Below are 56,033 nucleotides of genomic sequence, written 5' to 3' on the forward strand. Positions count from 1 at the left end.
AAACGCGTCATCGCCGATGGTAGTGTGGGGTCTCCCCATGTGAGAGTAGGTCATCGCCAGGCACCTAATGATCCCGAGAGGGAGTGAAGAACCCCAGTACCGCAAGGTGCTGGGGTTTTTTGTGTCGCAGCGTTGAAAAAGAAACGAAGCCTCCTTCAGGCTCCCATCTCTTCCAGCAGCTGTTCTTTGAAGTTTAGATAGTCGTAATCGCACACTGATAGGAAGCTTAGGGCGGGTTGCAAGCGAGAGAGCTCTTGTTTTGGCGCAATGCGCCAGTAGTAGCGGTATTCGGCACTGATATCCTGCGCCAATGTCAGCACCGCGAGAAGGTAGCGGCTGCGTTCATCTATCTCGATACGATCTGTCAGCGCTTCGTCAATTCGAGGCTGCAGGCGTATGGCATCGACTACGTACTGAGGCAGGAACCAGCGCTCTGCCATGCGGGCGCCGACTTGGAAGTGGTTAAAACCGAACAGCTCGGATTCCTGCTGTGCAAAATTGGCTGGATCAAGGTTGCCGGCGCTTTGTAGAAACTGCCGGTAGTCTGAAAACCCCTGAACCATCAATGGCAGGCCGCAGTCATGCAGCATGCCTAAGGTGTACGCATCGTCCTGATCAAGCTTTGCCAGGCGTTGGGAAATACTGACGGAAAGTGTTGCGACGTCCTTGGCGGTGTCCCAAAAGCGTTCGAGGCGTCCGGTCTTTTTCAGAGTGTTGCGTAAGATGGTGAGTCGCACCAAGTTAAAGATGCGCTCGAAGCCCAGCAGGCTCAGTGCGCGCTCAATGGACGTGACCGTTACCGCCAAACCGTAAAGTGGGCTATTCACCGCTTTCAGTATCGTAGAATAGAGCGCGACATCAGCCTTCAGCAGCTCCGCAACCCGCTTCTGGTTGGGCTGCTCGCGGGTAAGCTCAGTCGCTAGCTGCACAAGAATCTCGGGTTGTGGAGGGATGAGGGTGCTGAATTTCTGCTCCACCAAAGTACTCCTAGCGTCGCACTTGCTGCTAATTGAAAACGCAGTATAGTGCGCGGTAAATGCATTTTCAGTAGGTCTTTATGTGTATAGCCGAATCCCCGCCCCGTAGACCGTATCTAGCTCGTGGGGGCGGTGTTGAGCGTTGTGAGGCATGTAGACTGCCGACCGAGTCATGTATTTGTGAGCATCGCGCAGAGGTGGCGGCACAGTGCCAGTTTTGGCTGCTGATGCACCATAACGAGTTCTATAAACCCACCAATACTGGGCGACTTATTGCAGACTCGCTGGCAGGCACCCGAATATTCGAATGGTCGCGCACCGAGCCACCACAAGCGTTACTGGATGCCTTGAATGATCCGCGCTACGCGCCTTGTATCGTGTTTCCTGCAGGTGACGACTACCGGGATCGCATGATCGATGCGCCGGTTGATGACACACGTATCCCTGTATTTATCATCCTGGATGGTACCTGGCGCCAGGCGAGACGCATGTTTCGCCACAGCCGTTATCTACAGCATTTGCCGGTCATAGAACCCAAAACGCAACGGCTTTCACGCTATTCCCTGCGTCGGTCAACTGTCGATCATCATCTGTGTACCGCTGAGGTGGCGATTGCTCTGCTTGAGCAATTTAATGAGCAGGATGCGGCGGCACACCTGGAACGCTACTTCGATCGGTTCAATGGTGAATATTTTGAGTCGCGGCGAAAATGGGATATATCGCCGGGGTAACAGGGGGGGGCGGCCGGATCGGACCACAAAGGGGATCCGTTCCGGCGCATGTGGCGCTTAATGGGTTTCGCCAGCCTCTGCCTGAGCCTTCTGCAACTGCTGAGCGTAGAGTGCGTCAAAGTTGACCGGAGCCAGCATAAGCGCCGGGAAGCTGGCCTTGGACGCCAAATTGTCTATCGCTTCACGCGCATAGGGGAACAGCAGGTTGGGGCAGAACGCGCCCAGTGTGTGCTTGGTTTCCGCTTCGCCGAGGCCTGCTAGCAGGAAGATACCCGCCTGCTGTACTTCGACCAGGAACGCCGCTTCGCCTTCATTTTTGACGGTGACGGTCAGGGACAGTACGACTTCGAAGTGCTGGTCATCCAGCTTGTTGCTGCGTGTGTTGATGTCGAGGTTGACCTCAGGCTGCCAGGGCTTGGTGAAAACCTGGGGCGCAGCCGGTGTTTCCAGGGAAGCATCTTTGAGGTAGACACGCTTGAGGGCGAACTGAGGTTGAGTCTGGTTCTCGGACATCGGTATTTCCTTAGTTAATGGGTTACGGAGCTAGGCTCCGTCAGTAATGGATCCAACTGACCCTGCCGTTCGAGAGCAAACAGGTCATCGCAGCCGCCAATATGGGTGTCTCCGATGAATATCTGCGGAACGGTATGCGCACCGCCAGCGCGCTCACGCATCGTTTGACGCAGGCCTGGCGCGGTATCCACGTCGATGACGGTATATTCGACCCCCTTGTGGTCGAGCAACATCAGCGCACGGCGGCAGTATGGGCACCAGCGGGTGAGGTAGATTTCGATACTCGGCATCATTTAACGACCGGCATATTCTCGCCGCGCCACTCGGTCATACCACCGGAAAGGCGAACGGCTGATGTGTAGCCCGCAGCTTTCAGCTTCTTGGTTGCCGCACCGGCGGTTTGGCCCAGGTTGCAGACCACGATCACCGGTTTCTCCTTGTCGAATTTGAGCTCGCCGATACGGCGGTCCAGGTCGGCCAGGGGTACGTGCACGGCGCCGGTGATACGACCGGTGTCCCACTCTTTCTTGGAGCGGATATCGAGGACGGACGCGCCCTCTTTGTTGATCATACGTGTCGCCTCGGCTGGAGAGACTGAGCGACCGGACTTGCGGTTCTCGGTCCACAGCAGCATCGCCAGCGTTAAGCCCCAGGCTGCGATGAGGTAATAGTGTTGCGTAGCAAATTCAATCACACGATCCATAACAAGTCCGTAAACTGAGGGCTGTTCGATAAGCGGCCAAGTATACATGTGCAGAGTGCGGGGGATAAGCTTTGCTCAGGAAAATGCGCGTTTGCGGCCGCGCTGAGGTACACTAGCTCGACGTAATCTATGCTGCGAAACGGAATATCCGCTCCTAAATCCAACATAAATGAAATATTAAGTACCGATGACTGACGCACGCTCAACCAAAGCACTGATCATCCTCGACGGTTTTGGCGTCGAGTCCACCCCCTCTTCGGCAATTCAGGCGGCGAATACCCCGACCTGGGACAAGCTTCTGGCCAGCAAGCCCAATAGCCGTATTCACACCTCGGGTCTGGCTGTTGGGTTGCCGGAAGGCCAGATGGGTAACTCCGAAGTGGGCCATATGAATATTGGCGCGGGGCGGATCGTTTATCAGAATCTGACTCGCATCACCAAGGCGATAGAGGATGGGGATTTCTTCGAGAATGCCGTGTTGGTCGCCGCGATGGACAAGGCGATAAATGCCGGTCGAGCCGTACACCTGATGGGCCTGCTGTCACCGGGTGGTGTGCACAGTCATGAAGATCATATCTTCGCGCTCGCTGAAATGGCGGCCAAGCGTGGAGCCAAGGAGATCTATCTGCACGCGGTGCTGGATGGTCGCGATATGCCGCCCCGCTCTGCCGAGCCCTCGATCGCCGCCGCGGAAACCAAGTTTCGTGAACTGGGGGTGGGGGCCATCGCCACGGTTGTCGGCCGCTACTACGCGATGGACCGTGACAATCGCTGGGATCGTGTGGAGCTGGCCTATAACGCCATGACCACGGGTGAGGCGCCCCAGCATGCGCAGTCGGCGCAACAGGCATTGGCGGAAGCCTATGTGCGCGATGAGAACGACGAGTTTGTCACGGCAACGGTGATCACCGACATGGCCGGGCACCCCAAGGGGCTGGTGAAGGATGGCGATACCGTCATCTGCGCCAATTTCCGTCCCGACCGCTCGCGGGAGATAACCCGCTGTTTCGTTGAAGATCAGTTCGACGGCTTTGAGCGCAAGACCCGCCCTGCACTGGCCGACTACGTGATGATGACCGAATATGCGGCGTCTATTCCGGCCAGTTGTGCCTATCCGCCGGCCAAGATCAGCAACGGCCTCGGCGAATACCTCTCTTCGTTGGGCAAAACTCAACTGCGGATTGCCGAGACCGAGAAGTACGCCCACGTCACCTTCTTCTTCAATGGCGGTGAAGAGGCGGTCTACCCCGGAGAAGAGCGGATTCTTGTGCCCTCGCCGCAGGTGGCAACCTACGATCTGAAGCCAGAGATGAGTGCGCCCGAGGTCACCGATAAGTTGGTCGAGGCGATCCTCAGTCGCAGGTTCGACCTGATCGTGTGTAACTTCGCCAATGGCGACATGGTGGGGCATACCGGCAAGTTCGATGCAGCGGTCAAGGCGGTGGAGACCCTGGACCAGTGTCTGACTCGGGTATTGGCTGCGATGGCCGAGGTGGAGGGCGAAACACTGATCACCGCCGACCACGGCAATGTGGAACTGATGGTTAACCCGGATAGCGGTGAGCCGCATACCTCGCATACCAGCTGGCCGGTCGCGCTGATCTATGATGGCCCGAGGGCAGACAGTCTGAGCCTTGATGACGGCGCCCTGTGCGATCTGGCACCGACGCTTCTGGCATTGCTCGGACTTGAGGCTCCCGCCGAGATGACCGGCAAAAGCCTGGTTCACCTAAGCTAAGGGCGACTGCCGCTGAATGCGATTATTGCTGACAGCTCTGATTCTGCTGATGTCGCTGCCCCTCTTGATGGAGGCAGTGGCGGCGACCGACGCTGAGAAACAGGCGACCGAGGCGCAGATCAAGACACTGCAGCGGGAGATTGGCCAACTGCAGAAAGGTATTGGCCAGCAGCAGGGTGAGCAGCAGAAGCTGGAGCAGGCGCTACGCGAGAGTGAGAAGCGGATCGGTGAGGTCAGTGCCCAACTGAGAGAGCTGAACAGCGAACTGCAGGGGCTTGATGCCGACCTGGGCGCCATTAACCAGCGTCAGGCCGAGCTGGAGCGGCAACTGGCAGCCGGCGCCGAGCGAGTGCGGGAGCAGTTGCGTGCCCAGTATCGTGAAGGCCGCCAGCCGCAGCTGCAACTGATGCTGAGCGAGCAGGACCCAGCCCGGGTCGAGCGGCTGCTGTACTACTATGACCTTATGAATGCCAAGCTGGTGGAACAGCTTCGTGTCTATCGCACCCAGCTTGCCGCCCTGGCATCGACCCGCGATCAAGCTGCTTCCACCAGTGATCGGATAGTGCAAAAGCGGGAGGCGCTGGAGCAGCAACAGCGGCAACTGACCCAGGCCCGTGAGGCGCGCGCATCCTCCCTTGCCAAGATCAAAGCCTCTCTGCAGGAGGATCGTCAGCGTCTGGCCAGCCTCGAGTCGAACCGTAAACAGCTGGAGTCGTTGCTGGCCAAGATCGTCGAGTCGATCAAGCGCGCCAAGCTGGAAACCGCCGATCAGGCGTTCGCTTCGCTGAAGGGCAAGTTGGCCTGGCCGCTGGAAGGAAAAGTCGTGCGCCGCTTCGGCGAAAAGGTTAACGGCTTGCCCTACGAGGGGATACTGATCGAGTCCGGTGTCGGGCATGAGGTCCACGCGGTACACGGGGGGCGCGTGGTGTTCGCCGATTGGCTGCGCGGATACGGTCAGCTGTTGATCATCGATCATGGGGACGGTTTTATGAGTTTGTATGGACACAACCAGAGTCTGCTGCGCGATACCGGTAGCTGGGTTCGTCCGGGCGCGTTGATTGCCACCACCGGTGAGAGTGGCGGTTATGAACAGGCGGGGCTCTATTTCGCCATCCGCCATCGTGGCCGGTCGATCGACCCGGGTCCTTGGCTGTCGCGCCGTTGATATTCACCTCAAGGATAATGCTATGAAGCTGATCGCCAATCTGAAACAGACCTCTCTTATGTTTGCGCTCAGTACATCGCTTGCGCTGCCGGTACTGGGCTGGGGGGCGGAACCCGATGCCGAGCAGCAGGAGCCCGTAGCGGCACTGCCGCTGGAAGAGTTGCGCATGTTCGCCGAAGTATACGGACGGATAAAGGATGCCTATGTCGAACCCGTGGATGACCGGGAGCTGCTGCAGGACGCCATTCGCGGCATGCTGGCGGGGCTCGATCCGCACTCCAGCTATCTTGAGCCGGAGGCATTCGATAGCCTGCAGGTGCACACCAGCGGAGAGTTCGGCGGCCTCGGTATCGAAGTTGGCATGGAGGATGGTTTTGTTCGCGTCATCGCGCCGATCGACGACACCCCGGCACAGCGCGCCGGCATCAAGGCCGGCGATCTGATCATCAAGATCGACGATATGCCGATGCAGGGACTCGGGCTGAACGAAGCGGTGGAGATGATGCGCGGTGAGATTGGCAGCGAGATCCGTCTGACCATCGTGCGTGATGGCGTTGAAAAGCCGTTCGAGGTCAAGCTGGTACGCGATGCCATCAAGGTCGTCAGCGTCAAACACAAGCTGCTCGAGCCCGGTTATGGCTATCTGCGCATTACTCAGTTCCAGCTTAATACCGCCGCTGACCTGCGCAAGGCTCTGGCCGGCATGGGCGAGGAGCAGCCGCTGAAGGGGCTGGTCCTGGATCTGCGCAACAACCCAGGCGGCGTATTGCAGGCCGCGGTCGATGTGGTCGATACCTTCATCGATGAGGGGCTGGTGGTATATACCGAGGGACGCCTGCCCAGCTCCCAACTCAAATTCAGCGCCACCAGTGAAACGCCGGCTCCCACCCTGCCCCTGGTGGTGCTGATCAACGGCGGTTCCGCGTCCGCATCGGAGATCGTGGCCGGAGCGTTGCAGGATCACCATCGCGCCGTGCTGATGGGCACCAACAGTTTCGGCAAGGGCTCGGTGCAGACGGTGCTGCCCCTGGGCAGCGACCGCGGCCTGAAACTGACGACGGCGCGCTACTTCACCCCGAAAGGGCGCTCGATACAGGCCCAGGGCATACAGCCCGATCTGATGGTCGAGGAGGGGCGGTTGACGGAGGTGGTCCATGACGACTTCATCAAGGAGCGTGACCTGGCCGGTCATCTCGAAAATGGCGGGGTCATGGAGCAGGTCAAGAATGGTGATAACGGGCTCGCTGAGCGTGATTTCCAGCTCTATCAGGCGCTGAATCTGCTCAAGGCGCTCAATATCGTTTCCAGCGGTAACCAGGATTAGGAGCGATGAAGCGCCTGCTGATCGGCCTGCTGATCGGCCTGGTTGCCGGTGGCGTGGCGGCATCCGAGCAGACGCTCTGGCGCCTGCAGGGGCCGAAAATGGTGCTGATCATCGATGATCTCGGCACCAACCTGCCTCTGGGGCAGGCGGCCCTGGCGCTGCCGGGGCCGATCACCTATGCGGTGCTGCCGCTTACCCCCCACTCGCGCCGTTTGAGCGCGGAAGCGGAGCGCATGGGCAAGGAGGTGATCCTGCATGCGCCGATGGCTAACCTGCACCAGTTGAAACTGGGCCCCGGTGCGCTGACCTTGGCGCAGAGCAAGCAGCAACTGCAGGCGACGTTGCGGGCGGATCTGGATGCGGTACCCGAAGCGATCGGCATCAACAACCATATGGGCAGTCTGATGACCCAGCGTGCCGAGCCGATGACCTGGGTAATGGAGGTGCTGCGCGAGCGCGGCCTGTTCTTCATCGACAGTCGGACCACGGCGCAAACCCGAGCTTACGAAAGCGCGTTACGCGCCGGCATCCCCGCGCTTGAGCGTGATGTATTTCTTGATAATGAGCGCAACACCGCGGCGATCGAGGCTCAGTTCCTGCGCGCCGTCGAGTTGGCCAAGCGTCAGGGCAGCGTGGTTGTGATTGGGCACCCCTATCCGGAAACGGTTGGCTTCCTGGCCCAGGCGCTGCCCGCGCTGGGCGAATATGGAATCACGCTGATGTCGGCATCCGCCTACCTGGCTGAGCAGCAGGACGCCGTGCGACGCCAGTTGGCGAGGGTGCGGGCGCAGACCGAGGTCAGGCCTGGCCAATAGTGCCCGCTTTCCCCGCCATCAGTCCCATCAGGCACTGAATACACTGCAGCACAATCAGCAGCGCGATGGCATAGAACCAGCTGCCGCTTAGGTCGTTCAGCGTGCCGATCAGCAGTGGCCCTGCTGCTGCAATCAGATAGCCCACCGACTGCGCCATCGCCGACAGGGCGACCGCCTGTGTCGTACTGTCCGTGCGTAGTGCGAACAGGGTCAATGCAAGGCTCAAAGCCGCGCCGCCACTTACCCCGATCAGGCATGACCAGAGCAGTGGAGCCTGGCTTGGCGCCAGTATAAGTCCCGTCAGCCCCGCAACCCCCAGCAGGGCGATGATCAGGACCAGCGCGCGCTGGTCCCTGAGTCGGGTTGCCAGCAGCGGAGTCACCAGGCTGGCCGGGATACCGGCGAGGTTGACAAGCGCCGCGGCGACGCCGGCATGCGCATCGCTGAGACCGCTGTCGATCAGCATGTTCGGCAGCCAGGTGATCACCGAGTAGAAACTGGTCGACTGCAGTCCCATGAAGCCGGTTATCGCCCAGGCGCGACCGTTGCGCCAGAGGCTGACCTGCGCCGTTTGCGGCGGCCTGTAGGTGCGGCTGTGCACCCGTAGTAGATAGAGCCAGGGCAGGATGCACAGCGGCGGCAGGATGGCCCAGAGCATCATCGGGGCGCGCCAGTTGTCGAACATATCGCGCAGCGGCACCGCAAGATATACACCGAGTCCCGCGCCCATGCCCAGGGTGACGGTGTACAGCCCGGTCATGACACCGGGATGGCGCGGAAAATAGCCTTTTACCAGACCGGGAATCAGTACGTTAAGCAGGGCGATGGCTGCTCCCAGCAGCAGAGTGCCGGCCAGAATCAGCGGAAACGCCGAGGTAATGCGCATTAGCGCACCGCCACTGATCAACAGCAGACCGATAATGACCAGCTGTGGCGGTTCCAGACGTCGCGCCAGCATCGGTACCAGGGAGGATACGACACCGAAGCAGATCAGTGGCAGGGTGGTCAGCATGCTGAACTGACTGGCGTTGAACCCCAGGCTGGCCCGAATATCCTCGACCAGAGGCCCTACCACCACAATACCGCCGCGAAGATTGGCGGCGGTGAGCAGGATTGCGGTTATGGCGATGGCAAACGCCAGCGGGCGACCATCGAATGGGCCTTTGAACGGTTCCGACATCTCTGTTCCTTATTTTGTCCCCGATTCGTGCCATGGGTGTATCCGGCACGATTTTGCGACGACAAGAGTAACCGTTATTACACTTTCAGGGTAGGCCTGTAGTGGCCTGTATCGGAGGATGAAAACGAATCCCGTGGGAGCAGCGTTAAGGTGTGAGGGCACCTTTGCGGTGCCCGGCGTTTGCGGTATCAGCCCTGACGGAACAGGCCCTGTGCCAGTCGAGCCCACTGTTCCGGCCAGAACTCGGTGGGACGGCGTTTGAACTCGCTGCGCACGAACTGGCGAATTCGGCCCTCCGCGGTGGCCAGAATCAGGTTGGCCGCGGAGCCTGCCGGGATCTCGGTACGCAGACCTTCGCGCACCTCAGCTTCACGCATGATCTGCTTGAGCTGGGTTTCCAGCCGTTCGAACAGCTGGTTGACCCGGGTGCGCAGGCGCTCGGTTTCGCCGGACAGCGCATCGCCGGTGAGGATGCGGGCCATGCCCGGATTCTTTTCCACGAAGGCCAGCAGCAGGGTCAGGATCTGCTCGCACTGGCGCTTGCCGCCAGCGTCGGAACCTACGATCAGGTTGACACGCGAGAACAGGGTGTCCTCGATGAAGCCGATCAGCCCTTCGAACATACGCGCCTTGCTCGGGAAGTGGCGGTAGAGCGCCGCCTCCGAAACGCCCACTTCTCGGGCCAGGGCGGCGGTGGTGATACGCTGCCCCGGGTTGACCTCCAGCATCTGGGCCAGGGACTGCAGGATCTGCTCGCGGCGTGAGACCTTCTGTTCCAGCTGTTGTTCGCTCATCCGCCGTCCTTAGCCCAGGCTTTTGTTGGTGATCAGGGTACCGACACCGACGTCGGTGAAGATCTCCAGCAGGCAGGAGTGTTCGACCCGGCCGTCGATGATATGGGCACTGGTGACACCGCTCTTCACGGCACTGAGGGCGCAACCGATCTTTGGCAGCATGCCACCGTAGATGGTGCCATCCTCGATCAGATCGTCCACCTGGCGGGTGGACAGGCCGGTCAGCACCTTGCCCTCCTTGTCCAAGAGGCCGGCGATATTGGTCAGCAGAATCAGTTTTTCCGCCTGCATTACCTCGGCCACCTTGCCTGCCACCAGATCGGCGTTGATGTTGTAGGAGTCGCCGTTCTCGTCAACGCCGATCGGCGCAATGACCGGGATGAAGTCGGAGTTGACCAGCATATCCAGCACCTTGACGTTGACCTTCTCGACCTCGCCGACATGGCCGATATCGATGATCTCCGGCGCTTCCATCTCCGGCGTCTTGTGCTTGACCTTGAGCTTGCGTGCACGCAGCAGTTCGCCATCCTTGCCGGTGAGGCCGATCGCCTTGCCGCCGGCGGCGTTGATCAGGCCGACGATCTCCTTGTTGACCATGCCGCCGAGCACCATCTCGACCACGTCCATGGTCGCCTCGTCGGTGACGCGCATGCCGTTGATGAAGTGCGACTGGATATTCAGCTTGTCCAGCAGGTCGCCGATCTGCGGGCCGCCGCCGTGGACCACGATCGGGTTGATGCCGATCAGTTTCATCATCACGATGTCGCGGGCGAAGCTGGCCTTGAGCTTCTCATCGGTCATGGCGTTGCCGCCATACTTGATCACCAGCGTCTTGCCGACGAAACGCTGGATATAGGGCATCGCTTCGGACAGCACCTTGGCTGTAGAGATCGCCTGGTCACGGGTCAGGGGCATAGTTCTCGTCCTTTTGTCTTGGGTTACCGCGTTGGCTCACGCACTCGACTTATTCACTGGGAATGTCGAGGCTGGCATCAACGCTGTGCAAACGGGTCTGAAATTCGTTACGGATGCGCGCCAGCGCGGCCTCGGTTTCGGCTTCGAAGCGCAGTACCAGCACCGGCGTGGTGTTGGAGGCGCGCACCAGGCCCCAGCCATCAGCATAGTCCACACGCACGCCGTCGATACGGCAGGCGTCACCGCCGGGGAAGTCGAGCTGCTGCAGCGCTTCGACGATCTGGAACTTGTTCGCTTCGGTGACCTGGATATTGATCTCCGGCGTACTCAGATCCTCCGGATAGGCGCTGAAGATTGTGTCGGCGCTTTCCTCGCGCTTGGCCAGGATCTCAAGCAGGCGCACGGCGCTGTACAGGCCGTCGTCGAAACCGTACCAGCGCTCCTTGAAGAAGATATGGCCGCTCATCTCACCGGCCAACAGTGCGCCGCACGCCTTCATCTGGCGCTTGATCAGCGAGTGGCCGGTCTTCCACATGGTCGGCTTGCCGCCGGCCTGGGCGATCACCTGCGGCAGCAGGCGCGAGCATTTAACGTCGAACAGGATCTCGGCGCCGGGGTTGCGCGAGATCACATCCTCGGCGAACAGCATCATCACCCGGTCCGGGTAGACCACCTTGCCTTTTTCGGTGACCACGCCGACCCGGTCGCCGTCGCCGTCAAAGGCCAGACCGAGATCGGCGCCGGTTTCGGCCACCTTGGCGATCACGTCCTGCAGGTTCTTCAGCTTGCCCGGATCCGGATGGTGGTTGGGGAAGGTGCCGTCCACGTCGCAGAACAGCGGGATGATCTCGACGCCCAGGCGCTGGATCAGCTCCGGAGCGAGAATACCGGGGATACCGTTACCGCAGTCGACCACCACCTTGAGCGGGCGGCTGACATGTACATCGCCGGTGATGCGCTGCAGGTAGGCTTCCGCTACGTCCTCTTCACGGCGCGAGCCCTTGCCTTCGCTGTAGTCGCGCTGCTCGATGCGTGCTCGCAGGCCCTGGATCTCGTCGCCGGACAGGGTGTGGCCGGAGAGCATCATCTTGAAGCCGTTGTAATCGGATGGGTTGTGGCTGCCGGTGATCATGATGCCGGTCTGGTGCGCGCGCTGATGGGCGGCGAAATAGAGCACCGGGGTCGGTACATAGCCGATATCGATGACGTCACAGCCGCCATCGCGCAGTCCTTCGGTCAGCACCTCCTTCAGTCGAGGGCCGGACAGGCGGCCGTCGGCGCCGACCACCACCTCGCCGATGCCCAGGGCGTGGGCGCTGGCCGCAAACGCGCGGCCCAGGTGATAGACCAGCGGTTCGGTCAGCGACTCGCCGACGATACCGCGGATGTCATAGGCGCGGAAAACGCCGGCATCGAATGTGTCGAGTTCAAAGCTCATAACGGGCTCCTTGCAGTCTGTTCGAATCAGTGGCGGCCAGAGGAGCCGAAGCCGCCGTCACCGCGATCGCTGTCGGTGAACTCCTCGACCACCTCGAAGTCCGCCTGCACAACCGGTACCAGTACCATCTGTGCGATACGCTCACCCGGCTCGACGGAAAAGGTGGTGTGGCCGCGGTTCCAGCAGGAGACGAACAGCTGGCCCTGATAATCGGAGTCGATCAGGCCGACCAGGTTGCCCAGCACGATACCGTGCTTATGCCCCAGACCGGAGCGCGGCAGAATCATCGCGCACAGGTTCGGGTCTTCGATGTGGATCGCCAGACCGGTGGGGATCAGTTCGGTCTGCCCCGGCTCCAGCGTGATCGCCTGGTCCAGGCAGGCGCGCAGGTCCAGCCCGGCGGAGCCTTCGGTGGCGTAGGCGGGCAGCGGGAACTGCTCGCCGATACGGGAATCGAGAATCTTAACCTGTAGTTTTTGTTTGCTCATTGAGATGTCTGGCTATCCGGTTGATCAGCTGGCGGGCCAGCTGCTGTTTATGGGTCTGGGGCAGGGTCTCGACACTGTCAGGCCCTACCAGGGTGACGGCGTTCTCGTCGCTGTTGAAGCCGATGCCGGGCGCGGAGACATCGTTGGCCACGATCAGGTCCAACCTCTTGCGGGCCAGCTTGTCCTGGGCGTAGGCCACCACATCGCGGGTCTCGGCGGCAAAGCCGACGGTAAAGGGGCGATTCTCGGATGAGGCGACGGTAGCGACGATATCCGGGTTCTTGACCAGGTGCAGCTCCATGATCTCCTCGCTGCCCTTCTTGATCTTGTGCTCGGCCACCGACACCGGTCGATAGTCGGCGACCGCCGCGGCGGCGATAAACAGATCGCACTCGGCTAGCCCCTCCAGCGAGGCGTTCAGCATCTGCTGGGCGCTCTCGACCTGTACGCACTGGACCCGGTCGGGCACGGCGATACTGACCGGTCCCGAGATCAGGCGCACCCGCGCGCCGGCATCGCGTGCCGCTTCGGCCAGGGCGTAGCCCATCTTGCCGGAACTGTGGTTGGAGATATAACGCACCGGATCCAGCGCCTCGCGGGTGGGGCCGGCGGTGATATATACGGTGCGACCGCTCAGGGCCAGGGTTTCGAACTGATCCGACGCCAGCTCGGCCAGCTCGACCGGCTCCAGCATCCGGCCCGGGCCAGTATCGCCGCACGCTTGTTCGCCCACGCCGGGGCCAAAAATCTTAACGCCGATGCTGGCTTTTAACTTATCCACATTCTGCTGGGTACGGGGGTCGCGCCACATCGCCTGGTTCATCGCCGGCGCCAGGCAGATAGGTGCATCGCTGGCCAGGCACAGGGTTGTGAGCAGGTCATCGCCCATACCGGCGGCCAGACGGGCGATGAAATCGGCGCTGGCCGGTGCGACCAGAATCAGATCGGCCCACTTGGCCAGCTCGATATGCCCCATGCCGGCTTCGGCTTCGGGGTTGAGCAGTTGCAGGTGGACCGGATTGCCCGACAGCGCCTGCAGCGTCAGCGGGGTGATGAACTCGGTGGCGGCCGGTGTCATGACCACGCGGACATCGGCACCGGCCCCCTTGAACAGTCGGGTCAGCTCGGCACTCTTGTAGGCCGCGATGCCGCCGGTGATACCCAATAAAATCCGGCGGTTAGTAAGTCTGTGCATACCCTGTGTATCCGATGATAGCTGGATGATCTGGTGGGCTGAATGAGCGCTTTAAGATACCATCTTGGCACTGCATTGCGTAGTGTGGAACGATGACATGATGGCCACAAGGAGGTGGACAATGGCGATATCAGACTGGCCGGCGCAGGAGCGGCCAAGGGAAAAACTGCTGGTAAAGGGGGCGGCATCGCTCTCCGATGCCGAGCTGCTGGCGATCTTTCTGCGCACCGGGGTCAAGGGCAAGAGTGCGGTGGATCTGGCGCGCGAGCTGCTGAACCGCTTTGGCGGCTTGCGGCCGCTGATGGAGGCCTCGCAGCCTCAGTTCTGCTCCGCGCTGGGCCTGGGTCAGGCCAAATATGTACAGTTGCAGGCGGTGATGGAGATGTCGCGTCGACATCTGGCCGCACAGCTGGAGCGGGGATCGGCACTGGAGAGTCCGCAGGCGGTGCGGCAATACCTGGCAGCGCAGCTGCGCCATGAAAACCGGGAGGTGTTTGCCTGTCTGCTGCTGGACAACCGGCATCGGGTGATCCGCTACGAGGCGCTGTTTTTCGGCACCATCAATGCGGCCAGTGTCTATCCCCGCGAGGTGGTGGCGCTGGCGCTTCGCCATCAGGCCGCGGCGATGATACTGGCACACAACCACCCCTCGGGTGTGGCCGAGCCCTCCCAGGCGGACCGGCAGATTACCGACCAGTTGGTGCGGGCACTGGCGCTGGTCGAGGTGCGGGTGCTCGATCATCTGGTGGTGGGGGATGGCGAGAGCGTCTCCTTTGCCGAGCGCGGCTGGCTTTAAAGACTGACCGCCGCCGCTTCATGCCTTGCATGGGGACTGGTGATTAAATAGACAAAAGGCTGGTGCTTGCCACTGGATATCTGTATTATACGCGGCCTTCTGTCCCGTAATGGTACGGTATTCAGTTCGGTTTATTGGACGCTCCGCCTGAGAGAGTTGCTGCACCGCTCTCGATAAACATCGGACAGAGGTTAATAGAGAACCCCTAGATTAAGGTTTAAAACAATGTCTCGAGTTTGCATGGTAACGGGCAAAGGCCCGGTAACCGGAAACAACGTTTCCCACTCTCAGCGCAAGACGCGTCGTCGCTTCCTGCCGAACCTGCACTGGCACCGCTTCTGGGTTGAGAGCGAAAACCGTTTCGTACGTCTGCGTGTCTCCTCCAAGGGCATGCGTATCATCGACAAGAAGGGCATCGACACAGTTCTGACCGAACTGCGTGCCCGCGGCGAGAAAGTCTGAGGAGATTTGAATCATGGCTAAAGGCGCACGCGAGAAGATCCGCCTGGTATCCTCTGCCGGTACCGGTCACTTCTACACCACCGACAAGAACAAGCGTAACACTCCGGACAAGTTCGAATTCAAGAAATACGACCCGGTTGTTCGCAAGCACGTCATCTACAAGGAAGCCAAGATCAAGTAATTGATCGCCGCTCCCTGATCGCCTGATCATCCACTGGTCAGGCAGGGTCGACAGGCGCTTCGTGCTATCGATCCAAAGCTAAAAGATCCGGAATCCTCCCAGGGTTCCGGATCTTTTGCGTTACAACGCCGTTCGGCGTTTCCAGCTTGATGAATCCTCCAAATCAGATACTCCCGAGTTCCGATAAATTTTTATGGACGGGCGGATAGCTCCCGGTGAGGGTAGGTGCGCACGGTTAGTCATCCAGTGTGGGTTTGCAATTCAGTTTCTATAATCAGGCTTGGGGATGTCGGAAAGAGGTAGCTCATCATCCTGTATTAGGAATATCTTATATTACAAACTTGTTAAACTTGAACGCTGAGCATGCCAGGGTCATGACCTGTCGGTGGCGCAGGCGCTCACGCTAAACAAGTATGCCTTCTTCGCGACTTCGCGAGGTAAGTAGTAGGGGACTTTATGAGAATCAAGCAGAAGCTGGTGGCCGCCTTTCTGGTCACAACCCTGGTGCCGATCGCGCTGTTGGCGAGCTATATGATCTCCCAGTCGCGAACTCAGGCAGAGAAACGGTTCGTCGAACTGAGCGGTAAAGAGGTGAAGAAGCTCGATGCTGCATTCACCGCGTTCTTCCATGAGGTGGCTGCCAATGTGGACTTTCTGGCGCGTTCACCGGTTCTCAAGCAGGCGGACGGCAGTTTGTCGACCTACATGGATAAGTCCGGCCAGCAGATGACCCCCGATCGCAACGGTCCCGTCGAGCAGGAGATCTATGCCTTGCTGGAGCGTTTCGGTGAAACCCATCCCGGCTTTGCATACGTCTACATGGGCACGGCCGACGGCGGTTATGTGCAGTGGCCGAAGGGAAAGTCCGGCGACAATTACGATCCGCGCAAGCGGCCCTGGTATCAGCGAGCGCTTGAAACACCGGGCAAGCTGGGCATGACGGGCGCCTACTATTGGGCTACCGATGACCAGACGCTGTATGGCGTGGTGAAGTCGTTCGATACGGCGGAGCGGAAAAACTACGGCGTTATGGCAATGGATGTATCGCTCAACGCATTGACCGAGATGGCCCGGGATGCCGAGCTGGGTGAGCAGGGTTACATGATGCTGATCGAGGATACCGGTACGGTGCTGGTGGATGCGGCCAACCCGGAGCACAACTTCAAGAAGCTTCGCGAGCTTGAGGGAGACGACTACAGGAGACTGGCTGATACCGATAACGGCCAGATCCGTATCTCACTGAATGGCGAGAGCTACGAGGCGACGGTGCATCGCTCGCCGGAGCTTGGCTGGAAAATGATCGCCTTGATGCCACGCGGTGAAATTATGGCACCCGCCACCGGAATCATCTGGACCACGCTGGGTGTTACCGCAGTAGCCGTGTTGGCGGTACTGGTGCTGGCGTTCTGGATCTCCGGCATGCTGGTCAAGCCTATCCTGCTGGTCAGCGCCGGATTGCGCGAGATTGCGGAGGGGGGCGGAGACCTGACCCGGCGTCTGAGTGTGACCAGCCGGGATGAGGCGGGTGAGTTGGCGCAATGGTTCAACCAGTTCCTGGAGTCGATTCAGCAGTTGGTGGCGCGCATCAACGGTACCGCGCAGCAGTTCAAGGGCGTATCCGAAGAGGGGCGCCGGAGTGCACTATCCGTCGAGGCGGCCAGCAATCATCAGTTCTCCGAAGTGGAGGCGATGGTGGCGGCTATCAACGAGATGTCGGCTACCTCCAACGAGGTGGCTCGAAACTGCGCGATGACGGCCGATGCGGCTGCGGTTGGTCAGAGCGTCAGCGAAAGTGGCAAGCAGGTGGTGGCGGAAACCGAGGAGAGCGTAAGGGCGCTTAGCGGCCAGGTGAGCCAGTCGGTGGGCTATATCCGTGAGCTGGAGGATGAAACCGGGCGCATCAACACCATTTTGGGGGTCATACGAGGGATCGCCGAGCAGACCAACCTGCTGGCATTGAATGCTGCGATCGAGGCCGCCCGGGCTGGTGATCAGGGGCGCGGATTTGCCGTGGTGGCCGATGAGGTACGCAGTCTGGCGCAACGCACGCAGGAGTCCACGGAGGAGATCGATACCCTGCTGGCGCGGCTCAACAGTCGAACTCATCGGGTGGTGGAGAACATGGACGCCAGCCAGATACAGTCCGAACGGGCCGTTGAGCGAGTGACTCAGGCGCGGGAGGCGTTCGAGTCGATCAAGGCGTCGATCGATCAGATTACCGACATGGCGAGCCAGATAGCCAGTGCGGCCGAAGAGCAGCACCAGGTATCCGAAGGGATCAACGCCAACATCGAGGCGATTCACGGGGCGGCGAACGAGGTCAATGAGGTATCGTCGCAAGTGGCGAAGAATGCGGAGCATCAGGCCCGGTTGGCCGCTGAACTGACCGGGTTGGTCAATCAGTTCAAGGTGTAATCTGTATTGGCAAAGGGTGCCGGGCTGTCTATGGGATTTCACCCTGACAGTCTGGCATAGTATGGCGTCTTCAACGATCTGCAATGGGGCGCTTGCATGACGCCGACCGGTTTCAAACAGTGGATTCCGCTGATATTCGTTTTGCTGTGGAGCACGGGCTTTATCGGCGCCAGGTTCGGGCTGCCCTATATCGAACCGTTCAACTTCCTTTTTATCCGTATGCTGTTCACGCTGGTGCTGTTTTTCGCACTGATTCTGGTGCTGAAGGCGCGCTGGCCCAGTCCGCGCCAAGCGATGCATCAGATGGTGGTTGGAGCGCTGGTGCATGCGGCCTATCTGGGTGGCGTGTTCGCTGCCATCCGCTGGCAGATGCCTGCCGGTGTCGCGTCGCTCATCGTCGGTCTGCAGCCGCTGTTGACCGCCTGCCTGGCGCTGTTGCTCTGGCAGCAGCGGCTGAAGTCACTGCAGTGGATCGGTCTGGTGCTTGGTTTGGCCGGAGTGGCACTGGTGCTGGTCGGCGGCAACCGGTTGGGTCAGTTCGAACTTCTGCCACAGGCGATGGCGGCGATTCTGATCGCCCTGTTCGGTATCTCGATCGGTACCCTGTACCAGAAGCGCTTCGGCCAGGGGGTGGATCTGCTCTCGGGCTCTTTTTTCCAGTATCTGTCCACGGCCCTGCTGATGGGGCTCCTGACCTCGACTTTCGAGCAGGGAGTGGTCGACTGGCAGCCACCGCTGATTGCGGCGCTGGCGTGGCTGGTGATCGGTTTATCGGTTTCGGCGATACTGTTGCTGATGTTGATGATCCGCGAGGGGGAGTCGGCGCGGGTCGCCAGCTACTTCTATCTGGTGCCGCCGGTGACGGCCGTTGAGGCTTGGTGGTTGTTCGATGAGCGGCTTGGCTTCCTGGCGCTGTGCGGCGTGGCGGTAACCGTAGCCGGGGTGTTTCTGGTCCTGCGGCCGCAGGCTCGTTAATCGAAATGGAAAGAGTGGATGCCGGAATTACCAGAAGTTGAAACCAGCCGTGCGGGGATCGAGCCCCACCTGCTGGGGGGCAGAATCACCCGCCTGGTGGTGCGACAACCGCAGCTGCGCTGGCCGATACCGGCCGATCTGGCCGCGAATCTGGAGGGGCAGCGCGTGCAGGCGGTGCATCGGCGCGGCAAGTATATCCTGATCGAGGTCGCCAGCGGCGCGGCGTTGCTGCATCTGGGCATGTCGGGTAGCGTGCGGATTCTGCCGCGGGGGACGCCAGCCGGCAAGCATGATCATGTGGATCTGGAGCTGGAGAGCGGACAGATGCTGCGTCTGACCGACCCGCGCCGCTTCGGTGCATTGCTATGGCAACCCGCGGGCGAGTTGCATCCGCTGCTGGCCTCGCTGGGGCCGGAGCCTCTGTCGGAGGCGTTCGATGCCGAGTATCTGCTGCGCTGCTGCAAGGGGCGGCGCAGCGCCATCAAGGCGCTGATCATGGATAGTCATGTCGTGGTCGGCGTCGGCAATATCTACGCGAACGAAGCGCTCTATCTGGCGGGTATCGACCCACGTCGAGCAGCCGGTCGGATTTCGGCTGAGCGTCTTGCGCGCCTGGTCGAGGCGATCAAGAGTGTATTGACCCGCGCTATCGCCCAAGGTGGCACTACGTTGAGGGACTTTGTCGGCGGTGACGGCAAGCCCGGGTATTTCAGCCAGCAACTGCATGTCTATGGCCGTGCCGGCGAGCCCTGCCCAGGTTGTGGTGCGCGACTGCAAGAGGTTCGTCTGGCGCAACGCAGTACGGTTTACTGTAAGCTCTGTCAGAAGTAGTGCCGCTTACCGGTACGGTGATAGTTACGGAGAGAGCATGAACCGTCCCGCTGAACATTTCGCACCACCGCTGTTCGATGCACCGGATGATCCGATCCGTGCTGCGCTGCGTGCAAAGCTGGGTTTGGCGCCGTTCCTGAAACAGCGCGAAGCCTTCCGCATCGGTCCGGATGGGATACATTGTGAGTACTACCATCATGCCGAGAGTGCGCCGCTGATCCTGTTCCTGCCGGGGATCGGCACCTACTGCGAGCTGTACGCCGAGCTGCTGGCGTCGCTCAGTGCAAAAGGGTTCAACGTGGTCGGAGTCGATCCCCGGGGTCATGGCTATTCCGACGGGCGGCGTGGCGAATACACCGTAGAGCAGACCGTCTGCGATCTGGAGCGGGTGGTGACGGCTCTGCAGCCGCGCAGCAATGGTCGGGTCGGTGTTTACGGGTACTCGATCGGCGCGATGCTGGCGGTGGCGCTGGCGGAGCGCGACGAGCGGATCTCCGCGGTGCTTTGTGGCACGCTGCTGCTGACCGAGGTGCCTCCTGATATTCTGCACCAGTTCGGCTGGTTCTGGACCTGGGGCTCCGCACAGATCTTCCCCTCCCTGCGTCTGCCGTTGCGCTCGTTTATCGATTACGACACGCTGCTGGCCGGAAATCCGGCGGGTGAGGCGATCAACGACGACCACCGGGTGGTGTTCGATTACCCGCTGAGAACCCTGTCCAGCCTGTTTACCCATCGTGCCGGCGTGACCAAACAGCGCTACGATTTTCGGGCGGCGATCATTCAGGGCGAGCACGACGAGGTGCTGCCGTTGGACTACACCCAGCGTGTACTGGCGGCACTGGAGCACCCGTTTGAGCTGCTGGCTGTCCCTGGTGAGGGGCACATGATCCCCTGGGACAATCCGCGCCGACTGACCGCATTGACCGCAGACTGGTTCCGGCGCACGCTGGACTGAGCGGGCCCACGTCACCAAAGCGTCAACCGCTGGTCATCGGACTGTCATCCGCCTCTGTGAATAATGCCCACAAGGCTGCACAGACCCGGATGACCGTCATGAACAGACTGCAGAAACTGACCGCCATCGATACCCGGATTTTCTACTGGTGCAACGATCTGCACCGCAATCTCGGCATGGCGCCAGTCAGTCGATTTGTCTCCCGGTTAGGCGATGGTGTGTTGTACCTGTTACTTGGATTGGGGCTTGCGCTCTGGGAGCAGGAGCTGGGGCTGACCTTTCTCGAGGTCGGGCTGATCGCGTTTGCGCTGGAGATGCCACTCTATCTGATACTGAAAAACACCATTCGTCGTGACCGCCCCTGCCACCGTCTGGCTGGATTCAGAGCCGTGATCGAACCGTCCGACAAGTTCAGTTTTCCATCCGGCCACGCTGCGGCAGCCTTCCTTTTTGCCACCGTGTTGGCAAGTTTTTATCCTGCGCTGGCGCTGGGCGCCTTTATGGTTGCGACGATGATCGGCCTGTCGCGGGTGCTCCTGGGCGTGCACTACCCCACCGATATTGCGGCCGGTGCGCTGCTGGGTGTCTGCAGTGGTGTGTTCTCGCTGCACCTGTGGGAGGTGTTCTGAGTGCGAATCCTGTATGGCGTTCAGGGTACAGGTAACGGCCATATAACCCGTGCCCGGGTGATGTCCAGGGCGCTGGAACTTGCCGGTGTCGAGGTGGATTACCTGTTCAGCGGCCGGGCGCCGGACCGGTTCTTCAATATGGAGCCGTTCGGCGACTACCGGGTGCGCCGTGGGCTGACCTTCTACACCGACGCCGGCAAGGTACAGTTGGGACGGACGCTGTTCGGCAACAGTTTGATTCAGCTCTGGCGCGACGCCAGGGCGCTGGATCTGAGCGACTACGATCTGGTGCTGTCCGATTTCGAACCGGTTACGGCCTGGGCCGCCAAGCTGAAACGGGCGCCCAGCGTCGGCATCGCCCACCAGTATGCCTTCTGCTACCCGGTACCCGGTTCGGCCTCGGCACCCTGGTTGAAACCGGCGCTGGGTCTGATGGCACCGGTTGAGCAGGCGATCGGAGTGCATTGGCACCACTTCGACGCGCCGATCTTGCCGCCGTTGATCGAGCCACCCTGCTATCCGCTGACCCGGACGGCGGGGGAGATACTGGTCTACCTGCCGTTCGAGGATCTGGAAGCGATTCGCTGTGTTCTGCTCGGCTTTCCAGATCATCGTTTCCTGATCTACACCGGCGTCGAAACGCAACGGATTGAACAGAATCTGGTAATCAAACCCTTCTCCCGTGACGGCTTTCAGCGCGATCTGGCCGGCTGTGATGGCGTCATTGCCAATGCCGGTTTCGGCTTGTGCAGCGAAGCGATCCAAGCCGGTAAGAAATTGTTGGTTAAGCCCCTGGCCAACCAGGTCGAGCAGTCTGCCAACGCGACCGCCCTGAACGCGCTGGGGCGCGCTGCGATCATGTCCCGACTCGACGTTGACGCAATAGCCGATTGGCTCGGCCGGACCAACCCTGAGCCTCTACCCTGGCCCGATACTGCGTCGGCGCTGGTGGAGTGGTTACTCGCCGGTCGCCGCGAATCACTGGAGTCGCTGTCGCAACGGGTGTGGGCGGGCCGACTGCCGGCACTTGAGCGCTCGGCATCCTAACCTCCCGCTCTTCCCGACAAGCTTCGGACTCCGCCACTGTCGGTCATGGCGGGGGCTGAAATCGTCCCTATCGCTCATCTCTGGCGATTTTGGCCTGTTAATCTCAAATTGATTGAGGCGAAAGGTTTCGAGGCAGGGCTAAACAAGGGGGATTCAGGGATGAAACAGGGGGCTGTAAAAAGACAAAGGGGTGTATGTTCCGTCATACACCCCTTTCTTGGCGTCCTTATGTCCATGCATCGCCACGCTCCATGCGTGCGTCCTGCTGTCCGTTGATGCGGTTTACGCGCCATCCGGGCATTCAGTCCCTGAACAGGAGATCCTGAAACCTATTATGACCGCACCTGCAAAAAAGGATATAGGAATTTTTCCTAGTTTTTGCCGATCTACTTTCGGAAATTTCATGATCGATATCGATAAACGCGCCAGAGGCAACGTATCAGGGCTGATGAGGCGGACGGGCGAATACGCTAGAATTTCGTCAGAGACCAACAAGACCTTGTATTCCTACCTGCTGTCATGCAAGTGTCATCATACTGTCGTCAAATGCGAATCCAGAATTAAGGAATAGACCGTGGCTTTCACCAACAGTCAGCGTTTTTACCCCGATACCCGTATGCGTCGAATGCGTGCCGACGATTTTTCCCGTCGAATGATGCGCGAAAATCGGCTCGCGCCTGACGATCTGATCTACCCGATGTTCGTGATCGAGGGTAAGGGTGAGAAAGAAGCGGTGGCCTCCATGCCCGGAGTCGAGCGGTTGAGCATCGATCTACTGGTGCGTGAAGTGAAAGAGGTGGCGGCACTGGGCATTCCCGCGGTGGCACTGTTCCCGGTCACACCGCTGAGTGCCAAGTCGGAGCTGGCGGAAGAGGCGTACAATCCGAACGGACTGGCTCAGCGTGCGGTGCGGGCGATCAAGGATGCGGTGCCCGAGCTCGGTGTGATCACCGACGTGGCGCTGGACCCGTTCACCACTCATGGCCAGGATGGCATCATTGACGAGCGCGGTTATGTGCTCAACGACCGCACCGTCGAGACACTGGTGCGTCAGGCACTGTCGCACGCCGAGGCCGGCGCCGATATCGTTGCGCCGAGCGATATGATGGATGGCCGCATCGGCCAGATCCGCGACGAGCTGGAGGACCAGAGCTTCGTCAACACCCGCATCATGGCCTACTCTGCCAAGTATGCGAGTGCCTACTACGGTCCTTTCCGCGATGCGGTGGGCTCGGCTGGAAATTTGGGCAAGGGCAACAAGTTCAACTACCAGATGGATCCGGCCAACAGCGATGAGGCGCTGCACGAGGTGGCGCTGGATCTGGCCGAGGGCGCCGACATGGTGATGGTGAAGCCGGGCATGCCCTATCTGGATATCGTGCGCCGGGTGAAGGAGGAGCTGAAGGTGCCCACCTTCGCCTACCAAGTCAGCGGCGAGTACGCGATGCACATGGCCGCGTTCCAGAACGGCTGGCTGGATGAAGAGAGTGTGATGCTGGAGTCGCTGCTGGCATTCAAGCGCGCGGGTGCCGATGGCATCCTGACCTATTTCGCGATGAGGGCGGCGCGTCTGTTAAACCGCTAATCTATTACTGGCAGGAAGATGATGGATCTGAATACGGGAGTCGGAGAGATGAGTGAGAGCGCCGAGCTGGACCAGGCGTGCGAAGCGACGGTCGCGTTGCGCGACAGTCGTGAAAGCCTGCCCACGATCGATCCGATCGAAGCCCCTCCGGTGGATCTCAAGGCACCCGAACTCTATATCAACCGTGAGCTGAGCCATCTGCAGTTCAACGTGCGCGTGCTGGAGCAGGCGCTGGACGAAAAGCAGCCGCTGCTGGAGCGGCTGATGTTCCTGCTGATCTTCTCCAGCAACCTGGACGAGTTCTTCGAGATCCGCGTGGCCGAGCAGATGCGCCAGCTCAAGTACGGTCGTGAAGCGGTGGGACCCGATGCCATGCATCCGCAGAAGGTGCTGGAGAAGATCCGCGAGATCTGCGAGATCAACATCGAGCGCCAGTACCGCATCCTCAACGAGATCATGCTGCCGGCGCTGGAGCGGGAGGGGATCCATTTCCACCGCCGCGGCACCTGGACCCCGGAGCAGCGGGCCTGGGTCGAGGAGTACTTTAATGAGAAAGTGGTGCCGGTGATCAGTCCGATCGGCCTCGATCCGTCGCACCCCTTCCCGCGCCTGGTCAACAAGAGCCTGAACTTTATCGTCGAGCTCGACGGTAAGGATGCGTTCGGCCGTGAAACCGGTATGGCGATCATTCCGGCGCCGCGCTCGCTGCCGCGGTTGATCCGGCTGCCGGATGAGCTGTGCGATGGCGGTGACAACCTGATCTTCCTGTCATCGATCATCCACGAGTTCGCCGACACCCTGTTCCCGGGCATGACAGTAGACGGCTGCTACCAGTTCCGTATTACCCGCAACGCCGACCTGTCGTTCGATTTCGAGGAGATCGAAGACCTGGCGCGTACGCTGCGTGGTGAGCTGCACTCGCGCAAGTTCGGCGATGCCGTACGGCTGGAGGTGGACAATAGGACGCCGGAGCACTTGATCGCCTTCCTGCAGGAGGAGTTCAAGCTGCCGGCCGCGCACCTGTACCGGGTCGACGGGCCGGTCAACCTGACCCGGCTGATGGCGGTACGCGATCTGGTCGAGCGCAAGGAGCTGCGCTGGGATCCGTTCACGCCGGGACTGCCCAACAAGCTGAAAAGCTCCGATGATGTCTTCTCTGCGCTGAAGCGAGGCGATCAGCTGCTGCTGCACCCCTTCCAGTCGTTCACCCCGGTGATCGATCTGCTGCGCCAGGCCGCCAAGGACCCGGAGGTGATCGCGATCAAGCAGACGCTGTATCGCACCGGGGTGAAGTCGGATATCGTCAACGCCCTGGTCGAGGCGGCACGCGCCGGCAAGGAGGTGACCGTGGTGATCGAGCTGCGCGCCCGCTTCGACGAGGAGAGCAACTTGCAGCTGGCCAGCCGCCTGCAGGAAGCCGGCTGCCTGGTGGTCTATGGTGTGGTCGGTTACAAGACCCACGCCAAGATGATGCTGGTGGTGCGCCGCGAGGGGAACAAGCTGGCGCGCTACTGCCACCTGGGTACCGGTAACTACCATTCCGGCACCGCGCGCCTGTATACCGACTACAGCTACATGACTGCCGACGAGCAGGTGGGCGAGGATGTGCACAAGATCTTCCAGCAGCTTACCGGCATGGGCAAGATCCAGAAGCTGCAGAAGCTCTACAATGCGCCGTTCACCCTGCACGCCAAGATGATCGAGCTGATCCATAACGAGATCCGTAACGTCAAGGCGGGCAACGAAGGGCATATCATCATCAAGGTCAACGGTCTGACCGATCCGAAGCTGATCCGTACGCTGTATGAAGCGTCCCAGGCCGGGGTTCAGATTGATCTGATCATCCGCGGCATGTGCCGCCTGCGACCGGGGCTGGAGGGGATCTCGGAGAATATCCGGGTACGCTCGATCATCGGCCGCTTCCTTGAACATACCCGGGTCTACTGGTTCGCCAACGCCGGCAAGCCGACGGTGATCTGCTCCAGTGCCGACTGGATGGAGCGCAACATGCTCAACCGCGTCGAGACCGGCTTCGAGCTGTACGGCAAGCATGCCGCCCGTATCCGCAGCGAACTGGAGTACTACCTGCGCGACAACTGCCAAAGCTGGGAGCTGCACTCAGACGGCAGCTATACCCAGAACCAGCCCGCCGAGGGTGAGGAGCGGTTCAGCGCGCAGCAGACGCTGCTCAACGAGTTGGCTAACAGCTAGCTTGGGTTAAGCTCCGTAGCGTAACCGCTTCTGAAATCGGGGTGGATGAAGCGGTAACCGCTGGCCTTGAGGCGGGCATTGCTGCAGCGTTTGCTGCCGCCCCTGCGCACCGCCTGTTGCTCTTTGATCGCACTGCCGGTCTGTTGTGCCAGCCATGCCATCACCTCGCTGATTGGCGTCGGTGCATCGTCGCTGGCCAGATAAAGCGACGCCACACGCTCTCCCGAACGGTCAAGTCGAGTCAGGTGGGCTAATATACCTGCACAATCATCCCGATGAATTCGATTGCTATAGTGTATGGGGGTGTTGGGTGCGACGATGCCGCTGCGCACCTGATTGAGCAGGTGCTCGCGTCCCGGGCCGTAGATGCCGGAGAAACGCACCACCGTGGCCGGACAGTCGGCCTGTAGCGCCAGTCGCTCGCTCTCCAGCAGGATACGGCCGGTTTCGTTGTCCGGTTCGGTGGGGCTGAACTCATCCACCCATTGATGGTCATCCTGGTTGTATACACCGGTCGAGCTGACCAGAAACAACCGCCGGGGTGGAACGGGCAGGGCGGCCAGTACCCGACGCAGGCCATCGACGTAAACGGCACGGTAGATCGCCGGGTCCCGGCTCTTGGCGGCGGCGCAGTAGACCAGGTAATCGCAGGCGGGCAGCGGCGGCACGCCGTCGGCGCGGGCCAGGTCGGCCGCGATTGGCTGGATGGGTGCGGGGAGCTGGTTTATAGTACGCCGCAAACCAAGGACTTCGGCGCCCTCTGTGCCGAGCCTGAGGCCTAGAGCGGTACCGACATCTCCGCAGCCGGCAATCAGAATCCGAGTTGTGTGCATCCGGGTCTCCGTGCATTCAATCGGCGCATCTTACCAGAGGATTATGCATGACGCTGACAGAGCTTCGCTACATCGTCACCCTGGCCCAGGAGCAGCATTTCGGTCATGCCGCCGAGCGCTGCTACGTCAGCCAGCCGACACTCTCGATCGCGGTGAAGAAGCTTGAGGAGGAGCTCGGAGTCGCCCTGTTCGAGCGCAGCAAAAACGCGGTTCGGGTGACCCCTGTGGGGGAGAAGGTGGTGCGCCAGGCACAGATGGTGCTGGAGCAGGCCGAGGCGATCCGCGAGATGGCCAAGGAGGGCAAGGATCAACTGGCCTCGCCGCTACGCGTCGGCGCCATCTATACCATCGGCCCCTACCTGTTTCCCCGCCTGATTCCGCAGATGCAGACGCTGGCGCCGCAGATGCCGCTCTATATCGAAGAGAACTTCACCGAAGTGTTGCGCGGCAAGATCCGCAACGGCGAGCTCGATGCGGTGATCCTGGCGCTGCCGTTCCACGAGCCCGATGTCCTCACCCGAGCACTCTACGACGAGCCGTTCATGATGGTGCTGCCCAAGGATCATGCGCTGGCGAAGGAGAGCGAGATCGATGCCAACCGGATCAACGAGGAGCGCATGCTGTTGCTCGGCGAGGGGCACTGCTTCCGTGACCAGGTGCTCGAGGCCTGTCCGACACTGAACCAGTCCTTCCATGACCAGCACACCATCACCGAGGGCAGTTCACTGGAGACGATCCGCATGATGGTGGCCTCGGGGTTGGGCACCAGCGTGTTGCCGATCTCGGCGATCGAGGGGCATCCGTCTCGCAACCTGGTCGCCACCCGGCCGTTCAAGGCGCCGCAACCGACCCGCACCGTGGCGCTGGCCTGGCGCGCCAGTTTCCCCAGACCGCAGGCGATCGAAGCCCTGATGCAGGCGATTCTGGCCTGCCATCAGCAAGAACCGGTGCTGGATATCGCCTGATGCTTCCGGTGGATGGCGCAGCGGTGACCAACATGCCACCGGGCGGCAGCTCGCTGGGCACCGGCCTGCGGCCGGTCACCGATCTGAAAGGGGTTGGCACGGCGCTGGCGCTGACACTGCAGAGGTTGGGTATCGACAGTATCCAGGATCTGCTGTTTCACCTGCCGCTGCGCTACCAGGATCGAACCCGGATCCTGCCGATCGGCTCGCTCAGACCCGGTGATGAAGGGGTGATCGAAGGCACCATCGCCGCCAGCGATATCGTCATGGGTCGACGTCGTGCGCTGCTGTGCCGGTTGCAGGACGGTACCGGCACGCTCAGTCTCAGATTTTTTCACTTCAGTGCGAGCCAGAAAAACAGCCTGGCGGCCGGTGTCCGCGTGCGCTGCTTCGGTGAAGTCCGGCCGGGGCCGGCGGGGTTGGAGATCGTACACCCCGAGTACAAGGTCATCGCTGCCGACGGCACCGTTGCTGTCGAGGCCTGTCTGACCCCGGTCTACCCGCTGACCGAGGGGCTGACCCAAAGCCGTATTCGCAGTCTGGCTCTGCAGGCGCTCGGCTGGCTCGACAAGGGGATAGTCGAGGATCTGATTCCCGAAACATTGCGGCAGCAATGGAAGTTGCCGGAGCTGCGGCAGTCGATCCGCTACCTGCATCAACCGCCGGTGGATGCCGATCAGCAGGGGTTGCTGGCCGGCACCCATCCGGCACAGCGGCGGTTGGCGTTCGAGGAGCTGCTGGCGCACCATCTGTCTCTGCTGCAGATCCGCCACCGAGTGCGTGAGCAGGGGGCGCCAAAGTTGAAAGCGACCGGCAGGTTCAGCGTTCCGTTTATCGAACAGCTGCCGTTCGCGCTGACTCAGGCCCAGCTGCGCGTCGCCCGTGAAGTGGCACGCGACCTAAACATGCCAGTGCCAATGTTAAGGTTGGTGCAGGGGGATGTGGGCTCGGGGAAAACGGTGGTGGCGGCATTGGCCGCGCTGCAGGCACTGGAGAATGGGGCCCAGGCCGCGGTGATGGCGCCCACGGAGATTCTTGCCGAGCAGCACTTCAACAACTTCAGCCAGTGGCTTGAACCGCTCGGTATCACCGTCGCCTGGTTGGCCGGCAAGGTCAAGGGCAAGCAGCGGGCACGCGAGCTGGAGCGGATCGCCAGCGGCGAGGCGCAACTGGTGGTGGGTACTCACGCCCTGTTCCAGGAGGAGGTGCGTTTTGCCAACCTGGCGCTGGTGGTGGTCGACGAACAGCATCGCTTCGGCGTGCACCAGCGGCTGAGCCTTCGGGAGAAGGGACGCAATCGCGAGCAGACGCCGCACCAGCTGATTATGACCGCGACACCGATCCCGCGCACGCTGACCATGAGTGCCTACGCCGATCTCGACTGCTCGATCATCGATGAACTGCCGCCGGGGCGCACCCCGATCAATACCGTGGTCATCGCCGATAACCGCCGGGATCAGGTGGTCGAGCGGGTACGCAATGCCTGTCGCGAGGGGCGCCAGGCGTACTGGGTCTGCACCCTGATCGAGGAGTCCGAAGCCCTGCAGTGCCAAGCCGCCGAGGTCACCGCCGAGGCGCTGCGCGAAGCCCTGCCGGAGCTACGTATCGGCCTGGTCCATGGTCGGCTGAAAGCGGTGGAGAAGGTGCAGATCATGGCCCGCTTCAAGGCCGCCGAGCTGGATCTGCTGGTGGCGACCACGGTGATCGAGGTCGGTGTCGACGTGCCTAATGCCAGTCTGATGATCATCGAGAACCCCGAACGTCTGGGACTGGCCCAGCTGCATCAGCTGCGCGGGCGGGTCGGACGCGGCTCGGTCGAGAGTTTCTGCGTGTTGATGTACCATGCACCGCTTTCCCAGCAGGGGCGCGAGCGGCTGGCGGTGATGCGGGAGAGTACCGATGGCTTCCGTATCGCCGAGAAGGATCTGGAGCTGCGCGGCCCCGGCGAGGTGCTGGGCACCCGGCAGACCGGCATGATGCAGTTTCGCATGGCGGATCTGCAGCGCGACGCCGACCTGCTGCCCAGGGTCAAACGTGCCGCCGCCGATATCGAGCAGCGTCCGCTGCTGTCCCAGGCGCTGATCCGGCGCTGGTTAGGGCTGGGTGCCGACTACGCCCACGTCTAAACTCTACTCATGCGGCACGATACTGCGTTGTAGCCTTGCCTCGTACTCGCCTGAGCGAATTTAACGGTAAAAATCAGGTAACCCATGCTGCCTACAGCCGAACAACTTGAGATGATCGAGCGTCAGCTCGGACGCAAACCGCGCGGTATTGCCGCCATCGCCTATGCCACCGAGCAAGGTGTACCTGTGGTACTGCAGATGCGCTCGCTGATCGACGACAAGCCCTTTCCGACCCTGTACTGGCTCTGTTCCCGAGAGCTGTACCAACGCATCGCGGAGATCGAAACCGCCGGTTGGGTCAAACAGATCGAGCAGGAGTTGGCAGACGATGCCGAGCTGAGAGCGCGTTATCTCGCTCAGCAGCAGGCCTATGTCGATCTGCGCTGGCAACTGATGGACCCGAACGATAAGTCGCGTATCGAGGAACTCGGCTTCACCGACCTGTTCCACCGCTACGGCATCGGCGGCATCGCGCAGTGGGACAAGGTGCGCTGCCTGCATATGCAGTATGCCCATCACCTGGTGGCGGAAAACCTGGTCGGTGAGCGGATGGACAGGGAGTTCAGTTTGAACGAGTGTCTAGTATCGCTAAGCAGCTGAAGTTTCTTCCGGTCGAGGTCACTCGCAATTGATATCGAACTGATCGAGCGCCTCGCTCAGGTAATCCGGCAACAGCGGGTGCGCGATCAGATAGCGGGCGGTATGGCTGTTCCAGCTGTCCGCTGCTTCGGCTAGAGCCGCATCCCACTCTTCCCGGTCGAAATCTCCCCGTCCCAGCCACAGCAGCGCTACCACCTCCTGCTGCTGATCCGGTTCCAGATCGTTGATGATCGACTCGAACTCCTGGAAGGTGGTGTCGCCCAGGTGGTCTGCCAATACCTGCCGGGCCCAGTCGTCGGCCGGGCTGATCGGCTTTTCCGGAATGCTCACCGCCTCTTTGGCGTGAAACTCCCGGGCCAGCTGAATCAGGCGGCACAGGGTCTCTGAATTGGTGTTCAACATGCTGCTGCCCTCCTTATGACCGTCGACTTAAAGTCTAGGTGTTTTGGGCTCGAATGCGCTGGCGCGGATGAGTTGCGCCGCCTGAAGGGTAGGATCTCGGTGGCGCCACTATACTGCCGGTAACCCCTTTTTCCCGATACCGGACCGAAATGCCCGTGGAGATCGATACAGAACCGCCGTTCAACCCCGTTGCCCGCGCTATCTGGCACGACAAGTATCGCTGTGTCGACCCGCAGGGGGCGGGTGAAGCCGATATCGATGCAACCTGGCGCCGGGTGGCCGGGGCGCTGGCCGCGGCCGAGAGCCGTGACCGCCGAACCTGGGCCCGGCGTTTCCATGCCTTGTTGACCGACTTCACCTTCCTGCCCGGAGGGCGCATTCTGGCTGGCGCGGGCACCGGTCGGCGGGTGACCCTGTTCAACTGCTTCGTCATGGGTCGGCTCGAGGACTCCATCGACGGCATCTTCAGCGCCCTGCGCGAGGGGGCGCTGACCATGCACCAGGGCGGCGGTGTTGGCTACGATTTTTCGACCCTGCGTCCCGCCGGCACCCGTGCCGAGGAGAGCGGCAGCATTGCGTCCGGGCCGCTGTCATTCATGCAGGTATGGGACAGCATGTGCGCCACGCTGCTCTCCACTGGTGCCCGCCGCGGGGCGATGATGGCGACACTGCGCTGCGATCACCCCGATATCGAGGCGTTTATCGACGTCAAACGCGATCCCGCACGGCTGCGCCGCTTTAATCTCTCGGTACTGGTGTCCGATGCGTTCATGCGCGCGCTCGAGCACGATCAGTCCTGGCCGCTGGTGTTTCCTCTGCAGGCGCTGCCGGCGGGCGAGGCGGACGGTGCGGAGGTGATCGCCCGTGAGTTGCCCGGCTACGACGCGCCCGTGCCGTGCAAGGTCTGGCGCCGGGTCAGTGCACGCGCGTTGTGGCGACGGTTGATGCAGGCGGCCTACGACTGCGCCGAACCCGGCGTGCTGTTCATCGACCGGATCAATGCCGAGAACAACCTGTACTGGTGCGAGCGGATCAGCGCCACCAACCCCTGCGGCGAGATTCCGCTACCGCCCTACGGCGCCTGCAATCTGGGATCGCTGAATCTGACCCGCTTTGTCGACAGCCCGTTCTCCACCGCGGCCCGGTTCGATTTCGATGCGCTGGAACGCAGCGCCGGGTTGGCGACGCGAATGCTCGACAACGTGATATCGGTGTCGCGCTTCCCGTTGCGGGTACAGCGACAGCAGGCGCGGGCCAGCCGCCGCATCGGTCTGGGGCTAACCGGCCTGGCCGACGCGCTGATCATGCTTGGCCTGTGTTACGACAGCCCGCAGGCGCGGGAGCTGGCGGCGCAGGCGATGCGCACCCTCTGCCACGGCGCCTACCGTGACTCTATCGCGCTGGCCGCGGAGCGCGGCAGCTTTCCGTTGTTCGACCGGGAGGCGTATCTGGATGCCGCGTTCATTCGCCGCCTGCCGGCGGATATTCGCGATGGTATCGCCCGGGACGGGATCCGCAACAGCCACCTCTGTGCCATTGCGCCGGCGGGTACCATCAGCCTGCTGGCCAATAATGTCTCCAGCGGTCTGGAGCCGGTCTATGCCTTCAGCCAACAGCGCCGCATCCTGCAAGCAGATGGGCAATACCGGATAGTGGAGCTGAGTGACTATGCCCGGGCGCTCTGGCGCCAGCAGTATGCCGATCGGCCGTTGCCGCCGGCCTTTGTGGCGTCTGCCGAGCTGGTGCCGCAGGCGCATCTGCAGATGCAGGCGGCGCTGCAGCCCCATGTCGACAGCGCGATCTCGAAGACGATCAATGTGCCCCAGACCTATGAGTATGATCGCTTCGAGGCGATCTATCGCGAGGCCTACCGTCTGGGACTCAAGGGGTGCACCGCGTTTCGTCCCAATGCGGTCACGGGCTCCATTCTGGCGGCCGATGGTGAGGCTCAAATCCACTGCTGCAATCCCGAGCGTGAAGCGGACTAAGTGGCGACGGGTGGGCGGGGAGATAAAAAAATCCCCGCACGCGGCGGGGACTCTTCAAGCCCGGAAGGCGGGGTGGACCCACCCTGTAACCGGGTATCGATACGGCAGGAGATTAACCCTGCATCAGCTTCTGGTATTTCGCCATCAGCTGGTCTTCCGACTCGACATGGTCCGGGTCTTTCGGGATGCAGTCGACCGGGCACACCTCGACACACTGTGGGGTGTCATAGTGGCCTACGCACTCGGTGCATTTGCCCGGATCGATTTCATAGATTTCTTCACCCGGAGAGATCGCCTCGTTCGGGCATTCCGGTTCACATACATCACAGTTGATGCATTCATCGGTAATCATCAATGCCATGCTGGCTACCTCAATGACTGACAGGGTTCAAATTACGGCTGGTAGTGCTGTTTCAGGGCTTTCGCAACCGACGGGTGGACGAACTGGCTGACATCTCCATCCAGTGCCGCGATCTCACGGATCAGCGATGACGAGATGAAAGACAAACTTTCAGCCGGCGTCAGGAATAAACTTTCGACCTCCGGTGCCAGCTTGCGGTTCATATTGGCAAGCTGAAATTCATACTCGAAATCGGATACCGCGCGAAGACCGCGCAGGATAACGTTCGCATCCTGCTGCCGAACGAAGTCAGCGAGCAGACAGTCAAAGCCAACCACTTCCACATTGTCGAGATGAGCCAGGGCCTGCTTGGCCAGCCCGACTCTAAGCTCGAGATCCAATGCAGGCCCCTTCTTGGGGCTGTCGGCAACGGCGACGACGATACGATCGAACAGGCGGGACGCGCGTTCAACCAGATCGGCATGGCCGTTGGTAATCGGATCGAAAGTACCGGGGTAGACTACCGTATTCATTACAGGCGCTTACCTATGTAGTTATGAGCGACACTGCTGCAAAGGGGGGCGAGGCCGGCATTTTTGCATCTGCACAGGGTTCAAGCTCCCTTAAGGCGCGGATGTTAGCCCAATTGCCTGAGGCGCACAAATAGATTAATGGAATCGAATATTTGATTTTGGTTATAAAAAATAAACCTTTATATCCTTTATGGTAATAAGAACGCGCTGTTCCTGTCGTTCCATGTCGGTTATACCGGGGCAGGGAGGGGTTTATATGACGTTTTGGTGACGAATGGGTGACATCGCTTGATAACTGTCGGGCGGCATCGTAGCTTCTTGCAACTGCCCGGCACCAATGATGCAGCCGGGTGCGCAGTCACTAAGGAGAGGGGAGTGGTCAGGCGTAGCCGAGAAGAGGCGGAGGCGACACGGCAGGCATTGCTGGATACCGCATTGGTGCTGTTTGCCGCGCAGGGGCCGGAGGCGGTCACCATGAAACAGGTCGCCGCGCAGGCGGGGGTTACTCATGGTGCGATGTACTGGCATTTTCGCAACAAGCAGGATCTGCTCGATCAACTGCAGCAGCAGTGTGATCTCCCCTTTGAACAGCACTATCTTGAGCAGCGTCAGGCGGTGCAGCAGGATGCACTCGGCGCCCTGGATGGGTTTGTGCGCGGCAGCCTGACGCAGATCGCCAGGGATCCGCGTGCCCGCAATATCTACCGCTTGTTTCACTATGGCCGTGCCTGCTCACCGGAGCTGGCCCATCTCCAGCCGCTGCTTGATGGCCAGTTGGAGCTGTTGCAGGGCTATCTGCACTACTTCCTGAAGCAGGCGCGCAAACAAAAGCAGCTGCGCAAGAAACTGGATTTGGATCAGATCAGTGCCAGCATGCTGATCAGTCTGGTTGGCGTGCTCGACCTTTGGTTGACCCTGCCGGAGCGCTTCGATCTCATCCATCAGGTCGACTGTCTGCTGGCGATTCAGCTCGAGGGGCTCAGGGCGCTCAAGCCGTCAATGCTCTGAGCTGCGCTCGTACAGCCGGTAGCTGACTTGGCCGGCCTGCTTCTCCCGGTACAATTGCCAGTCGTCCGGTAGCGGCGGCAGCTTCAGTTCACGTTCGCACTCGATATAGATCATCGCCCTGTCGGCCAGCAGATTGCGGCTCTCCAACAGCGCACACAGCGGCGCCACCAGCCCCTGTCTGAACGGGGGATCCATGAATACCAGATCGAAACGCTCCGCCTCGTCCGTGGGGCGGGTGTCCAGCCATTCCACGGCGGCGGCGTTGATCACCTCGGCGTTCTGCGCCTTCAGCAGCTGCAGGTTGGCCTGCAGTGCGCGTGCGACCTGGGGTGAGCGGTCGACGAAAGTGACCGAGCCGGCGCCTCGCGATAGGGCTTCCAGACCCAATGCCCCGCTGCCGGCGCAGAGATCGAGGCAGCGGGCGCCTTCGGTGACCCCCTGTAACCAGTTGAACAGCGTTTCGCGCACCCGGTCCGGGGTGGGGCGCAGGCCGTCGATCTCGGGAAACGCGACCCGGCGGCTGCGCCATTGGCCACCGATGATGCGGACATACGCGTCTTCTGCAATGGGGTGGCGGGGGCGTGCGGGGTTGCGGCGGGTCATGGGTCAGTGTCCAGCGGTATCGAAACGGATATGAAGGCTCTGCGCCGGCGGCAGGGTATCGCGCAGCAGCTGGCGCGCCTGTGCCAGGTCCAGAGCGTTAAGTGTATCGCGAAACGCCTTGTGGCTGTCCAGCGGCAGGCGATACAGCGCGACCAGATCGAGCCACTGGCCGGGGGCCTCCGCCTCGATGCGCGTAAGCTGCTGCAGCAGTCCGTCGCGCGTTGCATCGAGCAGCGGCTGGTCCAGCTGGCGTGCCAGCTGCTCTCCCAGGGTGCCCGGGTCGTCTGTTCCGTGCAGCAGCAAGCCGCGATAGCCGCCGCTGAGCAGCGGCCGCCAGAGCCAGCGGTAGTCGGCGTTGGCCGTCTGCGTTCGGGGCAGCAGCTGTGCAACCAGTTCGGCACCCAGGCGCTGCTGCGCCAGTTCACGACCATCGGTGGGGGCGGATATCGGCTGGGCGATCAACTGCCAACGGGTGTCGAGACGGCTGCTGCCGGTGTCGGCTATCAGCAACTTGCCGCTCTGCCAGCTGGAACGGTCATCACGAGCGGCCTTGGGCGGACTGGTGGTTTGGCCGGTGGTGCCCATGTCGCCGACCAGTGTCCAGCGCGGTGGCGGTAGCCAGAGTCTTGAGTAGGCTGTGGTCAGGTCGAGACTCGGTTCCCGCTGTTCGCCGAAAGCCGCCAGCAGGCGATCTTCGGCGGACTGGCTCTGCAGATAGCGTTCGGCCTGCAGGCGTCGTTTCAGCGTCGGCCAGTCAAGCCTGGGCGGTTGTGCCAGCAGGCTCAGCAGCTGCTGCTGTTGCGCCGCCGTCGGCCGCGCCTGCATCTGCATCCTGAGCGCCAGATAGCTGCTGCTGCGGTGCAGGACCGCGTGCCACTCTTGCCTCGCGAGCCAGTTCTGTACCGTTGACCCATCCAGGTGTGTGCGTAGCGCGTGCTCGATTGTCTGATCCAGCACCCAGCCCTCATCGCTCAGCGCGCTGGTTAAGGGCAGAATCAGCGTCAATTGGTATCCCGCTTCGTTTGCGGGCAGCCGATAGCCGGTCTCACTCTGCCAGCCCAGTTGGTCCAGCGGCCGGGCTGTTTCGCCACTGCGATGCAGAATCAGGATAACGATCGGTAATATCCAGATCAGAATCAGCAGGTATCGTCGGTTGAACAACGGTTGGTGTCGGACTTTGACCAAAGCTTTATGCGTCCTTCGCTTAAGTAACGGCAGCGCTATGGTAAGATAGCGCGCTTTGGAATTTCATCGAATGGGGGCGATGTCGGTACGGCTGAGCGCCCCTGCTACCCGGATACTACAGAATTTATGGAAGCACTCTACACCTGGATGCTCGAAAACGGGCTGGATCCCAACCTGGTTCCCTATGGAATCGGCGCCCTGGCGTTCGTTATCCTGCTGCTGATCTATGTCTACCTTCGCGGCGAGAAAAAGGAGCAGGCGCCAACTGCAAGCACTGGCGAGGCTAAAGTCGAGGAGGCTGCAGAGCCCCACCTCGAGGTCGAGCCCGAGCAGACACTGCCCGAAGCCGCCGCCGAAGCGGAATTGATAGCGGCTGAACCCGCCGCGTCGACCGAGGCAGCGCCTGAAACCGAGATCGAAACGGAGGTCGTTGAGCGGGAAACCGTTGAGGCGGCCGAGGAGGCAAGCGACGCCGAGCTGCAGGCCCGGGAGCCGGCCGAGGCCGAGCGTCTCGAGCATGAGCAGGCGCTGGCTGAAGCCCAGGCCGCAGAGCAGAAAGCCGCGGAAGAAGCGGCGGCGTTGGCCGCTGCCGAACAGGCCGAGCGTGAAGCCGCCGAAAAAGCGGAACAGGAGCGCCGCGCCGCCGAGCAGGCCGCTGCCGAAGCGGCTGCCAGGGCCAAGGCAGAAGCCGAAAGTGGCGACGTGCGTAAAACGCGCCTGTTCGAGCGGATCAAGAGCGGCCTGAGCCGCACCAAGGCGGGGCTGACTGAACAGCTGGGCAGCCTGTTCCTCGGCTCCAAGGAGATCGACGACGATCTGCTCGAGGAGATCGAAACCCTGCTGCTGATGGCCGATGTCGGCGTCGAGGCGACCACCGAGATCGTCACCCGCCTGACCGATCGGGTCGAGCGCAAGCAGTTGAAGGATCCAGAAGCGCTGCGCGAGGCGCTGAAAGAGGAGCTGGCCGATCTGCTCGGCGGTGTCGAACACCCGCTGCGACTGCCCGAGGACAAGACGCCGGCGGTGATCCTGATGGTCGGCGTCAACGGCGTCGGCAAGACCACGACCATCGGCAAGCTGGCCAAACGCTACCAGAGCGAGGGCAAGTCGGTGATGCTGGCCGCAGGCGACACCTTCCGCGCCGCCGCGGTGGAGCAGCTGCAGGTCTGGGGCGAGCGCAACAATGTGCCGGTGGTGGCGCAGCACACCGGCGCGGACTCCGCCTCGGTACTGTTCGATGCGCTGCAGTCGGCCAAGGCCAAGGGCGTGGACGTGCTGATCGCCGATACCGCCGGCCGCCTTCAGAACAAGGACAACCTGATGCAGGAGCTGCAGAAGGTGGTGCGGGTGATGCAGAAGCTCGATCCGAGTGCGCCGCACGAGGTGATGCTGGTACTCGATGCCGGCACCGGGCAGAATGCGATCAGTCAGGCCAAGCAGTTCAAGGAAGCGGTGGGTGTCAGCGGCATTACCCTGACCAAGCTCGACGGTACCGCCAAGGGCGGCATCATCTTCGCCATCGCCAAGCAGTTCGGCCTGCCGATCCGATTTATCGGCGTCGGTGAACAGGTCGACGACCTGCGCCCATTCGACGCCAAAGAGTTCGTCCAGGCGCTGTTCGATTAAGAGCACTCTATGACCGCGATCCGCTTCAGCAATGTCGGCAAGCGCTACCCCAACGGCCATGATGCGCTGGTGGGGTTGAACTTCACCCTGGAGTCGGGGGAGCTGGCGTTCCTGACCGGTCACTCCGGTGCCGGCAAAAGTACCCTGTTGAAGCTGGTCATGCTGATGGAGCGACCCAGTCGCGGTGGGGTATGGGTCGGCGATCGCGACCTGACCAAGCTGCCGCGCAAGCAGATCCCCTTCCATCGCCGCGAGATCGGCGTGGTGTTCCAGAATCACCAGCTGCTGTTCGACCGTAGCGTATTCGACAACGTGGCGCTGCCGCTGCAGATCTCCGGTTATGATCCGGCGGATGCGGCGCGGCGGGTGCGTGCGGCGCTGGACAAGGTGGGCCTGCTGTCGCGCGAGAAACTGAACCCGATCACCCTGTCCAGTGGTGAGCAGCAGCGTGTCGGTATCGCCCGCGCCATCGTGCACAAACCCAAGCTGCTGCTGGCCGATGAGCCCACCGGCAACCTGGATCCGGAATTGTCCGAGGACATCATGCACCTGTTCGAGCAGTTCAACAGTATCGGCACCACGGTGTTGATCGCCAGTCACGACCTCTCTCTGATCAATCGCCTGCGTCATCGCGTCCTGCATCTGCAGGGCGGAAGGTTGGTGGCCGATGGCTACTGAGCCGCGTCAGCGCCAGGGTGCCAGCCGCCGTACCGAGGCGCCCCGTCGCAGTGAAGCATCGCGCCGCGGCGCCGAGCAGCACCGCATCGGTCTGGGCGATCGCAGCCGAGGCTGGCTGCGTCACCACATCGAGGTTGCGCGCCAGGCATTGATCCGGCTGTGGAGCACGCCGCTGGCCTCGTTGATGACGCTGGCCGTGCTGGCGATTGCGCTGGCGCTGCCCGGCTTTATCTTCACCGCACTGAAAAACGTGGAGCAGCTCACCGCTGGACTGGATACCGACCCGCATATCTCGCTCTATCTCGATGTGTCGCTGAGCGATGAGCGTATCGACAGCTTCAGTCGTGAACTGCTGCTGCGCGATGATCTGGCCTCGGTGGAGCTGATCAGTCGCGATAAGGGGCTGGAGGATTTCAAGGCCTACACCCGCTTCGACGACCTGCTCGAGTTCTTCGACACCAACCCGCTGCCTGCCGTGATCACCCTGATTCCACGGGACGATGATCCGGCGCAGCTGCAGGTGCTGCAGCAGAAGATGGCGGCACTGCCGGAGGTCGAGGAGGCGCGGCTGGACCTGGAGTGGGTGCGCCGGCTCGGTGCCTTTATGGCTCTGGCCGAGCGCAGCGCCTGGGTGCTGGGCGGCCTGTTGGCGTTGACGGTGCTGCTGGTGGTCGGCAATACGGTGCGGATGACGATCGAGAGCCGACGCGACGAGATTCAGGTCAGCAAGCTGGTTGGGGCCACCGATGCCTGGGTGCGTCGGCCGTTTCTGTATAGCGGGGTCTGGTTCGGCACCTTCGGTGCCCTGCTGGCCTGGCTGCTGGCGCAGCTGGCGCTGGCGTTGATTTCGGAGCCGGTGCAGGCACTGGCGGTGCTGTATCTGAATGGCTATGTTGTACAGGGGTTGGGGCCGGTGGAGTCGCTGACGCTGCTGCTGAGCGGAATACTGCTGGGTCTGGGCGGAGCCTGGATCGCGGTGGGACGCCATCTGCGCGATATCGAACCCGGCTGATCGGCCGGGTGTTGCGTTTTGTTCGGCCAGAGGCTATTTTTTCCGGTCCGAAATAGAATTGAATGGCTGCGGGGATGGAACTTTGGCCCCCGGCCGCCGGTCTTACAACCGGTTTCAAACTGCTGGATGTTGACGAGGTGACTCCTTAAATGGGCACGAGCTTACAAGTTGTCGAACAACTCTCTCCGGGGCGCAATGTCGACGCCTACGTACAGAGCGTGAGCACAATACCTATCCTCACCGCCGAGGAGGAGAGAGAGCTGGCTGAACGTCTGCACTACCAGAACGATCTGGACGCGGCACGCCAGTTGGTCATGTCCCACCTGCGCTTCGTCGTGCATATCGCACGCAGCTACTCTGGCTATGGTCTGCCGCTGGGCGACCTGATCCAGGAGGGCAACGTGGGTCTGATGAAGGCGGTTAAACGTTTCGACCCCACCATGGGGGTGCGTCTGGTCTCCTTTGCCGTGCACTGGATCAAGGCGGAGATGCACGAGTTCATCCTGCGCAACTGGCGTATCGTCAAGATTGCCACCACCAAGGCGCAGCGCAAGCTGTTCTTCAACCTGCGTTCGCAGAAGAAGGGTCTGGGCTGGATGAGCAACGACGAGGTCGAGGCGGTGGCTCAGGATCTGGGCGTCGATGCCAAGACCGTGCGTCAGATGGAGGGTCGACTGGCCTCCACCGATACCGCCTTCGATGCGCCGCTGGACAGTGACGACGACAGCGCCTGGCAGGCACCGGCCGCCTATCTGGAGGATCACAGTGCCGATCCCGCCAGCCAGCTCGAAGAGGCGGACTGGGAGGAGAGCTCTCAGCGCGCACTGATGCAGGCGATGGCGGCACTCGATGAGCGCAGCCGCGATATCCTGATGCAGCGCTGGCTCAACGAAGAGAAAGCGACACTGCATGATCTGGCGGCCAAGTATGGCGTCTCCGCCGAGCGTATCCGCCAGCTCGAGAAAAACGCCATGAACAAGATCAAGGCAGCGATGGTCGCCTGATCCTCCGCGTTGCAAGCCAAGCCGCTGTACGATCCGGGAATACCGGAAAGTTCGGCGGCTTTGTCGTTTTTATTATCTAATTACCAAGCCGGGCTGGTGGTACCGCTACCGTGCGACGCGCTATGCGTCATCCCTGACCGCTCGACTGCCGCCTTCCCTGGCGGCAGACGGTCGCTCGGCAGCGGTACCACCACCCCTTAGATAGCTTGGGTGCCAACTTCCCGGATGCCGGATACAAGCGGTACCACGGTAGAACGGGCGCGCAGGGGCGGGACAGGCCAGGCCCAGAGTGCGTATACTATGCACCCTGTTTCGTATTCCGGAGTAGTGGATGTCGGCCCGTCTGATCCTTCTGTGTGCCGCCCTCGGCGGCGCCTTGGCCGTGATGCTCGGTGCCTTTGCCGCACATGGGCTGCGCGATACGCTGGAGCCCCGTTTGCTGGAGGTGTTTCAGACCGGGGTGAGCTACCAGTTTTATCATGTGTTTGCCCTGTTCGGCGTCGGCCTGTTGCTGCAGCGCGACGATCTACGTGCGCTGAGGCTGAGCGCCGGGTTGTTTGGGCTCGGTATGCTGCTGTTCTGCGGCAGCCTCTATACCCTGGCGCTGACCGGCATACACTACTTCGGCATTATCACCCCGATAGGTGGGGTCTCATTGATTGCGGGCTGGCTGGTGCTGGCCTTCGCGATCTCAGGCAAGGTAAAGCAGAATGCAGATACAGGTGAACGGTGAGCCTTTTGACGCCGGTAAATGCACCACACTGGCCGAACTGGTAAACCGGTTGGGGCTGGCGGGGAAGCGCATTGCGATCGAGCTGAACATGGAGATCGTCCCGCGCAGCGAACACGACAAAACCGAACTCAAGGCCGGTGATCGCGTCGAGGTGGTGCACGCCATAGGTGGTGGCTGAGTCTCTATGCAGTACGGGCCTTCAATCAGAATTTAAGCAGGATCTACAGATGTCAGAGCAACAGCTGAACGACCCGCTGGTGATCGCCGGCAAAAGCTACCAATCCCGTCTGCTGGTGGGTACCGGCAAGTACAAGGATCTGCAGGAGACCGGAGAGGCGATCGCCGCCAGCGGTGCCGAGATCGTCACCGTTGCCGTGCGTCGTACCAACATCGGCCAGAACCCGGACGAGCCCAACCTGCTCGACGTGATCTCCCCGGACAAATACACCATCCTGCCCAACACCGCCGGTTGCTACACCGCACAGGATGCCGTGCGTACCTGCCGCCTGGCGCGTGAACTGCTCGACGGCCACGACCTGGTCAAGCTCGAGGTGCTGGGCGACCAGAAAACCCTCTACCCGAATATCGTCGAGACCCTGTCCGCGGCCGAGACACTGATCAAGGACGGGTTCAAGGTGATGGTCTACACCAACGACGATCCGATCGTGGCCAAGCAGCTGGAGGAGATGGGCTGCGTGGCGGTGATGCCGCTGGGCTCGCTGATCGGTTCGGGCCTTGGCATCCTCAACCCGCACAACATCCGCCTGATCATGGAAGAAGCCCAGGTGCCGATCATCGTCGATGCCGGCGTGGGCACCGCGTCCGACGCGGCCGTGGCGATGGAGATGGGCTGTGCCGGGGTGTTGATGAACACCGCCATCGCCGCCGCGAACAAGCCGGTGCTGATGGCCAGCGCCATGCGCAAGGCGATCGAGGCAGGACGCGAAGCGTTCCTGGCCGGGCGCATGCCGCGCAAGGCTTACGCCAGCGCCTCCTCGCCGCTGGCCGGTGTTATTGGTTGATTAACCCTGTTCAGGTTTCGGAGCTCTACGCTTCCTCCGAAGCGCTCAGGGCTATAGGTTTCCGGGACCGTCGGAGGCAGGATGCCGACGCCGAGCGTACAGGGAAGTATTCACAGCGTGTCCCGGAGGCCTGTAGCCCTGGGCGCGATCCGAGCTGAATTGAGACGTGAGTAAATGAGCGAAACAGAACAGCAGCGTCCGCTGCGCCAGGTACGCAGCTTCGTCGTCCGTGCAGGGCGTATGACCGAAGGGCAGGAACGTGCCCTGAAGGAGAACTGGCCGATCTACGGTCTGGAACTGAGCAACGGCATGCTCGATTTTTCCAGTCTGTTCGGCGATCAGCGTCCGGTGGTGCTGGAGATCGGCTTCGGCATGGGTGACTCCCTGATCGAGATGGCGCGCCGCGCGCCCCAGAAGGGGTTTATCGGCATCGAGGTGCACCCGCCCGGTGTTGGTCGCCTGCTGGCACGTGCCCGTGACGAGGGACTGGAGAATATCCGCGTGTTCTGCGACGACGCCATCGAAGTGCTGGCCAAGTGTATTCCGGACGCCAGCCTCGACTGTCTGCAGCTGTTCTTCCCCGACCCCTGGCCGAAGAAGCGCCACCACAAGCGCCGCATCGTACAGCCGGAGTTTGCCCAGACCATCCGCAAGAAGTTGCGTATCGGCGGCACCTTCCATATGGCCACGGACTGGCAGAACTACGCCGAGCATATGATGGAGGTGATGAGCACGGCAGAGGGATATCGCAACGCTGCCGGTGAGGGTGAGTACTCACCTCAGCCCGAGTGGCGGCCGGTGACCAAGTTCCAGAAGCGGGGGGAAAACCTTGGTCATGGCGTTTGGGACCTGATCTTCGAGCGGATCGACTGAGCGATCCAGTGCGACAAATGAAAAGAGAGTGCCAAGGCGCTCTCTTTTGCTATTCGGGCGGGTCGATCGATCAGCGGCAGTCGCGCTCCCCGCCGCGCTTGTGGTCGTCACGATTGTGGTGACCAAACCCCTTGCCATCCCGGTCACCGCGCTGCGCCATCAGCTCCTGCATCTTGGCCTGCTGCTCCGGGGTCAGGATCTTGCTCATCTCCAGCTTCATCTGTGCCTGGTTCTGCATCCGTTCGGCGACTCTGGCCTGAGCATCGGCAATCAACTTATCCACATCGGCCTGGAAAGTGTTCGAGCTTGGGTCCAGTGCGCGCATACCGCTCATCGGCCCCTGGCGCATCTCTTCATGCCGCTGCTGCCGCTCTTCGCGGTGCTGATCCCAGAGTTGCTGCATCTGGGCCTGCTGCTCCTCGGTAAGGTTCAACGCCTCGGCGAAGCGTTGGCGGTAATCCCCCTTCTCGTGGGCAACGGCGACACCGGCGACGGCGGTGGCAAGCAGGGTGGCGGCGATACCGCCGATCAGTAATTTACGCATGGATAGATCTCCTCATCTGTTCTGTTGATGGGCTCAGTATGCGCAACGCCAGCGCTAAGTTGGGTTAGGCCGGGGTAAAGTTTGGTAAAGCTTCCCCGAGGCGGGGTCAAAGGCCTTAATATTGGGACAGGACAGAGTTTCGGGAAGCGTTATGAGTAATGAGCGACTGCTGATCATCGACGACGATGTCGAGTTATGTAATCTGCTGAGTGATTACCTTGGCCATGAAGGCTATCGGGTCGATGCCAGCCATTCGGCGGAAGCGGCACTGCAGCGTCTGGCGGCCGATGACGACTGGGATCTGCTGATTCTCGATATTCAGATGCCAGGTGCCAGCGGTCTGGAGCTGCTGCAGCAGTTGCGTCCGCGTGTTCGTACACCGGTGATCATGCTCACCGGTCGCGGCGATGAGATCGATCGCATACTCGGGCTTGAGATGGGGGCCGACGATTACCTGGGCAAGCCCTGCAATCCGCGGGAGTTGCTGGCCCGCGTGCGTGCCGTGCTGCGCCGTGCTGGACCGGATCTGGCCACCGAGCCGCGGCTGTTTCCGGAACAGGCGATCGAACGCTCCGGGCTGCGTCTCGATCCGGGTTTGCGCGAGGTAAGCGTGAACGGTGAGGCGGTGGAACTGACCAGTGCCGAGTTCAATGTGCTCGCCTACCTGATGCATAACGCCGGACGGGTGATGAGCAAGGAGCAGCTGACCGAGCTGGTGCTGCACCGCAAGCTGACCGCCTACGATCGCGCGCTGGACGTGCATGTCAGCCGGGTGCGACAGAAGCTGACGCCCTTGGTTGGCGAAGGCGTTGAGCTGATCAAGACGATCCGTGGTCAGGGCTATCAGTTTGTGAAGGACAGTGCATGAAGTGGTACAGCAAGCTGTTCTGGAAGATCTTCCTGGTGATCTGGCTGGTCAGCGCGGCGGGCACCGGCATCACCGTGCTTGGGGTGTTGTCGGTAGCGGAGCAGCGACAGAGCCGGGAACTGCTGGAGACGCGTGCCCGGGCGCAGGCCAGTCTGATGCTGGATCGCCTGTCCCGGGGAGAGCTGGATGAGCACGGGCGGTTTCACGATGCCGATCGCCACGACCGGCGTCGGCCATTGCCGCTGTGGATAGTGGATGCACAGAGCGGCAAGGTGGTAGTCGGTGTCAACGACCGCCCGCCTCCGGGGCCGGAAGCGGTGCGTTTCGAGCTGGAGGAGGGCGGCAAGCACCTGTATGTGGTGGTGCCGGCGCCGCGGGAGGGGTTCTATCTCAAACGCCTGCTTGCTTTCCTGCTGTCGATGCAGGCGGTGCTGGTGCTGCTGGTATCGGCCCTGGCCAGCCTGCTGTTGAGCTGGTTGATCGTGCGTCCGATCAATCAGTTGCGCCGCCATGCCCGCGATCTCTACCTGCACCAGAATCTAAGCAGTCGCGCCCACTCCCGGCTCAGTCGGCGCAGTGACGAGATCGGTGAGCTGTCGCGGGAGTTCAACCAGATGGCCGGCTACGTGGAGGAGACGCTGACCGCCCAGCAGCGCCTGCTGCAGGATGTATCACACGAACTGCGTGCACCGCTGGCGCGGCTGCAGGTGGCGGCGGGGCTGGCGGAGCAGCGGTTGGGCGAGGGTGATACCACCGCCGAGCGGATCAACCGTGAGTGCGAGCAGCTGGATGGGCTGATCGCCGAGATTCTCTCGCTGTCCCGTCTGGATCAGGCGCCGGTGGAGGGGGAGGTGTTCGCCGTCGCGCAGATGTTTGACGAGATCCGCCAGGATCTGCACTACACCCAGCCCGAGCGGGAGCTCGATACCCACATTGAACCGACCGATCTGCGGCTGGCGATCAATGGCGACCTACTGCGCCGGGCGTTGGATAATCTGGTGAGTAACGCGCTGAAGTACACGCCGATGGAGACCGCTCTGACACTGAGCGCGCGGCGGCTGGCGGACCGGAGTATCGAGATCCGTCTGCGCGATCGCGGTGAGGGGGTATCGGATGAGCTGCTGACGCGGTTGACCGAACCCTTCGTGCGTGCGCACCAGGGCGGCGACGGCTATGGCCTTGGGTTGAGCATTGCCAAGCGGGCTATCGAGCGCCTGGGCGGGAGCCTGCAGTTGCACAATCACCCGGAGGGCGGGCTGGAGTGCGTGATCCGTTTGCCGGAGGCGGTGCGCAGGGCAACGGCGCGAACATGATCGCCATCCGACACGTTCAATGCATGCGCTAGCCTGGGCCTTAGCAGGACCTGCGAGCGACTGGGTTTGATCAGGCCGGTGGTGCAGCGAAAACCGGTTGTCTTCGTGTTGGCGATCAGGAACTGCTGGGCTTCCTCGATATCCGGGTGATCCTGCACAGTGACGCGCAGACGTCTGCTCTGGGTGATGGCGCGGATGTCTTTTTGTCGCGCCACCAGGGTCGGACCCGCATCGAAGATATCGATATAGTTCTCGAACCTGAACCCCTCCATCTCCAGCATCTTGTACGCCGCCTCCGTATTGGGGTGAACCCGGCCGATCACCTCCTGGGCATCCTTGGGTAGCAGGTGGATGTAGATCGAGTGTTTGGGCATCAGCTCGGCGATGAACACCTTGTTGCCGGCACCGGTCAGGTAGTCCGCCCTGTCGTAATCCATGGAGAAGAAGTGGCGCCCCAGCCCCTCCCAAAATGGATTGGTGTGTTGCGGGTCGGTAAACCCCCGCATCTCGGCGATCACGCGCTCATTGAAGCGGTTGGCATGTTCCGCGATGAACAGGAAACGGCACTTTGACAGCAGGGTGCCGACACCGCCCTGGCGGTATTGCGGGCGCAGATAGAGCGTGCACAGCTCGGAGCTCCCGGTGTAGTCGTTACACAGGTTCAGGGTCTTGAACTCGTTATACACCCCCAACTCTCGTGAAGAGTGTACAACCGTGCTCAGGTGATAGTGGTAGAAGGGGGTGTCCAACCCTACTGCCGCCGCGATGCCGCAGGTGCCGGCCACTTCGCCGTTGGCTGGGTCCTCCAGTACGAACAGGTAGGTTTCGGGACCGGGGCGGGTGGCGGGTGCGCGCAGGGTCTCGACCGATACCCGGATCTTGTCGGCGAGAAAGTCGGGATTATCGGGCAGGGAGGTAAAACCGGGACCGGATTCGATGGCGATCTGGTGCAGAAGTTCGAGATCTCGATATTCGATGGGCCTGATCACAAACACGCGCGCCTCCTTCGCCGGATTCCGGCGGTCATTCGCTCTTGTTGAGTGTAGCCGGTGTGGCAAAAAGCGTAATGCTGGAGCGGTATCTGCTGTGTATAAAACTGTGATTTAAAGCTGTATAGGATGACGATATAGATATTTTTGTTTTTATAAACAAAACGATATATTTGATCCCAGTGGTGATAGGGCTGTGGATAAGGTTGTGTGAGTTAGCTGGAGGAGGAGGTTTGATCCGGGGCGTACTGTTCGATTAGCGCCTCGATCGGCAGCGGCTTATTGAACAGGTAACCCTGCCCGACCCGGCAGCTGGAGGCGAGCAGGAACTGACGCTGCTCCTCGGTTTCGATCCCCTCGGCCAGCACCTGCAGGCCGAGCTGGCGGGCCATCAGAATGATGGTCGAAGTGATCGCCACATCGTCTCGATCGTCCGGGATATCCTGTACGAACGAGCGGTCTATCTTCAGCACCTGGACCGGCATCTTTTTCAGATAGCTCAACGATGAATAACCGGTGCCGAAGTCGTCGATCGCCAGCGTCAGCCCCAGTTGGCGGAGCTTGCGCAGCACCTCCACCGAGTGGGTGAAGTTATCCATCATCAGGCCTTCGGTGATCTCCAGCTCCAGCGCTTCGGCCGGCAGCCCTGTCTCGCGCAGCACCGAGGCAACGGTAGCGTGGAGACCGAGATCGTCGAACTGGCGGGCGGACAGGTTGACCGCGACCCTGAATCGGTCGCCGATCAACGCGCGCACCCGCAACGCCTGGCGGCAGGCCTGTAATAGTACCCAGCGCCCGATCGGGATGATGAGGCCGGTCTCCTCCGCCATGGGGATAAACTCGCTGGGCGATATTGGGCCTTCGATGGGGTGCTCCCAGCGCAGCAGCGCCTCCATCCCGACCAGGTTGCCGCTGAGCAGGTCGATCTGCGGCTGGTACACCAGCTTGAGCTCGTTGCGGTCCAGCGCCTGGCGCAGGTCGTGCTCGAGTGTCAGTGCCCGGCGTGCTTCCGCATTCATCTCGGGGCTGTAGAACTGGTAGGTGTTGCGACCGATATGCTTGGCGCGATACATCGCCAGGTCGGCATTGCGCAGCAGGCTGCTGACATCCATCGCATCGATGCCGATCAGGGTGATGCCGATACTGACCGTGACCTGCATCTGATGGGTGCCGATATCGAGCGGCTGCGCCAGCAGCTCGATGATATCGTCTGAATAGTCGCGAATACGGTCGATCGAGGATAGATCCCGCAGAATCACGGTGAACTCATCACCGCCTAACCGGTATACGGTATGCGGCTCGTTGACACAGAAGCGCAGGCGGTTGGCGACGGTGCGTAGCAGCTTGTCGCCCGCTTCATGACCCATGGTGTCGTTGATCTTTTTGAAGTGATCCAGATCCAGCAGCAACAGGGCACGGATATCGTCGCTGGGGGTGCGTAACAGCTCCTCCAGCTGATCGCGGAAACGGCGGCGGTTGCCCAGGTCGGTCAGTGGATCAAAGAACGCCAGCCGCTCCATCTGCTGCTGATGCTCTTTGAGCTGGGTGATATCGTCGCTGACCGATACAATCTTCGACAGGGTGCCGTTTTCGTCCAGGATCGGCGAGATCGACTGCAGGCTCCAGTAGAAACTGCCATCCTTGCGCCGGTTATGCAGGGTGCCGCGCCATTTCTGGTGGCGACGGATGGTGCTCCACAGTTCATCGTACACCTCCCGTGGCGTGTTGCCTGACTTCAGGAAGGAGGGCTGCATACCGAGTACTTCGCCGATGGAGTAGCCGCTGATATCGCTAAAACGGGAATTGACGTATTCGATGCCGCCCTGGGCATCGGTAATCACCACGGCGCTGCCGCTGTTCTCGACGGCATTGGAGAGCTGTTTCAGCTCCAGCTCGCGTTGGCGATGAATCCTCTCGTCCTGGACCAGCGCCAGTACGGCGCAGACCTGGCCCTGGTCATCTGTCAACGCAGACAGATGCAGTTGCAGATCGATGGCGCCGTCCGGGCTCGGTATACGGAGCTGGCTCAGAGTGTAACTGCGCTTCTCGATGAGGTAGAGGGCTGCCAGTGTATCCAGAAGCTGGGAGGCAGCATGACTTTGCAGCAGACAGTCGTTGGCACTGTTGGAATCGCCACCGGTACACAGCAGCTGATCGAAGGCGCGGTTAGTGGCGAGGCAATAACCGCTGGCATTTAACAGGCAGGCACTGACAGGAGAGTCGGCGAGGTTTCTGAAAACCTTCAGTGCATACTCCTGCTTCCGGTATTCAGACTCCAGGGAAGCCTGCTGATCACTCATCTGCACTTATACTGCCTATGCCAGTTCCGAGCTGATTGCTGATGCTAGCAAATGCCGCACAAAGTGCAATGTTTCAGCGACATGGCGGTCTTAACCTGTTGAAAGTGAGGTGTTAAAACCTTGGCTGCCAATATCGAGACGCTCAAAGAGCGTCTGAGCCTGTTTCGCCGGTGCGGATACGGATCACCTGTTCCAGCGGCATAACGAAGATCTTGCCGTCGCCGATCTTGCCGGTGTTGGCGGTCTGGCTGATCGCCTCGATCACCTGCTCGACCATGCCGTCATCCACTGCGACCTCGAGTTTAACCTTGGGCAGAAAGTCGACGACATACTCAGCACCACGATAAAGCTCGGTATGTCCCTTCTGACGGCCAAAACCCTTGACCTCGGTAACCGTGACGCCCTGGATGCCGATATCGGACAGTGCTTCGCGCACATCATCAAGTTTGAATGGCTTGATCACAGCAGAAACCAGTTTCATCGTTTTACTCCTCGTTCATCGTTAGGCGCATCCCAGGGCTGCTGAATGGCTCGGCAGCGGATACACCAGTATACCCACAATAGATTGGTTGCGCATATGCGTCACCAGGGTTTAAACGCAAAGAGGGAGCCCGTTGGCTCCCCCTGATTCCCGCGAGCGGGCGAGTGTTACTTCGTGCTGGACACGAATTCCGGGTAGGCTTCCATACCGCACTCGGAAAGGTCGACACCGTCGTACTCTTCCTCTTCGCTGACACGGACGCCCATGATCGCTTTGATGGCCAGCCACACGATCAGGCTGACAACGAATACCCAGATGAAGATGGTCAGCGCGCCGATGATCTGGCCGGAGAAGCTGGAGCCGTCATTGGTGACCGGTACCAGCAGCAGGCCGAGCAGACCGCAGACACCGTGTACGGAGATCGCACCGACCGGATCGTCGATCTTCAGCTTGTCCAGAGTGATGATGGCGAAGACCACCAGCACGCCGCCCAGAGCGCCGAAGATGGTAGCCTGCAGCGCAGACGGAGTGGACGGCTCAGCGGTGATCGCCACCAGACCGGCCAGTGCACCGTTCAGCGCCATGGTCAGGTCAGCCTTGCCGAACAGGATGCGGGCAACGATCATGGCGGCAACGACACCACCGGCAGCGGCGGCGTTGGTGTTCATGAATACGACAGCAACGGAGTTGGCGCTTTCAACGGATGCAGTGGCCAGAACGGAACCACCGTTGAAGCCGAACCAGCCCAGCCACAGGATGAAGGCACCCAGTGTTGCCATCGGCAGGTTGCAGCCCGGAATCGCGTTGATCTCGCCATTCTTGCCATATTTGCCCTTACGAGCGCCCAGTACCAGAACACCGGCCAGTGCAGCGGCGGCACCCGCCATGTGGACGATGCCGGAACCGGCGAAGTCGGAGAAACCGAGGTCACCCAGGGTGTACATACCGAACACGGCATTGCCGCCCCAGGTCCATGCGCCCTCCATCGGGTAGATGAAACCGGTCATGACCACGGCGAACAGCAGGAACGACCAGAGCTTCATACGCTCGGCAACGGCACCGGAGACGATCGACATCGCGGTTGCTACGAATACCACCTGGAAGAAGAAGTCGGCAGAGGGTGCATAAGTGGCGGGCTCTTCAGCGCCGGTGAAGCCGTCGCCGGTGATGCCGCTGAGGAAGTATTCACCGCCGTACATGATGGCGTAACCGCTGACGAAGTACATAATGCAGGCGATCGCATACAGCGCGATGTTCTTGGTCAGGATCTCGGTGGTGTTCTTGGCACGGACCAGACCGGCTTCGAGCATGGCGAAACCTGCCGCCATCCACATCACCAGCGCACCGCACACCAGGAAGTAGAAGGTGTCGAGTGCGTATTTGAGCTGGGTCACATCCCCAGCTGTTGTATTCAGAAGTTCTTCCATCTGTTTAGCCCTCCATCAGGCCTACAACATCATTAAACAGTGAGTGGATCAGAGTGCGTCGTGGCCGGTCTCGCCGGTGCGGATGCGTATCACCTGCTCCAGCGGCATGACGAAGATCTTGCCATCGCCGATCTTGCCGGTCTGGGCAGCCTTGCTGATCGCTTCGAGTACCTGGTCTACGATGTCGTCTGCGACAGCGGCGTCGATGCGAACCTTCGGCAGAAAATCAACGACATATTCGGCACCGCGGTAGAGTTCCGTATGCCCCTTCTGACGACCGAAGCCTTTAACCTCGGTTACGGTGATGCCCTGAACTCCGATGTCGGACAGTGCTTCACGTACGTCATCCAGCTTGAACGGTTTGATAATTGCTGAAATCAGTTTCATCTCTGAAGTCCCCTTTGGAATATAGGTAACGAGGTGTGCGCTGCTTGGGGGCGCGGCACGCCTCAGTTGAAACGCGATGAAGCCAGAACTGTGCCACTTATAAAAAACACATAATAAACAATTAGATATGCTTGTTGGCCAAAAAACACACAGGGCCGTAAGAGTGCGTCATCGGTAAAATTGTGCGTTTTTTGTGCACTGATTCGGTGTGTGCAATATTTTGGTGCGCTCTATTTTGGCTTGTGCACCAAGCCTGACAGCGGGCCGCGACGGCGGTATAGTTTCCGGGCAGATAAATGACAGAGGTCCAGGGGAGTTGTGACTCTATGCGTCAGAAATTGATAGACAGCCTTAACGCCCAGATTGGCCATCTGTTCGAGGGCGCGCGTGAACTGCCGGGCCAGCATGAGCTGCAGCAGCAGATCCGCACGCTGGTTCAGGGCACCTTTTCGCGCCTGGATCTGGTGACGCGTGATGAGTTCGATGCTCAGCGTGCCGTGCTGGCGCGCACCCGCGAGCTGGTCGAGCAGTTGGAGAAGCGCGTCGTCGAACTCGAACAGCAGGGACAGCAGCCGGTTGTCGATACCGACCAGCCGGGCAGCGATACGCCCACCGAATAATTCGCTGGTAACTGCCAGCCCATGACCCAGGGACGGAGTCATGTCATTAGCCATCGTTCATACACGGGCGCAGTTGGGTGTCGATGCACCCGCTGTTGCCGTCGAGGTTCACCTCTCGGGAGGGCTGCCCTCCCTGTCGATCGTCGGGCTGCCGGAGGCCGCGGTCAAGGAATCCCGTGAACGCGTTCGCAGCGCGTTGATCACCGCCGGCTTTGATTTTCCCCAACGCCGTATCACCATCAACCTGGCCCCCGCGGACCTGCCGAAAGAGGGCGGGCGCTACGATCTCGCCATCGCGCTCGGCATCCTGCAGGCCTCGGGGCAGCTCAAGGCTGACGGGCTGGAGGGCTACGAGGTGTTGGGTGAGCTGGCGCTGTCCGGGGATATCCGGCCGTTAAGGGGCGTATTGCCGGCAGCGATCGCCTGTGGCCAGGCGCAGCGTGTGTTGATCGTACCCGAGGCGAACGCCGACGAGGCGGTGATGACCGGGCACACGCGCGTACTGGCCGTGGCCCATCTGCTGCGCTTGTGTGAGCACTTGAGAGGCGGTGAAAAGCTTGCCCCGCATCAGCGAGGGGGCGCCTTGCCCTGCCTGCCGGTGGTGCCCGATCTGGCCGATGTTCGTGGCCAGCTGCAGGCGCGTCGGGCGCTGGAGGTGGCGGCGGCCGGTGGGCATAACCTGCTGTTCAGTGGCCCGCCGGGCAGTGGCAAGAGCATGTTGGCGGCACGCCTGCCCGGATTGATGCCGCCGCTGAGCCTGGAGGAGAGTCTGCAGGTGGCGGCCGTGCATTCGGTGGCGGGACTGCCCGTTGTCGCCGCCTGTTCCGGTCAGCGTCCGTTCCGTGCGCCCCATCATACCGCCTCGGCGGTGGCGTTGGTTGGCGGTGGCGGACGACCGCGTCCCGGTGAGATCTCCCTGGCCCACCAGGGTGTGCTGTTCCTGGATGAGCTGCCGGAGTTCCCGCGTCGCGTGCTTGAGGTGATGCGCGAGCCGCTGGAAACCGGCGAGATCCTGATCTCCCGCGCTGCACGTTCGACCGCCTATCCCGCCCGCTTCCAGCTTGTTGCGGCGATGAACCCCTGTCCCTGTGGCTACTTCGACGACGGCACCAGCCGCTGTCGCTGCACGCCGGACCAGATCAACCGCTACCAGCAGCGTATCTCGGGTCCGCTGTTGGATCGCATCGACCTGCAGTTGCAAGTACCGGCGCTGTCGCCGCAGGAGTTGCTGACGCCGGCGGCGCCGGGTGAAGCCAGTGCCAGGGTGCGTGAGCGGGTGCTGGTCGCGCGTGAGCGACAGCTGCAGCGTCAGGGCAAGGCGAACCGGGATCTGAGCGGACAAGAGCTGGATCGGCATTGTGCACTGGATGCCCGGGGACGGGAGCTGCTGTCACGGGTCATGGCGCAGCACCTGCTATCGGCACGGGCCTGTCACCGGTTGTTGCGGGTGGCGCGAACGCTGGCCGATCTGGAGGGGGTGAATGCCATTGCGCAAGCTCACCTGCTGGAGGCGCTGATCTATCGCGGCAAGTGGACAGAGCAGGGGGTAGTGTAGGACGCGGGCGTCAGCGCGCCTGCATCTCGTTGGCACCGAGCATCTTCAGGAACAGCTCAAGGCTGACCGGGGGGCTGAAGAAGTAGCCCTGCACCTGGTCGCAATCCTGTTTGATCAGGAACTCGAGCTGGGCCTTGGTTTCCACCCCTTCGGCGATCACGCTCTTCTGCAGGTTGTGGGCGAGGCTGACGATGGCGCGCACGATCTCTTCGTCATCCGCGTTACCCGGCACGCCGGCGATAAACGATTTGTCGATCTTCAACTTGGTGATCGGCAGCTTCTGCAAAAGCGAGAAGGAGGAGTAGCCGGTGCCGAAATCGTCCAGTGAGAACTCGATGCCGTGGGCGCTCAGCGTGCGGATACACTCTTTGACATGCAGCTCGTCGCTGAACAGTGCGGTTTCGGTCAGCTCGAACTCCAGCATCGAGGCATCGATATTGAACTGCTCGATCAGGCGTTCGATGGTGCGTGCCAGGTAGGTATCCTGGAACTGCCGGAATGACAGGTTGACGCCGATATGGCCGTGCAGACCCGCCTCGCGGATCAGTTTCATATCGCGCCCGGCCTGCTGAATGACCCAGTAACCGATCGGTACGATCAGCCCTGATTTCTCGCAGGCGGGGATAAAATCGTCCGGCCGGATCAGGCCGCGCTCGGGGTGTTGCCAGCGGATCAGCGCTTCGGCGCCGGTGATGCAGCCGGTGCGCAGGTCGATACGCGGCTGGTAGTGCAATACGAACTCACCCTTCTGCAGTGCGCGCCAGAGCTCCGGTTCCAGGGTGATATCGGCGTTGCCGCTTTGGTCCTGCTTCTGGTCGAATATTGCGTAGCTCAGGCCGTTCAGGGCTTTGGCGCGGATGCGGGCCAGGCCTGATTGCTTGATCAAAGTGTCGAACTCACTGCTGTGCTGGGGTGAGAACGCGACCCCGATACTGCAGCTGAGCGACTTCTCGCCATCGCCGAAGCTGTAATCCGGCATCAGCTCGGCGACCAGCTCGGCGATCAGCTCCTTGCTGCGGTGTTCGATAACATCGCACTCATCCACCGGCAGTACCAGGGCAAACTCGTCGCTGCCGATGCGGGCCAGGTGCCGGGTACCCTTGCAGCGGTGCAGGCGGCGGCTCAGCTCCAGCACCACTTCGTCACCGGCATCATGACCGTACTCGTTGTTGAAGCGGCTGAAGCCGTCGAAATCGACGGTGATAAGCGCCAACTGCTGCCCCTGCTGCAACTCGTTGAGCAGCGCCTGATAGAAGTACTGACGATTGCCAACTCCGGTCAGCGGATCGGTGATCTTCAGCTGTGCCAGTGCATCCTGACTGCGGCGGGTGCACTGGGCGTAGCGCAGGGAGCGCAGCAGCAGATCCCGGTTCAGCTGCTGCAGGCAGAGCTGGTCGATCAGCGGCTGGCGTACCAACAGCGTCGGATCGGCGTCGGTCAGGTGGTCGTTAAAGATGATGATCGGCAAGCCGGGATGCTTGAGCTGGATCTGCTTGAGCTGACTCTGCAGTGCCTGGCGGTCATGGGTATAACAGAGCAGCAGTGCCCGGTCGTGCAGTTGCCGCTCAAGCTGGCTGAAACTGGCGCAGGCGTGCAGTGTGAAACCGTCTTCAGGCAGCAGCACCGATTGCAGCAGCGGCTTGAGCCGTGCTGTCGGGTCCAGAAGCAGCAGGGGCTGCTCTTCCGCTTGAACTGCCTGTTCTAATGCCAGCATCTGCCGGTCCTTTTGAAACTGCTGGAGGTACGGAGGGCGAATCGCGCTTAAAATTGCATTTCACTTGCGATAGTGCCCCCTTTAAAATAGCAGGGCCGCGCCAGAGTACCACGTTAAAATCCGGCTTTAAACATGCGTTTAAGTCGTTTTGGATCAGTCTCTTAGGCTACCAACTTCAGAATCATCTGAAGAGAGTGTTCAATCCTATAGCGGCCAGGTTGCGGAAATATTTAGTGTTATT

56 protein-coding genes are annotated in these 56,033 nt (G+C 61.1%); 33 read left to right on the plus strand and 23 right to left on the minus strand.

Translation table 11 applies throughout. The features are described from left to right. Positions 1-155: 155 nt before the first annotated feature. Entirely contained in the window at positions 156-977 is an 822-nt protein-coding gene (locus KQ940_RS06705) for an HDOD domain-containing protein (protein ID WP_217412673.1), read from the minus strand. Positions 978-1,057: 80 nt separating this feature from the next. Between KQ940_RS06705 and KQ940_RS06710 the strand changes: the two genes are divergently transcribed. Then, on the plus strand, positions 1,058-1,708 hold the full coding sequence (locus tag KQ940_RS06710) for a tRNA-uridine aminocarboxypropyltransferase (RefSeq protein WP_217412674.1): 651 nt from the start codon (positions 1,058-1,060) through the stop codon (positions 1,706-1,708). 57 nt (positions 1,709-1,765) lie between these two features. Here KQ940_RS06710 and secB read toward each other — a convergent pair whose 3' ends face one another. Genes secB through KQ940_RS06725 form a run of 3 tightly spaced genes read right to left on the minus strand, consistent with a single transcriptional unit; the run spans position 1,766 to position 2,924 of the window. Further along, positions 1,766-2,221, minus strand: a complete 456-nt coding sequence (gene secB, locus KQ940_RS06715; protein WP_217412675.1) for a protein-export chaperone SecB — start codon at positions 2,219-2,221, stop codon at positions 1,766-1,768. 14 nt (positions 2,222-2,235) lie between these two features. Continuing rightward, the gene (gene grxC, locus KQ940_RS06720) at positions 2,236-2,511 is read right to left on the minus strand and encodes a glutaredoxin 3 (protein WP_217412676.1); all 276 of its coding nucleotides are present in this window, start codon (positions 2,509-2,511) and stop codon (positions 2,236-2,238) included. Continuing rightward, positions 2,511-2,924, minus strand: coding sequence for a rhodanese-like domain-containing protein (locus tag KQ940_RS06725; RefSeq protein WP_217412677.1), 414 nt, complete (start codon positions 2,922-2,924; stop codon positions 2,511-2,513). The genes grxC and KQ940_RS06725 overlap by 1 nt, the downstream gene beginning before the upstream one ends. Positions 2,925-3,111: 187 nt before the next feature. On the opposite strand from KQ940_RS06725, the gene gpmI reads away from it, so the two are divergent. From gpmI to KQ940_RS06745, 4 genes are read left to right on the plus strand one after another with little or no spacing between them, the layout of a single operon-like run. Next, entirely contained in the window at positions 3,112-4,662 is a 1,551-nt protein-coding gene (gene gpmI, locus KQ940_RS06730) for a 2,3-bisphosphoglycerate-independent phosphoglycerate mutase (RefSeq protein WP_217412678.1), read from the plus strand. A gap of 16 nt (positions 4,663-4,678) precedes the next feature. Beyond that, a complete protein-coding gene (locus KQ940_RS06735; RefSeq protein ID WP_217412679.1) occupies positions 4,679-5,827 on the plus strand; it encodes a murein hydrolase activator EnvC family protein in 1,149 nt (382 codons plus the stop codon). A 22-nt stretch (positions 5,828-5,849) separates the two neighbouring features. After that, positions 5,850-7,151: a S41 family peptidase gene (locus tag KQ940_RS06740; protein WP_217412680.1), complete on the plus strand. Its 1,302-nt coding sequence runs from the start codon at positions 5,850-5,852 to the stop codon at positions 7,149-7,151. Positions 7,152-7,156: 5 nt separating this feature from the next. Next, positions 7,157-7,966, plus strand: coding sequence for a divergent polysaccharide deacetylase family protein (locus KQ940_RS06745; RefSeq protein ID WP_217412681.1), 810 nt, complete (start codon positions 7,157-7,159; stop codon positions 7,964-7,966). On the opposite strand, the gene KQ940_RS06750 is transcribed toward KQ940_RS06745, so the two are convergent. The 6 genes from KQ940_RS06750 to coaBC all read right to left on the minus strand — a co-directional run bounded on the left by KQ940_RS06750 (position 7,950) and on the right by coaBC (position 13,976). Beyond that, entirely contained in the window at positions 7,950-9,146 is a 1,197-nt protein-coding gene (locus KQ940_RS06750) for a CynX/NimT family MFS transporter (RefSeq protein WP_217412682.1), read from the minus strand. The genes KQ940_RS06745 and KQ940_RS06750 overlap by 17 nt on opposite strands. 188 nt (positions 9,147-9,334) lie before the next feature. Further along, positions 9,335-9,940: a nucleoid occlusion factor SlmA gene (gene slmA / locus KQ940_RS06755; RefSeq protein WP_188751432.1), complete on the minus strand. Its 606-nt coding sequence runs from the start codon at positions 9,938-9,940 to the stop codon at positions 9,335-9,337. Positions 9,941-9,949: 9 nt separating this feature from the next. Further along, positions 9,950-10,855, minus strand: a complete 906-nt coding sequence (gene argB / locus KQ940_RS06760) for an acetylglutamate kinase (RefSeq protein ID WP_217412683.1) — start codon at positions 10,853-10,855, stop codon at positions 9,950-9,952. Positions 10,856-10,904: 49 nt separating this feature from the next. Beyond that, the gene (locus KQ940_RS06765) at positions 10,905-12,293 is read right to left on the minus strand and encodes a phosphomannomutase/phosphoglucomutase (protein WP_217412684.1); all 1,389 of its coding nucleotides are present in this window, start codon (positions 12,291-12,293) and stop codon (positions 10,905-10,907) included. A gap of 26 nt (positions 12,294-12,319) precedes the next feature. Continuing rightward, a complete protein-coding gene (gene dut, locus KQ940_RS06770) occupies positions 12,320-12,781 on the minus strand; it encodes a dUTP diphosphatase (protein ID WP_217412685.1) in 462 nt (153 codons plus the stop codon). After that, positions 12,756-13,976: a bifunctional phosphopantothenoylcysteine decarboxylase/phosphopantothenate--cysteine ligase CoaBC gene (coaBC, locus tag KQ940_RS06775; protein WP_217412686.1), complete on the minus strand. Its 1,221-nt coding sequence runs from the start codon at positions 13,974-13,976 to the stop codon at positions 12,756-12,758. The genes dut and coaBC overlap by 26 nt, the downstream gene beginning before the upstream one ends. A 121-nt stretch (positions 13,977-14,097) precedes the next feature. Here coaBC and radC point away from each other — a divergent pair, with 121 nt between their 5' ends. From radC to ppk1, 11 genes are all read left to right on the plus strand, one after another. Continuing rightward, positions 14,098-14,772, plus strand: coding sequence for a RadC family protein (gene radC, locus KQ940_RS06780; RefSeq protein ID WP_217412687.1), 675 nt, complete (start codon positions 14,098-14,100; stop codon positions 14,770-14,772). Between the two features lie 225 nt (positions 14,773-14,997). Beyond that, on the plus strand, positions 14,998-15,234 hold the full coding sequence (rpmB, locus tag KQ940_RS06785; protein ID WP_036188265.1) for a 50S ribosomal protein L28: 237 nt from the start codon (positions 14,998-15,000) through the stop codon (positions 15,232-15,234). Between the two features lie 13 nt (positions 15,235-15,247). Next, positions 15,248-15,415: a 50S ribosomal protein L33 gene (rpmG, locus tag KQ940_RS06790; RefSeq protein WP_027854336.1), complete on the plus strand. Its 168-nt coding sequence runs from the start codon at positions 15,248-15,250 to the stop codon at positions 15,413-15,415. A 456-nt stretch (positions 15,416-15,871) separates the two neighbouring features. After that, complete coding sequence (locus tag KQ940_RS06795) at positions 15,872-17,830, plus strand: methyl-accepting chemotaxis protein (RefSeq protein WP_217412688.1); 1,959 nt, start codon at positions 15,872-15,874, stop codon at positions 17,828-17,830. A 96-nt stretch (positions 17,831-17,926) separates the two neighbouring features. Further along, positions 17,927-18,805 carry a DMT family transporter gene (locus KQ940_RS06800; protein WP_217412689.1) on the plus strand — a complete coding sequence of 293 codons (879 nt, stop codon included), beginning with the start codon at positions 17,927-17,929 and terminating at the stop codon, positions 18,803-18,805. 18 nt (positions 18,806-18,823) lie between these two features. Next, the gene (mutM, locus tag KQ940_RS06805) at positions 18,824-19,636 is read left to right on the plus strand and encodes a bifunctional DNA-formamidopyrimidine glycosylase/DNA-(apurinic or apyrimidinic site) lyase (RefSeq protein WP_217412690.1); all 813 of its coding nucleotides are present in this window, start codon (positions 18,824-18,826) and stop codon (positions 19,634-19,636) included. Between the two features lie 37 nt (positions 19,637-19,673). Beyond that, positions 19,674-20,591, plus strand: coding sequence for an alpha/beta hydrolase (locus KQ940_RS06810; protein WP_217412691.1), 918 nt, complete (start codon positions 19,674-19,676; stop codon positions 20,589-20,591). Between the two features lie 98 nt (positions 20,592-20,689). After that, positions 20,690-21,220 (plus strand): phosphatase PAP2 family protein, encoded by a 531-nt coding sequence (locus KQ940_RS06815; RefSeq protein WP_217412692.1) that lies wholly within the window; start codon positions 20,690-20,692, stop codon positions 21,218-21,220. After that, positions 21,221-22,267, plus strand: a complete 1,047-nt coding sequence (locus tag KQ940_RS06820) for an MJ1255/VC2487 family glycosyltransferase (RefSeq protein WP_217412693.1) — start codon at positions 21,221-21,223, stop codon at positions 22,265-22,267. A 574-nt stretch (positions 22,268-22,841) separates the two neighbouring features. Further along, entirely contained in the window at positions 22,842-23,852 is a 1,011-nt protein-coding gene (hemB, locus tag KQ940_RS06825; protein ID WP_217412694.1) for a porphobilinogen synthase, read from the plus strand. A gap of 48 nt (positions 23,853-23,900) precedes the next feature. Beyond that, positions 23,901-26,063, plus strand: a complete 2,163-nt coding sequence (gene ppk1, locus KQ940_RS06830) for a polyphosphate kinase 1 (protein WP_217412695.1) — start codon at positions 23,901-23,903, stop codon at positions 26,061-26,063. On the opposite strand, the gene KQ940_RS06835 is transcribed toward ppk1, so the two are convergent. Further along, the gene (locus tag KQ940_RS06835; RefSeq protein WP_217412696.1) at positions 26,060-26,896 is read right to left on the minus strand and encodes an SDR family oxidoreductase; all 837 of its coding nucleotides are present in this window, start codon (positions 26,894-26,896) and stop codon (positions 26,060-26,062) included. The two genes, ppk1 and KQ940_RS06835, sit on opposite strands and share 4 nt — an antisense overlap. 47 nt (positions 26,897-26,943) lie before the next feature. Here KQ940_RS06835 and KQ940_RS06840 point away from each other — a divergent pair, with 47 nt between their 5' ends. The 3 genes from KQ940_RS06840 to KQ940_RS06850 all read left to right on the plus strand — a co-directional run bounded on the left by KQ940_RS06840 (position 26,944) and on the right by KQ940_RS06850 (position 30,587). Next, a complete protein-coding gene (locus KQ940_RS06840; RefSeq protein ID WP_217412697.1) occupies positions 26,944-27,861 on the plus strand; it encodes a hydrogen peroxide-inducible genes activator in 918 nt (305 codons plus the stop codon). Between the two features lie 32 nt (positions 27,862-27,893). After that, positions 27,894-29,987 carry an ATP-dependent DNA helicase RecG gene (gene recG, locus KQ940_RS06845; RefSeq protein WP_217412827.1) on the plus strand — a complete coding sequence of 698 codons (2,094 nt, stop codon included), beginning with the start codon at positions 27,894-27,896 and terminating at the stop codon, positions 29,985-29,987. An 84-nt stretch (positions 29,988-30,071) separates the two neighbouring features. Next, complete coding sequence (locus tag KQ940_RS06850) at positions 30,072-30,587, plus strand: DUF501 domain-containing protein (protein ID WP_217412698.1); 516 nt, start codon at positions 30,072-30,074, stop codon at positions 30,585-30,587. Positions 30,588-30,605: 18 nt separating this feature from the next. Here KQ940_RS06850 and KQ940_RS06855 read toward each other — a convergent pair whose 3' ends face one another. Next, entirely contained in the window at positions 30,606-30,989 is a 384-nt protein-coding gene (locus tag KQ940_RS06855) for a DUF3775 domain-containing protein (RefSeq protein ID WP_217412699.1), read from the minus strand. 155 nt (positions 30,990-31,144) lie between these two features. On the opposite strand from KQ940_RS06855, the gene KQ940_RS06860 reads away from it, so the two are divergent. Continuing rightward, positions 31,145-32,977: an adenosylcobalamin-dependent ribonucleoside-diphosphate reductase gene (locus tag KQ940_RS06860; protein WP_343222625.1), complete on the plus strand. Its 1,833-nt coding sequence runs from the start codon at positions 31,145-31,147 to the stop codon at positions 32,975-32,977. Between the two features lie 112 nt (positions 32,978-33,089). Here KQ940_RS06860 and KQ940_RS06865 read toward each other — a convergent pair whose 3' ends face one another. Both KQ940_RS06865 and coaD read right to left on the minus strand, forming a co-directional pair. Next, positions 33,090-33,338: a YfhL family 4Fe-4S dicluster ferredoxin gene (locus KQ940_RS06865; protein ID WP_217412700.1), complete on the minus strand. Its 249-nt coding sequence runs from the start codon at positions 33,336-33,338 to the stop codon at positions 33,090-33,092. A 32-nt stretch (positions 33,339-33,370) separates the two neighbouring features. Beyond that, positions 33,371-33,850, minus strand: a complete 480-nt coding sequence (gene coaD / locus KQ940_RS06870; protein WP_217412701.1) for a pantetheine-phosphate adenylyltransferase — start codon at positions 33,848-33,850, stop codon at positions 33,371-33,373. Positions 33,851-34,225: 375 nt separating this feature from the next. Here coaD and KQ940_RS06875 point away from each other — a divergent pair, with 375 nt between their 5' ends. Continuing rightward, positions 34,226-34,858 (plus strand): TetR family transcriptional regulator, encoded by a 633-nt coding sequence (locus tag KQ940_RS06875; protein WP_217412702.1) that lies wholly within the window; start codon positions 34,226-34,228, stop codon positions 34,856-34,858. Here the strand turns inward: KQ940_RS06875 and rsmD are convergent. After that, positions 34,847-35,461 (minus strand): 16S rRNA (guanine(966)-N(2))-methyltransferase RsmD, encoded by a 615-nt coding sequence (rsmD, locus tag KQ940_RS06880; RefSeq protein ID WP_217412703.1) that lies wholly within the window; start codon positions 35,459-35,461, stop codon positions 34,847-34,849. The genes KQ940_RS06875 and rsmD overlap by 12 nt on opposite strands. 3 nt (positions 35,462-35,464) lie before the next feature. Further along, complete coding sequence (locus KQ940_RS06885) at positions 35,465-36,622, minus strand: hypothetical protein (protein WP_217412704.1); 1,158 nt, start codon at positions 36,620-36,622, stop codon at positions 35,465-35,467. Between the two features lie 150 nt (positions 36,623-36,772). Between KQ940_RS06885 and ftsY the strand changes: the two genes are divergently transcribed. The 8 genes from ftsY to trmB all read left to right on the plus strand — a co-directional run bounded on the left by ftsY (position 36,773) and on the right by trmB (position 43,594). Beyond that, complete coding sequence (gene ftsY / locus KQ940_RS06890; RefSeq protein ID WP_246589823.1) at positions 36,773-38,272, plus strand: signal recognition particle-docking protein FtsY; 1,500 nt, start codon at positions 36,773-36,775, stop codon at positions 38,270-38,272. 9 nt (positions 38,273-38,281) lie between these two features. Next, a complete protein-coding gene (ftsE, locus tag KQ940_RS06895; RefSeq protein WP_217412705.1) occupies positions 38,282-38,950 on the plus strand; it encodes a cell division ATP-binding protein FtsE in 669 nt (222 codons plus the stop codon). After that, positions 38,940-39,962, plus strand: coding sequence for a permease-like cell division protein FtsX (gene ftsX / locus KQ940_RS06900; protein ID WP_217412706.1), 1,023 nt, complete (start codon positions 38,940-38,942; stop codon positions 39,960-39,962). The genes ftsE and ftsX overlap by 11 nt, the downstream gene beginning before the upstream one ends. A 149-nt stretch (positions 39,963-40,111) precedes the next feature. After that, positions 40,112-40,966 (plus strand): RNA polymerase sigma factor RpoH, encoded by an 855-nt coding sequence (gene rpoH, locus KQ940_RS06905; RefSeq protein WP_217412707.1) that lies wholly within the window; start codon positions 40,112-40,114, stop codon positions 40,964-40,966. A gap of 331 nt (positions 40,967-41,297) precedes the next feature. Continuing rightward, positions 41,298-41,699 (plus strand): DUF423 domain-containing protein, encoded by a 402-nt coding sequence (locus KQ940_RS06910; RefSeq protein WP_217412708.1) that lies wholly within the window; start codon positions 41,298-41,300, stop codon positions 41,697-41,699. Beyond that, complete coding sequence (thiS, locus tag KQ940_RS06915; RefSeq protein WP_217412709.1) at positions 41,677-41,877, plus strand: sulfur carrier protein ThiS; 201 nt, start codon at positions 41,677-41,679, stop codon at positions 41,875-41,877. The genes KQ940_RS06910 and thiS overlap by 23 nt, the downstream gene beginning before the upstream one ends. Positions 41,878-41,926: 49 nt before the next feature. After that, the gene (locus tag KQ940_RS06920; protein WP_217412710.1) at positions 41,927-42,721 is read left to right on the plus strand and encodes a thiazole synthase; all 795 of its coding nucleotides are present in this window, start codon (positions 41,927-41,929) and stop codon (positions 42,719-42,721) included. 174 nt (positions 42,722-42,895) lie between these two features. Continuing rightward, the gene (gene trmB / locus KQ940_RS06925) at positions 42,896-43,594 is read left to right on the plus strand and encodes a tRNA (guanosine(46)-N7)-methyltransferase TrmB (RefSeq protein WP_217412711.1); all 699 of its coding nucleotides are present in this window, start codon (positions 42,896-42,898) and stop codon (positions 43,592-43,594) included. Positions 43,595-43,664: 70 nt separating this feature from the next. On the opposite strand, the gene KQ940_RS06930 is transcribed toward trmB, so the two are convergent. Next, complete coding sequence (locus KQ940_RS06930; protein ID WP_217412712.1) at positions 43,665-44,138, minus strand: Spy/CpxP family protein refolding chaperone; 474 nt, start codon at positions 44,136-44,138, stop codon at positions 43,665-43,667. Between the two features lie 151 nt (positions 44,139-44,289). Between KQ940_RS06930 and KQ940_RS06935 the strand changes: the two genes are divergently transcribed. Together KQ940_RS06935 and KQ940_RS06940 are read left to right on the plus strand one after the other, a co-directional pair. Then, positions 44,290-45,006: a response regulator transcription factor gene (locus tag KQ940_RS06935; RefSeq protein ID WP_217412713.1), complete on the plus strand. Its 717-nt coding sequence runs from the start codon at positions 44,290-44,292 to the stop codon at positions 45,004-45,006. After that, the gene (locus tag KQ940_RS06940) at positions 45,003-46,319 is read left to right on the plus strand and encodes a sensor histidine kinase (RefSeq protein WP_217412714.1); all 1,317 of its coding nucleotides are present in this window, start codon (positions 45,003-45,005) and stop codon (positions 46,317-46,319) included. The genes KQ940_RS06935 and KQ940_RS06940 overlap by 4 nt, the downstream gene beginning before the upstream one ends. Here KQ940_RS06940 and astA read toward each other — a convergent pair. From astA to glnK (KQ940_RS06965), 5 genes are all read right to left on the minus strand, one after another. Beyond that, the gene (astA, locus tag KQ940_RS06945) at positions 46,247-47,314 is read right to left on the minus strand and encodes an arginine N-succinyltransferase (protein WP_217412715.1); all 1,068 of its coding nucleotides are present in this window, start codon (positions 47,312-47,314) and stop codon (positions 46,247-46,249) included. The two genes, KQ940_RS06940 and astA, sit on opposite strands and share 73 nt — an antisense overlap. 209 nt (positions 47,315-47,523) lie before the next feature. Continuing rightward, positions 47,524-49,608 carry a putative bifunctional diguanylate cyclase/phosphodiesterase gene (locus KQ940_RS06950; RefSeq protein WP_217412716.1) on the minus strand — a complete coding sequence of 695 codons (2,085 nt, stop codon included), beginning with the start codon at positions 49,606-49,608 and terminating at the stop codon, positions 47,524-47,526. A 142-nt stretch (positions 49,609-49,750) separates the two neighbouring features. Beyond that, a complete protein-coding gene (gene glnK, locus KQ940_RS06955; protein ID WP_217412717.1) occupies positions 49,751-50,089 on the minus strand; it encodes a P-II family nitrogen regulator in 339 nt (112 codons plus the stop codon). Positions 50,090-50,256: 167 nt separating this feature from the next. Continuing rightward, positions 50,257-51,516 carry an ammonium transporter gene (locus KQ940_RS06960; protein ID WP_217412718.1) on the minus strand — a complete coding sequence of 420 codons (1,260 nt, stop codon included), beginning with the start codon at positions 51,514-51,516 and terminating at the stop codon, positions 50,257-50,259. A 48-nt stretch (positions 51,517-51,564) separates the two neighbouring features. After that, positions 51,565-51,903 (minus strand): P-II family nitrogen regulator, encoded by a 339-nt coding sequence (gene glnK, locus KQ940_RS06965; RefSeq protein WP_217412719.1) that lies wholly within the window; start codon positions 51,901-51,903, stop codon positions 51,565-51,567. A 326-nt stretch (positions 51,904-52,229) separates the two neighbouring features. Between glnK (KQ940_RS06965) and KQ940_RS06970 the strand changes: the two genes are divergently transcribed. Together KQ940_RS06970 and KQ940_RS06975 are read left to right on the plus strand one after the other, a co-directional pair. Then, entirely contained in the window at positions 52,230-52,523 is a 294-nt protein-coding gene (locus KQ940_RS06970) for an accessory factor UbiK family protein (RefSeq protein WP_217412720.1), read from the plus strand. A 40-nt stretch (positions 52,524-52,563) separates the two neighbouring features. Then, positions 52,564-54,078 carry a YifB family Mg chelatase-like AAA ATPase gene (locus KQ940_RS06975; protein WP_217412721.1) on the plus strand — a complete coding sequence of 505 codons (1,515 nt, stop codon included), beginning with the start codon at positions 52,564-52,566 and terminating at the stop codon, positions 54,076-54,078. A gap of 10 nt (positions 54,079-54,088) precedes the next feature. Here KQ940_RS06975 and KQ940_RS06980 read toward each other — a convergent pair whose 3' ends face one another. Continuing rightward, positions 54,089-55,792: a putative bifunctional diguanylate cyclase/phosphodiesterase gene (locus KQ940_RS06980; RefSeq protein WP_217412722.1), complete on the minus strand. Its 1,704-nt coding sequence runs from the start codon at positions 55,790-55,792 to the stop codon at positions 54,089-54,091. Positions 55,793-56,033: the final 241 nt, after the last annotated feature.

The organism is Marinobacterium ramblicola (assembly GCF_019084545.1).
GTDB lineage: Bacteria > Pseudomonadota > Gammaproteobacteria > Pseudomonadales > Balneatricaceae > Marinobacterium_D > Marinobacterium_D ramblicola.

Bases quoted from the DNA above. Each gene is read 5' to 3' on its own strand.
- KQ940_RS06710 (WP_217412674.1), top strand. From the start codon at position 1,058: ATGTGTATAGCCGAATCCCCGCCCCGTAGACCGTATCTAGCTCGTGGG.
- secB (WP_217412675.1), bottom strand. From the start codon at position 2,221: ATGTCCGAGAACCAGACTCAACCTCAGTTCGCCCTCAAGCGTGTCTAC.
- grxC (WP_217412676.1), bottom strand. From the start codon at position 2,511: ATGCCGAGTATCGAAATCTACCTCACCCGCTGGTGCCCATACTGCCGC.
- KQ940_RS06725 (WP_217412677.1), bottom strand. From the start codon at position 2,924: ATGGATCGTGTGATTGAATTTGCTACGCAACACTATTACCTCATCGCA.
- gpmI (WP_217412678.1), top strand. From the start codon at position 3,112: ATGACTGACGCACGCTCAACCAAAGCACTGATCATCCTCGACGGTTTT.
- KQ940_RS06735 (WP_217412679.1), top strand. From the start codon at position 4,679: ATGCGATTATTGCTGACAGCTCTGATTCTGCTGATGTCGCTGCCCCTC.
- KQ940_RS06740 (WP_217412680.1), top strand. From the start codon at position 5,850: ATGAAGCTGATCGCCAATCTGAAACAGACCTCTCTTATGTTTGCGCTC.
- KQ940_RS06745 (WP_217412681.1), top strand. From the start codon at position 7,157: ATGAAGCGCCTGCTGATCGGCCTGCTGATCGGCCTGGTTGCCGGTGGC.
- KQ940_RS06750 (WP_217412682.1), bottom strand. From the start codon at position 9,146: ATGTCGGAACCGTTCAAAGGCCCATTCGATGGTCGCCCGCTGGCGTTT.
- slmA (WP_188751432.1), bottom strand. From the start codon at position 9,940: ATGAGCGAACAACAGCTGGAACAGAAGGTCTCACGCCGCGAGCAGATC.
- argB (WP_217412683.1), bottom strand. From the start codon at position 10,855: ATGCCCCTGACCCGTGACCAGGCGATCTCTACAGCCAAGGTGCTGTCC.
- KQ940_RS06765 (WP_217412684.1), bottom strand. From the start codon at position 12,293: ATGAGCTTTGAACTCGACACATTCGATGCCGGCGTTTTCCGCGCCTAT.
- dut (WP_217412685.1), bottom strand. From the start codon at position 12,781: ATGAGCAAACAAAAACTACAGGTTAAGATTCTCGATTCCCGTATCGGC.
- coaBC (WP_217412686.1), bottom strand. From the start codon at position 13,976: ATGCACAGACTTACTAACCGCCGGATTTTATTGGGTATCACCGGCGGC.
- radC (WP_217412687.1), top strand. From the start codon at position 14,098: ATGGCGATATCAGACTGGCCGGCGCAGGAGCGGCCAAGGGAAAAACTG.
- rpmB (WP_036188265.1), top strand. From the start codon at position 14,998: ATGTCTCGAGTTTGCATGGTAACGGGCAAAGGCCCGGTAACCGGAAAC.
- rpmG (WP_027854336.1), top strand. From the start codon at position 15,248: ATGGCTAAAGGCGCACGCGAGAAGATCCGCCTGGTATCCTCTGCCGGT.
- KQ940_RS06795 (WP_217412688.1), top strand. From the start codon at position 15,872: ATGAGAATCAAGCAGAAGCTGGTGGCCGCCTTTCTGGTCACAACCCTG.
- KQ940_RS06800 (WP_217412689.1), top strand. From the start codon at position 17,927: ATGACGCCGACCGGTTTCAAACAGTGGATTCCGCTGATATTCGTTTTG.
- mutM (WP_217412690.1), top strand. From the start codon at position 18,824: ATGCCGGAATTACCAGAAGTTGAAACCAGCCGTGCGGGGATCGAGCCC.
- KQ940_RS06810 (WP_217412691.1), top strand. From the start codon at position 19,674: ATGAACCGTCCCGCTGAACATTTCGCACCACCGCTGTTCGATGCACCG.
- KQ940_RS06815 (WP_217412692.1), top strand. From the start codon at position 20,690: ATGAACAGACTGCAGAAACTGACCGCCATCGATACCCGGATTTTCTAC.
- ppk1 (WP_217412695.1), top strand. From the start codon at position 23,901: ATGAGTGAGAGCGCCGAGCTGGACCAGGCGTGCGAAGCGACGGTCGCG.
- KQ940_RS06835 (WP_217412696.1), bottom strand. From the start codon at position 26,896: ATGCACACAACTCGGATTCTGATTGCCGGCTGCGGAGATGTCGGTACC.
- KQ940_RS06840 (WP_217412697.1), top strand. From the start codon at position 26,944: ATGACGCTGACAGAGCTTCGCTACATCGTCACCCTGGCCCAGGAGCAG.
- recG (WP_217412827.1), top strand. From the start codon at position 27,894: ATGCCACCGGGCGGCAGCTCGCTGGGCACCGGCCTGCGGCCGGTCACC.
- KQ940_RS06850 (WP_217412698.1), top strand. From the start codon at position 30,072: ATGCTGCCTACAGCCGAACAACTTGAGATGATCGAGCGTCAGCTCGGA.
- KQ940_RS06855 (WP_217412699.1), bottom strand. From the start codon at position 30,989: ATGTTGAACACCAATTCAGAGACCCTGTGCCGCCTGATTCAGCTGGCC.
- KQ940_RS06865 (WP_217412700.1), bottom strand. From the start codon at position 33,338: ATGGCATTGATGATTACCGATGAATGCATCAACTGTGATGTATGTGAA.
- coaD (WP_217412701.1), bottom strand. From the start codon at position 33,850: ATGAATACGGTAGTCTACCCCGGTACTTTCGATCCGATTACCAACGGC.
- rsmD (WP_217412703.1), bottom strand. From the start codon at position 35,461: ATGACCCGCCGCAACCCCGCACGCCCCCGCCACCCCATTGCAGAAGAC.
- ftsY (WP_246589823.1), top strand. From the start codon at position 36,773: ATGGAAGCACTCTACACCTGGATGCTCGAAAACGGGCTGGATCCCAAC.
- ftsE (WP_217412705.1), top strand. From the start codon at position 38,282: ATGACCGCGATCCGCTTCAGCAATGTCGGCAAGCGCTACCCCAACGGC.
- ftsX (WP_217412706.1), top strand. From the start codon at position 38,940: ATGGCTACTGAGCCGCGTCAGCGCCAGGGTGCCAGCCGCCGTACCGAG.
- rpoH (WP_217412707.1), top strand. From the start codon at position 40,112: ATGGGCACGAGCTTACAAGTTGTCGAACAACTCTCTCCGGGGCGCAAT.
- KQ940_RS06910 (WP_217412708.1), top strand. From the start codon at position 41,298: ATGTCGGCCCGTCTGATCCTTCTGTGTGCCGCCCTCGGCGGCGCCTTG.
- thiS (WP_217412709.1), top strand. From the start codon at position 41,677: ATGCAGATACAGGTGAACGGTGAGCCTTTTGACGCCGGTAAATGCACC.
- KQ940_RS06920 (WP_217412710.1), top strand. From the start codon at position 41,927: ATGTCAGAGCAACAGCTGAACGACCCGCTGGTGATCGCCGGCAAAAGC.
- trmB (WP_217412711.1), top strand. From the start codon at position 42,896: ATGAGCGAAACAGAACAGCAGCGTCCGCTGCGCCAGGTACGCAGCTTC.
- KQ940_RS06930 (WP_217412712.1), bottom strand. From the start codon at position 44,138: ATGCGTAAATTACTGATCGGCGGTATCGCCGCCACCCTGCTTGCCACC.
- KQ940_RS06935 (WP_217412713.1), top strand. From the start codon at position 44,290: ATGAGTAATGAGCGACTGCTGATCATCGACGACGATGTCGAGTTATGT.
- KQ940_RS06940 (WP_217412714.1), top strand. From the start codon at position 45,003: ATGAAGTGGTACAGCAAGCTGTTCTGGAAGATCTTCCTGGTGATCTGG.
- KQ940_RS06950 (WP_217412716.1), bottom strand. From the start codon at position 49,608: ATGAGTGATCAGCAGGCTTCCCTGGAGTCTGAATACCGGAAGCAGGAG.
- glnK (WP_217412717.1), bottom strand. From the start codon at position 50,089: ATGAAACTGGTTTCTGCTGTGATCAAGCCATTCAAACTTGATGATGTG.
- KQ940_RS06960 (WP_217412718.1), bottom strand. From the start codon at position 51,516: ATGGAAGAACTTCTGAATACAACAGCTGGGGATGTGACCCAGCTCAAA.
- glnK (WP_217412719.1), bottom strand. From the start codon at position 51,903: ATGAAACTGATTTCAGCAATTATCAAACCGTTCAAGCTGGATGACGTA.
- KQ940_RS06970 (WP_217412720.1), top strand. From the start codon at position 52,230: ATGCGTCAGAAATTGATAGACAGCCTTAACGCCCAGATTGGCCATCTG.
- KQ940_RS06975 (WP_217412721.1), top strand. From the start codon at position 52,564: ATGTCATTAGCCATCGTTCATACACGGGCGCAGTTGGGTGTCGATGCA.
- KQ940_RS06980 (WP_217412722.1), bottom strand. From the start codon at position 55,792: ATGCTGGCATTAGAACAGGCAGTTCAAGCGGAAGAGCAGCCCCTGCTG.